The following is a 57671-nucleotide window of genomic DNA, read 5'->3' on the forward strand; positions in this document are numbered from 1 at the left end:
GCTGCCGAATGCGATTCAGCTACCCTGCGCCGCCACCTATTATTCACGCAAGGGCATCGGCTTCCCCTGAGCGATGCCCGCTACAAGAAGCTCGAGCGCGTGCTCGCGACTCCTCCCGCCTGCCCGCGACCCGTCCGCTCGTTCCCCGCGCACCTCGCCATCCAGCGATAGGATCGAAGCGTCATACCATCCCATTCGCCCCGGACGACCGCGACTTCACCGATTCCGCGACCTCGCGTCCCGCGCGAGCGACGCGTCCTTCGCCGCGCGCGGTCGACCGTGGTACGCTCGGCGGCATGCTTAGCCTACGCATTCTGATCTGCAGCGCCCTGGCCCTCCTCTCGCTCGCAGCCTGTTCATCCAAGCCCCAGGACACCGACACCGACCCGTCCACGAGCGCGCCGAGCACGGCCACCGACCCGACCGGGGACGTCACGACGACGACCACCACCGGCATGACCGCGTCCGAGTCCTCGCCGACCGATCCCTCGACCACGACCGGCACGACCACCGACTCGACGACGACGACCACCACCACCACCGCCACCGGTGGGATCGAGCCGGGCGGCGTCAACCCGTGCGGCTCGTGCGCAGAGGGCGAGTACTGCTATTGGCAACCCGCCGACCAGCCGGAGTGCGCAGACACCCAGTGCAAGGCGGTCCCGCAGGAATGCGCGGACTGCTTCGCGGCCCCGCTCGAGTGTGACTCCGCCACCATGATGTCGTGCGCGTCGAGCCGCTGCTACATGGAGCTGTTCGAAAAGGTCGAGCTGGCCGACGACGGCATCGTCGTCGTCCATTGCGGCCTGTGGGCCGACACCGGCTGCGGCAGCTGAGCGCCGCTCTCGCAGCCGCGGCCCAGCTCTGCACGCCGTGACGGCTCGCCCCGGATCCATGGTGTCGCCGTGGCCGAGCCCGTACATCCAGCTGTTGCCCCAACACTTCAGGCGGTCGCCCCCGCGCTCAGCCGCCGGCCCGGGCCCGGCGCAGCAGGTTCTTCGCCGTCCCGCTGCGCTCACGCCCCGGCCGCACCCAGGCGATGTCGAGCGACGACGCCGCCGTCAGCGCCGCATCGCGCGTCGCGTCCGAATCGAAGCCGCCGATCGCCGCGAATTCGCCGACGTTGTGGCGCGGCCGCTCGAACATGTGGAACACCGTGACCGCCAGCCCGAGCGCGTGCGCGTGACGCTGGAACAGCAGATCGGCCCCGCGCGCGTCCCCGACCACGAACCGACACCCACGCGCGCACGCAGCCTCGATCTGCGGCACGTAATATTTAATAAATTCCTCCTCGGTCAGATCGAGGTGCCCGGACACGAAGGCGACGGAGGGGGTGGTCATGACAGCCGCGGATCGTAGCTCCGCGTGCGCGGCGAAGAAAGTCGATCGCGCCGGTGCGCCCGCGCGCGCGGCCGCGGAGCTCCGCGGTCACCCGGCAGTCTCCGGGACATGGCCCTTCGGACATGCCCCAAAGTTACCCCTGCGATCCGGGCTCCGCGTCGCCCCGGCGCCCGCGAAGCGCCAGCGCGCCCGCGGCCGCCACCACCCATTCGAGCCCGGGAGCGCCCGCCTCGGCCTTGCAGCCGCAGCCGTCGTCGTCGTCCGCGCCGCCGGTCGCAGCGTCGGTGGTCGACGACGACGCGTCCGTCGTGCTCGGCGTCGCCGTGTCTGCGGCGCCGCCGGTGGTCGGCGCAGCGCCGCTGCCCGAGCTCTCGCCCGACTCGGTGCCCGCGCCGGTGTCGCTCTCGTCGCCCGTCGTCTCCGGCTCCGGCTCGAACTCGGGGAAAGGCCCGCGGATCGCCAGCGTCAGGTGGTCGAACATGATGTTGACGAACATCGTCTTGCCGTCGGGCGAGAAGCACACCCCTGAGAATTCGCTGTCGCTCTTGGCGTTGCGGGCGAAGTCGAACACCTCGCCGGCCTGGTTGAGGACGCGGACGTAGTTGTCGCCGTCGCCGTCCTCGGCCATGAACAGCTCGCCCCACGGCGCCATCGTGATGTTGTCGGGGTGATCGAGGATGTCCGGGTGTTCCGAGCGCGCCAGCAGCTCGAGCGTGCCGCCCTCGGGCCCGTCGACGAGCCGGAAAATTTGCCCGGCGCCGGCCGGCCCGCCGCTGGTCGAGCACACGTAGACCGCGCCCTTCCAGTACCAGATGCCCTCGCCGCGCTTGACGACCGCCGCGCCCTTCGCCTGGGCCTGCCCGCGCACGCTGTCGTCCACCGGCGTCGGGTCGTCGACGTCGACCCAGCTCACCGCCACCACCTGCCCGACCTCCATGTCCGTGGTCGCGAACTCGTCGACCTCGACCGCGCGCAGCGCCTGCAGCTTGCCGGTGAACGGGTCGGCCTTGTCGTTCGGCACGAACCGGTACAGGCAGCTGTCGCCCTGGTCCTCGGTGAGGTACGCGACCAGGGTGTCCGGGTCGACGCACGCCGCCTCGTGCTTGAACCGCCCGTAGCCGGCGATCTGCCGCGGCATCTGGACCCTGTCGGCGGCGACGTCGCACAGGAAGGTGTAGCCGTGCTTGCCGTCGGTCGTCTCCTCGCACGACAGCCAGCCCCACGGGCTCTTGCCGCCGGCGCAATTGCGCAGCGTCCCGAACAGCACCAGGTTGCTCGACTTGAGCTCGAGCGTGGCGTTGTCGATCACCAGCCGCGTGACCCCGCCCGACGTCCCCGGGTTGTACGACTCCGGCGGCGCCTGCTGCTCCGGGTGCAGCGGCGTGTGCAGGACGTCGAGCACGCCGAGCTCGTGGTTGCGCATGAGCACGATCGTGTCGTCCGGCCCGGGGAACGCCCCCATCGCGTCGGGCAGCCCGGGCGAGCGGTAGCCGTCGCTCATCGGGTCGAACAGCCGCGTGAGGACCTTGTAGGTGAACCCCGGCGGCAGATCGATGATCCCCTCCGGATCGGGGACCAGCTCGCCGTACCCCGCCGCCTTCGCCACGCGGTGATAGGTGAACGTGAACGGCAGCGCCGCCGAGCCCGCGACCGCGGCCCCGCAACGCAACAGCCCGCGCCGCCCGAACACGTGGGAATTATGCCTCACGCCACCCACTATCGCCACCCCGCGTCCGCGCTTCAAGGCCGCGCCAGTGATGATCATCACCGCCGGGAGTGGCCGGCTTCGCCCGCTCACATGTCCCTCGAGACAGTGTGGCTGCTCCCGCTGTCGGCCTGTCTCTTGCGCCATGTAACTGCATCTTCGAGGTCGCCGCCAGGTTCCTGGCCCACCCGGTCGGACCCGTCATCGCGCGAGAACTCGTCGCGTCCGCCTCCTCCCCGCTCGCTCCGCGCCTCCCCCTTGACGACCTGTCCCTCGCGCCAGGCAGCCACCTCGCGCCCGCCGTCACCGAGGAATCAATCCCCGGCGGCCAATCCCCGCCCGCTCGCCGCGGCCCCCGCGGTGCTATAGTCGCGCCTCGTGCCCGCCCTCGGCCGCGACAGCCTCCTCGGCATGCTGCTCGCCTACGCCGCCCTCACCCTCGGCGTCTGCCTCGTCTCGCGCGCCTCCACCTGCACGGAAGCCGCCGCGCCCGCCTCGGCCGGCACCGCCGCCGAGGAGACCGCCCTGTGGGCCTTCCTCGGACCTGTCGCTCCAGGCATGTCCCTGGGGCCATGGTCGATCGTGCAGGTACATCCGCCGCGCGCCGGCGCCCTCGTCGTCGCCCTGCGCCCCGCGAGCGGCCCCGACCTCGAGCTCGCCGTCACGCGCCTCGCCCCCGACGGCCCGCGCCCCCTCGCCCGCACCGCCCACCTCGCCGTGTTCCTCGCCGCGCCTGTCCCCGCGGACAGCCCCACCCCGCCCGAGGTCCTGGAGGCGGCCGCAGCCCTCGCCGCAGCCCTCGCTGCCCGCGAGGCAGTCGGCCCACCCCCGCTCGGCCCGCTCACGCCGTAGCCGCAGCCTCGACGCCTGCCTGCCCCTTCGACCAGCCGGTTCACCACCTCACTCGATGACCGCGACCTGTCCCTTCGGGCATCCGCATCACTCCCCGTGTCCGCCCGCCTCGCCACGCCCGCGCTCCTCGTCGCCCTCGCCGCGCTCCACCTCGCGCTCGCGTGGCCCGGCGCCGGCGAGCGCGGCGTGATCGCCGAGGAAATCACGCCCTACCTGCCGCGCCACCCCGTCGTGCTCGCCGGCGCCGAGGGCGGCCGCGTCCGCCTGCTCCCCCCGCACGACCTGTCCGACCGCCGCGGCTTCGTCTCGACCGCCCAGTGGCCCAACCTCGCCTACGTCGGCGAGCGTCGCACCTGGCCGGTCCTGATCAAGGGCCACCAGAGCGCCCTCGGCACCTACGTCGGCATCGCCGCCGCGCCCGTCCTCGGCGACGGCATCGCCGGCGTCCGCCGCAGCTCGGTCCTCCTCGGCCTCGCCCTCGTCGGCCTGCTGTTCGCGCTCGCTCGCCGCCTCGGCCTCGGCCTCGGCCTCGCAGCCGCCGCCGCCGTCGCCTGCATCCTCTCGCCCGGCCTTTTGTTCTTCGCCCGCACCGGCTACGGCTTCGAGCTCGCCAGCCGCGTCGCCATGCTCGCGGCGCTGCTGCTCGCCACGCGCCCGCTCACCGCCCGGCGCAGCGCGGCCCTCGGCCTCGTCCTCGCCGCCGCGATCCTCTGCCGCGCCACCATCGCCGCCACCCTCTTGCCGGCCTTGCTGCTGCTGCTCGTCCACCCGGCCCACCGGGCCGCGCCGCGCCGCCTCGCGCTCGCCCTCGGCCTCGGCGCCGCGCTCCCGCTGCTGTCGGCGCTCGCCGTGCAGGCCGCGATCCCGCTGCACGCCGGCACCGCCCCGGCGGCCAAGCTGCCGATCGCCGCCCTGGCCGCAAGGACAGCCACTGCGCCGGCCACCCTCGCCGCCCAGCTCGCCTACGTCGCCGACCCCGACACCGTCCTGCTGCCGCTCGTCGCCGACCTGTCGCGCTCGCCCCTGCCCGGCCTGGTCTTCGGGACGGCCGTCTTCCTGCTCGCCCTGGCCCGCTGGTCGCGCGGCCGCGCCGGCGACGGCGAGTGCATGTTCGTCGCCGCCGCGCTCGCCAACGCCCTGTTCGGCGCCTGGCTGTACGGCGACCCGCGGCAGTTCCAGCTCGGCATGGCCCTGGAGCCGCTGTTCGTCCTCGCCGTCGCCCACCAATTGCAATCGCTGGCCCCGCGCCCGCGCCTGCTCGCCGCGCTCGTCGCCGGCCTGCTGGCCGCGCGCGCCTGGCAATGCGGCGTCCTCCTCGCGGCCGAGCGCGCGACCACCAATCCGATGCTCAGCGGCAAGGCCCAGCGCGAGCTGACCGGCGCCCTCGCCGAGCGAGGGCCCGGCCCCGGCGACATCGTCACCACCACCTACAATCACGTCGGCATGCTCGAGGCGTGGGCCCCCCGATCATCGGATCCGCCGCTCCACGCCTATCGCGCGCTTCGCCGCGGCCGCGGCGAAGACGACGCCGAGGCGATCGCCGCCTGGCAGGCGATCCTCCGCCATCATTCGGCCCGCTTCATCGTGTTGTCGACCGGCCCCAATTTGTTCGACGGCCCCTTCACCGACAACGCCGCCAGCGAGCGCGCCCTCCTCTCCGCCTTGCCCGCGGTCGGGCGGCGAATCGTCGCCCGCAGCGATTTCACCTGCGATTCCGGCACCCCCTGCCTCGCCCTGCTCGAGCTGTCGCCACGGCCTGACCTGTGAACAATGCCCGGGGCGCACTCGGGGCATTGCCGATCGAATCACGAAACAGGCGCGAGCGAATGGCCCTGCGCGCCCTCTCATGCAGAAGGGCGATCTCGCACATTTTTTGATTGACGCCGGGCGCGGCATCCAGCTGTGATGCGCGCTGGAGTGTCTCATGCGTAGCACTGTGCTGTGTTCGTTCGTGGCCTGTCTGGCCGTCCTCGTCGCCCCCGCGGTCGCGCGCGCCAACGTCGGCGTCGCCTTCGTGCACGGCACCGGCAAGCAGACCAATGCCCTGGCCGACTACTGGACCCCCGCATTCGTCGACTCGGTGCGCCAGGGGCTGCCGAACCCCGCCAATTACGTCGTGATCAATTGCGACTTCGAGCAGTACATGTGGGACCCCGAGGCCGCCGGCTGTCTCGCGGGCCAGCTGACCAGCTTCATCAACACCAAGAAGATCACCTCGATGGTGGTGATCACCCACTCCAACGGCGGCAACGTGGTCCGGTGGATCCTCTCCAACCCGACCTACGACAGCCGCTACCCCAAGATCATCAACACCATCCGCTGGGTCGACGCGCTCGCGCCCTCGAGCCTCGGCACCCCGCTGGCCGACGCCACCGTCTCCGGTAACACCTTCGAGCAGTCGCTCGGGTGGCTGCTCGGCTACAAGAGCGAGGCGGTCACCATGCAGCAGACCAGCCACATGGCGTTCTACAACAAGAACTACCTCTACGGCACCGCCGGCCGCCCGGCCCTGCCGCGCGACTTCTGGGCCGTCGTCGGCACCGACGTCGACTCGTCCCCGTTCGACAGCGACTCGTACTGCGGCGGCTACTCGCTCAACGTCGGCCTCGAGACGACCCAGAACTGGCTCGACGACTGCTCCGACGGCTTCCTCGAGTGCACCTCGCAGGGCGGCGCCGGCTACGTGTGGCTGTACGACTCCGACTTCGCGGGCGACGAGCCGCTGAGCCACGCGCAGAGCCGGCGCAACTGCTTCGGCCTCGACGTCATCCTCCGCAACGACGTGTGAGCGCCGACGGACCTGCGCTCGTTCCATTCTCACCGAGGACCCATTCGTCATGCTGACCCGTCTTCCTCTCCTCCTTCTCGGCGTCGTGTTGTTCGCCGCTCCGACCGCCGTCGCCGCCCCCGCGGCTGCGGGCGCTCGGCTGTCGGCCCCCGCCGCCGGCGACCTCGTCGGCGAGCGCCTCACCGCCGACGTCCCGGCCGTGTCCGCGGCGATCGACCGCGCCCCCGTGGCGATGAGCTGGCCGATCGACCAGGCCGCCGACGACCTGCAGGCGCGACCCGAGGCGCACCGCGCCGACAGCCGCAGCTGGTGGCGTCGCGTCGACGTCGCCGCCCTCGCCGCCGGCGTGCCCTTGCCGATCAGCCAGCCCGGCGCGCTGCTCAAGCTCAGCCCGCAGGGCGGCGCCGCGCTCGGCGTCGACGCGCTCGAGCTGGTCGACCCGCAGGGTCGCGTCTACCGCGGCGCCGACGTCCTGCGCCCGCTCGCCGAGCCCACGCACCTGCGCGACGCCGGCGCCCCGTTCGCGCCCGGCACCGCGATGTTCACCCTGCGCCCCGACCTCGGCGCCGGCGCCTTCGTCCTCCGCGCCCGCGTGCGCGCCCCCGTGCTCGTCCACGTGCTCGAGCGCGACGCCGGCGCCTGGCTGTCCCTCGAGCCAGACTCCGACGTCGTCCTCGCCGGCGGCCGGCTGCACGTCCGCGCGCGCCTGCGCGACGGCCAAGCTGACCTGAAGGCCAGATCGATCTCCGGCGAGCTGATCGCCCCCGACGGCGAGACCACCCGCTTCACCCTCACGCCCGCCGGCGACGGCAGCTACGGCGCCGACGTGCCCGCCCCGCGCCGCCCGGCCAAGCCCGGGGTCCTGCACACGATCCAGATCCACGCCGAGGGCGTCACCGCGCGCGGCGTCCCGGTCCGGCGCACCGTCACCAACGCGGTCTCGGTCGTCGCGCCCACCGCCCGCTACACCGGCGCCGTCGCGGTCGAGGACGCCGGCGACGGCCGCCTGCGCGTCCGCCTGCCGGTCGAGGTCGCGGCCGCCAGCCGCTTCGCCGCCAGCGCGGTCCTCCACGGCACCAACCGCGCCGGCAAGCTCCAGCCGCTCGGCGTCGGCCAGGCCGCCCGCTGGCTCGAGCGCGGCCCCGGCGAGCTGACGCTCGAGTTCGACGCCGCCACCCTCACGGCCGCCGGCCTGCACGGGCCCTACGAGCTCCGCGACCTCCGCCTCGTCGATCAGGGCCGCCTGGCGACCATCCACCGCCAGGCCCGCGCCGGCACGCTGCCCGCCGCCGGCCGCTGACCTGTCCTCGCGGACATCCCATCCTTCGCGCCGCGCGGCGGACGTGTCCTCCCGGACATCTCCGCCGCGAAGTCGTATCCGCGCTCGCGGCCGCGCGGTGCTGACCTGTCCCTTTGAACATCCCCGCCGCCTCTGCGCGCGCTGATCCGCTCGCCGCGCGATCCCGGCCTGTCCGCAAGGACATCTGCGCCGCTCACCCGCGCGCCGGCGCCTCCACGCGCGCACCAACGACCTGTCCTCGCGGACATCCCAACCGAGCCTCGGCCCCATGAACTCGCCCGCCCGGACAGTTGCACGCGTCAGGGCGATCGGTATCCTGGACAGCTATGAGTTCAAAACACCTCGCCCTAACTCACGCCGGTTTCGCCGTCGCTCTCGCTGCCTGTGGCTCGCCCGCGACCCAGGGGGAGACAGGCGGCATCAGCGAAGGCTCGTCGACCACGGACACGAGCACCTCGAACACGGCGCCGACGACCGGACCGACCGGCGGGCTCTCCGAGACCGGCACGAGTGACAGCGAGGGCAGCGTCGGCAACAGCGACACGCAAGCCTCCACCAGCACCACCGACGCGCTCACCGGCACCGGCGCGACCGACACGACGACGACGACCACGCCGGGCACCACGACCGACGAGCCCGGCACCACGACCACCACCGACACCACCGGCCCGGACACCTCGAGCTCGAGCAGCGACAGCACCTCGAGCTCGACCGGCGACGATACGACCACCACCGGCACCACCGGCGAGCCGGTCGGTTGCGGCGACACGCTGACCGCCACCATCCGCGACTTCAAGCTCTCGCACCCCGACATGGAGGACTACTGCTGCGGCCAGGTCGACGGCCTCGTGCAGGCGGCGCTCGGCCCCGACAAGAAGCCGGTGTTCCAGTCGGCCGGCAACCCCAAGATGCTGACCGACGCGCCGACCTTCTCCCAGTGGTACAACGACGTCGCCGACGTCAATCAAAAGATGCAGCTGCAGATCGCCCTGACGGAGATCCAGCCGGGCCTCTACTCCTACACGAACAACAGCTTCTTCCCGGTCGACAACATGCTGTGGGGCAACGAGGGCCAGAACCACAACTTCCACTTCACGACCGAGATCCACACGAAGTTCCAGTACACGGGCGGCGAGACCTTCACGTTCCAGGGCGACGACGACGTGTGGGTCTTCATCGACGGCGAGCTCGTCATCGACCTCGGCGGCGTCCACGGCGTCGCCGCGGGCAGCGTCGACCTCGACGACCTCGGCCTCGACCTCGGCAACCTCTACGACCTCGACGTGTTCCACGCCGAACGCCACACGGTGGAGTCGAACTTCCGCATCGACACGACGATCTGCGCCATGCCGATGTGAACCGGTGCGCTCGCCACGACACCACCGCGATTGAAGCCCGCGCTGCTGGTCGGCGACGACGGTGACGGCCAGCGCGACGGCGACGAGCTGCTCGCCCACAGCGACCCCACCGACCCGAACGACACGCCCTGAAGCGCCTGCGCCCGGCGGACCTGGGCGCGAATCGATCATCTCGACCGGGGCCGCGGGGCTGGGCACACTCTCGGGACATGCGGCCTCGAATCGTCGTCCTCGTCTCACTCCTCGCATGCGGCGCGTTCGCGTGCGCCGAGCGACCGCCTGCTTCGCAGGAGACGCCCGGAGCCCCGCCCGCGAAGGAGCCCGCCGCGCCCGCCAAGGCGTCCGCCACGGCCCCCGCCAAGGCGCCCGCCACGGCCTCCGCCCCGCCCGCGAGCGAGGGGTTCCCGTGCACGGCCGACGCCGACTGCCCGGTGCTGCCCTGCGGCCCGTGTGAGCCCGGCACCCCGGTCACGCCGGAGCGGCTGAGCGGACCGTCGTGTGCCCGCAACCCGTGCAAGAACGCCGCGTCGGTCTGCAAGGAGCGCGTCTGCGTCGTGCATCCGGACACCGAGAAGGACCCCGCGGTGTGGGGCCCCGCGCCGGCGAAATGACCGGCGTCACGCCGGCAGCGGCGCGGGCCCGGGCCCCGGCTCGCCGGGCAGCGGGAAGCGGGCGATGTAGCCGGTGCGCCGCTTGACCGGCACCTGCGTCCCCGCGAGCGTCGAGATGATCAGCTCGGGCTCGGACACGATGTATCCGGCCTCGTCCGGGCTCTCGAACGGCGGCGGCACGGGGTCCTTGTCCATCGTCGAGCGCAGCCGATAACTCAGGACGAGGATCACCTTCGAGACCTCCTCGAGGACGGTCTCGGCATGGATGTCACGACCGAGGGCCGAATACTCGTCGATCGGCGCCTTGAGCAAGACCTCGTTGCGCCGGGTCTCGCCGGGGCCCACGCGGGAGAACAGCGGCTGGAACACGACCCGCGGCATCACGTTCGGCGGCACGGGCGGGCGCGCGAACACCAGGCGGAGGCTCTCGCCGGCGACGAATCGATAGACGCCGAATGGGTCGGGCACGCGCTTGCCGGCGCGGTCGAGGACCCACAATCGGTCGCCGACGTAGAGCTCCTCGAACGCGTCGAGCTCGTACTCGAGCTTGAACGTCGGCTCCCCGGCGGCGGCGCCGTCGACGGCGGAGAACGACCAGGAGAGCGCGTAGGCGGGGGTTCGTTCGCGGACCAGCTCGATCATCGTATTCACCTCGGTCCCGTCACGGCGTGATGGGCGAACCGTCGGGGTTGGAGTAACCACTACCATGATCGGTGCGGCGATAGGGGTAGTTTCTGTCGCCGAGGTAATCGTTCTCGCTCGGGCTCGCCGGCACGCCGGGGACCTGGCTGCCGCTGCCCGGGCGATTGGTGCCGTCGTTGATCGTCTGCCACTCCTCGTTGTTCTCGTAGCCGTCGGTGCGGCCCTCCCACTGGCGGTTGGTGCCGTACACGTTGTGCTCCGCGTGGCCCATCTCGTGGAACAGGGTCGCGTCGCCCGGTTCCGGGCTCCCGGCGGGTCCCAGGACGATGTCCGGGTTGTACGAGATCTGCGTGTCCGAGCCCGGACCGGGCACCGGGTTGCCGTCGGCGTCGTAGCGGAGCGCGTTGTCCGAGTTCTGCCCCGCGCCCGGGTAGCACAGCGAATTGTTGGGGCCGTACGTCGCCTCCTCGGCCGCGCTGTACTCGCGGATCGTCAGGTTGTGCCCGTTCGGGTTGTTCTCGATGTTGTTCAGCCGCTGCAGGCCCGACGGCGTCGACGCCATGATGCCGAGGTCGCGCATCACCTTGTTCTGGAAGTCCGCGTAGCGGCCGGTGCCGGGCTGCACGGTGATGTGGTCGCCGACCTGCAACGAGCCGTCCGGCAGCTTCACGACCGGCAGCGGGAACGACGCCCCGCCGATGACCACGAGCGCCGCGCCGGTCGTGATCGCGGCGGGCGCCAGCTCGGTCACGCGGCCGGCGAACAGGCCCGGCCCGTTGAGCTGGACCGGCGTCCCGCTGATCGTCGTCGGCCCGCTCGAGGTGACGTCGACCGAGGCCTTGCCGGCCACCTTCATCGTCGTGCTCGCGTTGATCTCGACGCTCTTGCCGGAGATCGACAGCGCCGCGTCCGAGTTGATCGACATCGCCCCGACCGAGTGGATGTTCACCGTGCCGGTCGCGTCGATCGTGACGTCGGCGCCGTTGACGGTGACCGTGGCCAACCCGGTGGTCAGGCTGAAGAACTTGTCCGACATCGCCGTGCCGGTCGGCGGGATCGGCGGCGGCGGCGGGTCGGGCGGCGGCGGTTGCTTGATCGTGATCGTCTGGACCCTCCCGACCACCACCGAATCGACCGCGCCGATGTTCGCCGAGCGGTTGACGCCGACGTTCTCGCTATGGTTGTGGAGGATGACCGTGTTCCAGTCCTTCTGCGCGTGCAGGAAGATCTCCTCCGACCCCTTGCGATCCTCGAACCGCAGCTCGTTGAAGCCGCCGCCGCCGAGCGAGCTGTCGGACTTGATCGTGCTCTTGGTCTTCTCGTCCGGCAGCGGGTACGGCGGCTCGTTGAGCCCGTGGTAGATCCGCCCGGTGATCACCGGACGGTCGGGGTCGCCCTCGATGAAGTCGACCAGCACCTCGTGGCCGATGCGCGGCAGGAACATCGCCCCGTAGCGGTTGCCCGCCCACATCTGGCTGACGCGGACCCACGTCGCGCTGCGCTCGTCGAACTTGCCGTCGCGGTCCCAGTGGAACTGCACGCGCACGCGGCCGTGCCGGTCGACGTGGATCTCCTCGCCCTCGGGTCCGACCACGGTGGCTGTCTGGACCCCGCGCACCGTCGGGCGCGAGGTCGTGCGCGGCGGGCGGTACGGGACCTTGAGCTCGGTCGCCGTGAAGGTGTTGTGATACGAGCTCTCGCCCGCGGCCTCCTGATCGAGCACCTGCGGCTGCGCGCCGACGTGGTGGACCTGCAGCACCCGGTACTCGCCGTCGAATTCGGGCCGCGGGTGGCTGGCCAGGATCATGAAGTACCCCGGCGTCAGCCGCGGCGAGTCGCTGACGCCGCTCCCGAGCCGGCGGGTCGCCTGAAGCGCCTCGAGGCGGATCTTCGCCATCTGCTGGCCCTGGTGCGGTCCGCCGCGGCCGGGGTCCTGGTATTCGCCGGGGTAGTCGTAGACCTCGAGCTCCCGGTGGGTCTTGCCGGTCGCCTGGACCTCCATCGCCTGATCCGGCCTGTGAAGATTGAAGTCGCGCAGCGAGACCTTCCCGGGGCGCACCCGCCCGCCGAACCGGAAGCTGCGGACCCGCTCCTCGCTCTGCACGGAGACGTCGATCTGCGGGTTGAACAGCACCGTCGGGTTGCCCGCGATCGGCGGGTGCACGTTCACGTTGTCCCCCATCACCCACACGTGCTTGTCGGCCTCGTGCTCGAAGAAATAGAAGATCCCGTCCTCCTCGAGCAGGCGGCTGACGAAGGCGAAGTCCGACTCGCGGTACTGCACGCAGTAGTCGCGCCGCTCGTAGGCGCCGACCAGCGAGAAGCGGAACATGTCCGCGTCGAGGCCCGCCGTCCTCAGCACCTCCGAGACGATCTGCTGCGTCGTCATGTCCTGGAAGATGCGGCTGCTCTGGCGGTGGAGCAGCCGGTGGGCCCACGGCACGATCGTGAGCTCGTACAGCTCGAAGCTGGTGGTGTGACCGACGTACTCCGCCTCCGTCACGAAGCCGTGGACCAGCCGCGCCTCGTCCATGCCGCGGATCGTCAGCAAGGCCGGCGCGTCGAGCAGGTCCTCGAGGTCGAGCTCGTTCGCGGCCACCTCGACGCGGAATTCATACAGGCCGCTGATCGCCTCTTGCCCCGAGAATCGGACCGCGCGGAGCTCCCTGTCCCCGACGTTCAACGAGAATATGGGGGTACCAGGCGGTAACCCGAACAGCGCGGATGCGACAGTATCCATCAGAGGCATACGAGAGCGCCGGGCCGGCAAGGTTGCACGCGACCTCGACACCGTCAAGCAGCTGCTCACGCGCGAAGGCAAGCGCCACCGACGTGCTCCCTCATGATCTCGAGCGGATAGCTGCGCTGTTCTAACGATTGTCGGCCCGGCGCGCCGGAGGTCTCGGGCCCCTATCGATGTGCTCGCTCGCCTCGGCGTCGTCGCCGAACTTCGCCCTGTCCCGCGCTCCCGGCCCGGTTCGCGAGCGATTGGCAACACAGCCCTCCGGCGGGGGCTCCGAGCAACACACGGGACTCGAGCCCTCCACGCGCGGGGCCGTGAACACAGGGCACAGCTCACGGAACGCTCACGGCTGAATGGCCAGTGTGCGCGGGAATGACGACTCACTCGAGATGAAATCGCCCATGCGCGCTCTCATACCACCGCGATGATTGCTATCGCCCGTGAGACATCGGGCTCGCAAAGCCGGCTCGCTCCATGTCGCGACCGGAGCGCGGCGCCCGGCTACGCGAGGTCGGCGTCGGCGCGGGCCGTCTTCGCCGCGGCCGCCTCGAGGAGCGCGCGCACCTCGTTCAGCAGCGCCGCCTGCGAGTAGCTGCCCTTGCGCAGCACCCGGTGCACGCCCGCGTGCAGGAACTCGGCCTCGCCGGCGGTCAGCTCGCAGGCGGTGATGACGATGACGGGGATGTCGCGCCAGCCAGGCTCGGCGCGCATCGTCTGGATGACCTCGAAGCCGTCGACCTCCGGCATCATGAGGTCGAGCAGCACCACGTCGGGGATCGCGCTGCGCAGGGCGTCGATCGCCTCGCGGCCGTTGGCGGCCTCGCGCACCGACCACTGGGCCCGCTCGGCCAACCTGCGCAGCAACTCGCGGACGTCGGGCTCGTCGTCGACCACCAGCACCGACGCGGGCAGGCTCGGCTTGCGGTAGCGCGCGAGCGTGGCCAGCAGGCGGTCGCGATCGATCGGCTTGAGCAGGTAGTCCGAGGCGCCGAGCGAGAAGCCGACGTCGCGGTCGCTGACGATCGTCATCACGACCACCGGCACCTCGGCGAGCTCCGGGTCGCGCTTGAGGGCGGTGAGCACCGCCCAGCCGTCCATGCCGGGCATGATGACGTCGAGCGTGATGACGTCAGGCGAGATCTCGCGAGCCAGGCGCAGCGCCTCGGCGCCGCTGCGGGCCGGGACCACGCGGTAGCCCTCGCGCGCCAAGAACCGGGCCATGAGCTCCTGGACCACCGCCTCGTCGTCGACGACCAGGACCGTCGACGCGCCCTCCGGCGGCGGCTCGACCTCGGTCGGCTCGTCGGCGCCCGCGGCGTCGGTCGCGTAGATCGCCGGGACGAACCTGCGGGCCGGCAGCGTCACCGTGAAGCTCGAGCCCTGCCCGAGCACGCTCTCGACGGTGATGTCGCCGCCGAGCATGCGACAGAAGCGGCGGGTGATCGCCAGCCCGAGGCCGGTGCCGCCGAACCGCCGCGTGGTCGAATCGTCGGCCTGGGTGAAGGGCTCGAACAGGGCGCCGATCTTGTCGGGGGGGATGCCGATGCCGGTGTCGCTGACGACGAAGCGGAGCTCGTCGACCCCCGCGTCGCCGTCGACGCTCCGCGCGGCCTGCAGGCGGATCACGCCGCAGCTGGTGAACTTGGCCGCGTTGCTGAGCAGGTTGTAGAGGATCTGCCGCAGCCAGGTGCGGTCGGTGTGGAGCATCCCGACGCCGTGGTCGACGTCGGTGACGAACACGCTGCCGTTCTTGAGGGCCAGCGGCGCCAGCGCGGCCGTCACCTCGGCCGCCAGCTCGGCGAACGCCACCGGCTCGATGTGCGTGTCCATCTTGCCGGCCTCGATCTTCGACAGGTCGAGGATGTCGCTGATGACGCTCAGGAGGTGCTCCGCGGCCCCGTGGATCTTCGCCAGGTCGCGCACCACCTCGCGCTCGCCCGCCGCGGCCGCGTCGTCCTGCAGCAGCTCGGTGTAGCCGATGATCGCGTTGAGCGGGGTCCGCAGCTCGTGGCTCATGTTGGCCAGGAACGTACTCTTGGCCCGGCTGGCCTCGAGCGCGCGGTCGCGGGCGCTCGACAGCTCCTCGTTGAGGCGCTGCAGTTCCTGCTCGCGCTGCTGCCGGGTGGCGACCTCGACGTGCAGCTCGGTGGTGCGGGTGTGGAGCCCGTCGATGAGCTCACCGAGCTGCGACACCATCGCGTTGAAGGCCCGCGTGAGCTCGCCGATCTCGTCGTGGGAGCCCTCGTCGGCGCGCGCCGACAGGTCGCCGCCGCGCATCCGCGTGACCGCGGCGGTGAGCCCGAGGATCGGCCGCGACAGCACGCTGCCGACGCCGAACGCCACGCCGGTCACGAGCGCCGCGATCAGCATGGCGACGAGCGTCGCGTCGCGGTCGCGCGTGGCGATCGGCGCGAGCAACGTCGCCGACTCGATCGCCGCGGCGATCTGCAGGCCGTGGGGCCCGGGCGGGTGCAGCTCGATCATCAGCCCGTCCGGCCGCTCGCGCGCGCTGACGACGGTGCGCGTGGCCGCGTCGGCGCCGGCCCGCAGCAGCGCCTCGCCGTCGCCGCCGAACACCACCACGCCGACCCCCTCGCCCATCACCGCCGCGAGCTTGTCGAGGGCGTCGTGCAGCCCCGCGGTCGCGTAGCGGACGCGCAGCACCGCGGTCGCGCCGTCGCGCGCGACGACCGGCGCCTCGACGTCGAACGCGTCGGCGTGCAGCACCACGCGCACGCCGGGTCGCGCCCGATCGCCGAGGGCCGACTGCGTCGCGTCGACGCGTCCCGCCGACGCCCACACCTCGCCGCCCTCGCCGACGAGCGCGACGCCCACGGCCGGTCTGAACTCGCGCTCCGCCAGCGCAGCGACGGCCGCCGCGGCGCGCCGGCGGCCCTCGGCGTCGGCTGCGGACGCGACGACATCGCCCTGGCGGGCGTCGCTGGCCGCGAGGGCACGCGCCTCCGCGATCGCGCCGTCGAGCACCTCGGTCGCGGCGACCGCGACGCGCTCGAGCTGCGATGCGGCGCGGGCCTCGACCTCCTCGCGCAGCCCCGTGCCGTCGATCCCGACGTGCAGGCCGACCCCGCCGAGGGCCACGAACAGGAACGAGACCTGCAGCTTGGTGGTCAGCGGGAACTGCTTGAAGTCGCGGACGACGAGCAGGACGAGCCCGACCATCCCCGCCGAGGTCATGATGTACAGCCACGTCTGGAACAGCGGGAAGACGGCCTGAAACGGCGGCTCCAACGCGTCCGCAGCGATCAGCGCGATGCCGATCAGCGTGACGACCAGCATCGTGCGGTTCACCTCGCGGAAGGACAGCACGCCGGGCGCCAGCGCCAGCGCCGTGATGAAGCCGGTCAACGCCAGGCTCATCGCCGTCGCCGCCATCAGCAACGAGCACACGATGACCGCGACGGTCATGACGCGAATGGCGATGCGGACCGCGCTGTCGAGCGCGCCGGCCCGCGCGCGCGGGATGACCACGCGCGCGTACACCGTGACCAGGCTCAGCAGTACGACGATGATTCCGTCGAGCTGCCACACGTGATCGAGGAAGATCGTGATCCCCGTGTTGCCGACCGCCGCGATGATGCATGCGACGATGAGGACCTGCGCGCTCTGGACGATCCGGCGCTGCAGCTCCCGGGCGCGCGGAGCCGCCATCGCGAGGGGAGTATGATCATTCATTGCCATTCATCCGACATGACGGCCGCGAGGAGCCCCCTTGCCCCCTGCGACTACATTCACCGCAGCGCGCGTGAATGTCGCGGCAAACGACCGACGAATTGTCTTGTCCACGGCCCGGCCTGCTTGGTACGTTGATCCGCGCGGTATCGCCGCCGGGGCCCGCGAGTCGCCAGGAACAGGCGCTCGCGGACATCGTCGCCGGCCGGCGTGCTCGCGACATGGACCGAACGGCTCGGTTGGAGCGGATTGATCGGAGGGTCGGAGTGATGACAGACCACAAGCGGACGTGGACACGAGGGACTCGGACGGCAGGGGCACTGATGGTCGCGGCGGCGTGCTTCCTGGCGAGCTCGCCTGCCGAGGCCGGATTGCTGCTACCCAGCATCACGATCAACAAGCGTGTCGACTTCGTGGTCACGCTGTCCGACGATCAGGACTACACCGTCGCCGGGCATTTGTCCATGAAGCTGGGCGGCACGTGCGGGCTCTTGCACGATCGGACCCTGCAGGTGCTCCTTCACGGGGGGACATACGACCACGAGTACTGGGACGCCCCACAGATCAACGGCGAGCGCTACTCGTACGCCGACTACATGACCGAGCGGTGCTACGCGGTCCTCGCCCTCGACATGCCCGGCACCGGCGCGTCGAGCGCTCCGCCCGGCGATCTCGTCGACCTCGCGGAGAGCGCCAGCGCCCTGGATCAGGTGCTGGGGCAGGTGAGCGGCGCCTGTTCGCTGTGGGACCTCGTCTTCGACAAGGTCGTGCTCGTCGGCCACTCGATGGGCACGATCACCTCGGTCTACGCGCTCGGCAATTACGGCCCCGTCGCCGACGCGCTGGTGGCGACCGGATGGGCCCACGCCCCCCGGATCATCCCGATCGACCCCGAGGCCTTCGCCGAGCCGCTGCAACAGCCTTACGTGGCGATCCCGCCGCCCGTCCGCGAGCTGCTGTTCTACTACCCGCCGACCTCGGACCCGGACGTGGTCGCGTACGACAACGCCAACATGGTGTCGGGGCTGCCGCGCGGGCTGCTGCTCGACGTCCTCGACATGATGGGCGCGCTCGCCGTCGGCGACCCGGAGATCATCGACGCCCTGTCCCTGGTCGACCAGGTCGAGGTCCCCGTGCTCACGCAGCTCGGCGAGTACGACATCATCGCCTCCGCCGCGGTCGCCGCCGAGGAGGCCTCCTTCTACAGCAGCTCGCCCTCCGTCACGGTGCAGGTGCTGTCGGACATCGGCCACGACCTCAACCTCCACCTCAACCGCGAGGAGGGCTGGGCGCAGATCGACGCCTGGCTCGCGGCGACGGTCGGCAAATAGACGCAGCGGCTCGCGCGGCGACCGCCGACGCCGATGAATCACGGTGCAGTGATTCACCCCCCGGCGCGCCCCGGCCCGCGACGCGCGAGCCGCTGCGTCCTATGTACATAGGCGGCGCGACCGAAGTCCGCCGCGGCGGGGTCGCGCCGCGCGCCCGTCAGCGCGACGGCGGCACGACGTAGCGCAGCTCGATCATCCCGCGCGGGAATCGGGTCACCGCGGTGAGCTCGAGCGGCCCCGGCAGCGCCGCCGGCAGGAGCGGCGCCCCGGCGCCGAGCACCACCGGGATCACCGCGAGCCAGATCTCCTCGAGCAGGCCGCGGCGGGCGAACTGCGCCACCAGGTTGCCGCCGCCGACCAGCCAGATGTGCTTGCCCGCGGCGGCGCGCACCATCTCCTCGTGCACCGCGCCGACGTCGTCCGCGGTGAAGCGGATGTCGGCGCCCGGGAAGCCCGGCAGCGTGCGGTGCGTGAACACCCACGTCGGGATGCCGACGTACGGCCACTCCTTGAGCCCCTCGCCGAGGATGAACTCGTAGGTCGCCGCGCCCATCGCCAGCGCGCCGACGCCGGCGAGGAATGTCTTGTAGTGAGCCTCGACGCCCTCGACGTCGTTGAACTGAAACAACCATTGCAGGCCGCCCTCGGCGTCGGCGATGAAGCCGTCGATGCTGGCCGCCACGAAGTACTGGGTTCGCGTCATGAGAAGAGCGTGGCGCGAGACCCTGACAGGACCTGTCAGCAATTTTCCGGCATCATGCGCGCATGCGGTCGAGCCGGCTCCTCGCGTTGCTCCTCGTGCTCCAGCGGCGCCGGCGGGCCACCGCCGCCGAGCTCGCCGAGGAGCTCGAGGTCTCGGTGCGCACGCTCTACCGCGACGTCGCCGCGCTGGTGGCCGCCGGTTTCCCGCTGTGGACCGAGCCGGGCCCGCACGGCGGGATCCGCCTGGTCGAGGGCTGGCGCACGCGGCTCGACGGTCTCACCGCGGAGGAGGCGAGCGCGCTGTCCCTCTCGGGCGCGCCGCAGGCGGTCGCCGACCTCGGCCTCGGCGCGGTGGCCCTGTCGGCCCGCGCCAAGCTCGACGCCACGCTGCCCGCGGAGCTGCGCGACCGGGCCGGGCGGATCCGGCAGCGCTTCCTGCTCGACGCGCCGGCCTGGTTCGCGCGACCCGAGCCGCTCGCGGCGCTGCCCGCCGTGGCGACCGCGGTGTGGGAGAGCCGCAAGCTCGAGCTGCGCCACGGCGGACGCCCGACGAGCCGCCGTGTCGACCCGCTCGGGCTCGTCCTCAAGGCCGGCACCTGGTACCTGATCGCGCGCTCGCGCGGCGACATCCGCACCTACCGGGTCGGCCGCATCGATCGCGCCGAATTGCTCGCCGAGGCCTTCGTGCGGCCCGACGAGTTCGACCTCGCCGCGTGGTGGACCGCGTCGTCGGCGGCGTTCGATCAATCCCTGCTCGTCTATCCCTGCCGCGTCCGCCTGTCGCCCGCGGCCCAGAAGGCGCTGCCGCGCGTGGTCCCCCACGACGCCGTCCGCCGCATGCTCGCCGACGCAGGCCCTCCCGACGCCGAGGGCTGGCGCGAGCTCGACCTCCTGCTCGAGGGCGAGGAGGTCGCGGCCGACCAGCTCTCCGGCCTCGGCGGCGGCGTCGAGGTGCTCGCGCCCGCCGAGCTGCGCCGCCGCCTGCACCTCGTCGGGATCGAGATGGCGCGCCGCAATCACCCGTGCTGACCGGCGCCACGGACGAGGTGCGGCGCCGCGGCGGCCTTGCTACCCTCGCGCCCCTTCGGAGGGCAGCACGCATGGAAAGATTCGACATCGATCAGGCGACCGCGGGGGAGACCGCCCGCGCCGTCGCCGACGGCACGATCTCGGCGCTCGAGGCCTGCGAGGCGGCGATCGCCCGCATCGAGGCGCGCGACGACTCGGTCCACGCGGTGGTCGTCCGCGACTTCGCGCGCGCGCGCGCGCGGCGGCGCGGGCGTTCGACGCGGCGGGGGGCGACCGGCGCCGCTTCCCGCTCGCCGGCGTGCCGATGACGGTCAAGGAGTCCAACGACCTCGCCGGCCTGCCGACCACCTGGGGCTTCGCCGAATTCAAGGCCCTGCCGGTCGTCGCCGATTCGGTCGCGGTGGCGCGGCTCAAGGCGGCCGGCGCGATCGTCCTCGGCAAGACCAATGTGCCGGTCGGGCTGGGCGACTGGCAGGCCGCCAACCCGGTCTACGGGCGCACGCTCCACCCCTACGACGCCACGCGCACGCCCGGCGGCTCGTCCGGCGGGGCCGCGGCGGCGCTGGCGGCCGGCATGGTGCCGCTCGAGCTCGGGTCCGACATCGGCGGATCGATCCGCGTGCCGGCGCACCTGTGCGGCGTGTTCGGCCACAAGCCGACCTACGGGATCGTGCCGATGACCGGGCACTCGTTCCCGGGCACGAACGGGGCCGAGCCCGAGCTCGCGGTGGTCGGGCCGATGGCTCGCAGCGCCGCCGACCTCGCGCTCGCGCTCGCGGCGATCGCCGGCCCGGGCGACGATTCGGCGTATCGCCTGGAGCTGCCGCCGCCGCGTCACCGCGTGCTCTCGGAGCACCGCGTGCTCGTGCTCGACGCCCACCCGAACGCGGCCACCGACGCCAGCGTGCGCGAGCCGATCGCCGCGCTCGCCGAGGGGCTCGCCCGCGCAGGCGTGACGGTGCTGCGCCGCCACGACGCCCTGCCCGACCTGGCGCAGGCCCACGCCGATTACCGCGAGATGCTGCTGCCGATCATGACGCGCGGCACGCCGAACGCCGCGCCCGTGAACGCGCACGTGTGGATGGCGCTCAAGGACGCGCAGGCGCGGCTGGTCCGGCAGTGGCGGGCGCTGTTCGCCGAGGTCGACGTGGTCCTCACCCCGCCGTTCGGCGTCACCGCGTTCCCGCACGACGACCGCCCGGACTGGGCGGCGCGCCGCCTCGTCATCGACGGCGCCGAGACGCCCTTCGGCGTGCAGCTGGCGTGGCCCGGCGTCGCCACGTACCCCGGCCTGCCCGCCACCGCGGTGCCGCTGGGCTTGACGCGCGAGGGCCTGCCGACCGGCGTGCAGGTCATCGGCGCGCCGTTCGCCGACCTCACGACGCTCGGCTTCGCGGGCCTGCTCGAGCAAGCCGGCCTGGCCGCCGCCCCGCGCCCGCCGCGGTGATTCATCATATGTCCCTCGGGACATTCATCATTCATGACACGAGCGCCCCGGGCCGGGGGCGCTCCTGTCGTTCACCCCCGCCGCATTCGCGGTGGTGCGACGGCGCCGCCGAATGGAGCAACCGGCGCACCCCGCTTCCTCGGTGATTTCGGCGCGCCTGTTTCGCCGCCTGCAGCATCCGTCTGGACCGCGGCGGACTCCGTCGGCGCCCTCGCGGTCGGGAGCGCGACGCTGCGATCACTCGCAGGCGCCCTGACAGCAGTCCTCGTCGGTGAAATCGGCGCAGACGTACGGCTGGTCGCACTCGCCGTCGCCGTTCCACGGGCACGGGTCGAGCGGCGGGCCGCTGTCCTTGTTGCCGGCGACCTTGCGGTCGCCGGCGACCTCGATCGTGTCGGCCCAGGCGACCGCGTCGGCCTGCGGCAGCGCGGGATTGACGACGACCACCAGCCGCCCGCCGATGCTCTTCAACCCCGCGAGGTCGTCCAGGCCCGGCAACGACGCGTTGTCACCGATGTACACGTCACCCGTCACCTCGGCGAGCCCCGACAGCTCCGGCATGTCGACCAGCGCGTCGTTGTGGTACAGCCGCAGCGACTCGAGCGAGGTCACGCCGGCCAGCAGCGTCAGGTCGACCAGCTCACTGTTGAGGAAGAGATCGACGTGACCGAGCTGCTGCAGCGCCGGCAGCGGCGCGAGGTCGGTGAATTTGCTGTAGCTGACGGTCAACGAGCCCAGATGAGTGAGCGACACCAGCGGCGACAGATCGTCGAAGGGCGCGCTCGAGATGTCGAGACCCCCGAGAGTCTGCAAATTCGCGAGCGCGCCGATGTCGACGAGGTTGTAATTTCCGACGAACCTGAGCGAACCACGCACGTGCGTCAGCGACTCGAGCCCCGCGAGGCTGGTGAGCGGGTTGCTCTCGAGGGCGACGCCGTGGAGCTCGGACACGCCGGCGAACACGCCGAGGTCGGCGACCGCGGTGTTCGTCAGCGCGAAGTCGATCGCGTCGTGCCAGTGGACCATGAGCCCGTCGAGCGAGTTCAGATGTTGCAGATAGGCGAACCACACCAGCGCCGGCTCGCCGCCGGGCTCGCCGATGGTGGTGAGGGACTCGAGCCCGTGGAGGTCGGTGATGAAGAGGTTGTCGAGCTGAAGCCCGGCACCGACGCGCTCCAGGCCGCGCAGGCCGGCCAGGTCGGACAGGCCATCGCAACCCGAGACCCGCAGGCGCCCGCCGATCTGCGTGATGTTGTGGAGGCCCTCGAGCGTGTCGATGCGGTTGAAGCCGACGATGGCAACGGACCCCGGGACCTCGGTGAGGTTGGAGAACGTCAGCAGATGGGCGACCTCGACGTTCGTCAGCTCGAGCCCGCCGACGTGCTCGAGCGCGGCGAAGGCGTCGAGCGAGGTGAGCATCGACTCGAGAGCGTGCGTGTACCCGCCGACGGTCAGCCTGCCGGCGATCCGGCGCACGCCCGCGAGCGGTGCGAGGTCGGTGACATCGCGCCCCACGGTGACGTCGCCGGGAAATTCGGCGCAGCCGGCCACCGCGACGACGTCGTCCTGCGTCTTCAGGAAAACGTCGCTCTCGGGGCACTCGCCCACCGGAGGCGACGAGGTCGTGCCGCCCGCCTCGCCCGTCAGCGTGGTGGCGTCGTCCGTCGTCGTCGTCGGCGCCGCGCCCGTGGTGGTCGTCGTCCCGGTCTCGCTCGTGGTGCCGGCGTCGCCTCCGAGCGGCGGCGGCGTACAGGCGACCAACAGAGCGACGGCATTCGACCAGCGCATGCGTCTTCAGGCTACCGCCGCACGCATGCGGCGTCCAGGCCCCTCAGCTTGCGCGCGGTGTCCCGCACGAACGTGGCGACGTGCCCGGCGGCCGCCTCGTGCATCAGCCCGTCGCCGATGATTCGCCTGCCGGTGTCGCCTTGACGATCAAGTATCGCAGCGGCGCGTCGGTCCGCTCGTTGCGCAGCTCGAGCGACGAGCGGAACGGCAAGAACACCACCGAGCCCGGACCGAACGGCAGCACACGTCCATCGACGATCGCCTCGCCGCAGCCGGTCAGGCCGATCACGATCTCCGAGTCGCGCTGCTGCACGTGCCGGCCGACGTGGCCGCCCGCCGCGAGCACGCACGACAGCACCGACGTGAACGGCGGCGCGCTCTGCCCGGCGAGCAGGTCCCAGACGAGGACCTCGCCGTGACCGCCGAACAGATCTTGCCGCTGCGAGGGTGGGCCGTGACCGATCTTCATGAAGGCGAGCGTAACACCGACTCGCAACTCGAGCGTGCCCCGGCGAGCGCGAAGAAACGGGCCCGCTCGCCGAGGCCGACCGCCGGCGTCAACGACGACGACGGCGGACCCATAGCAGCGCCGCCGCCACGAGCGGCCAGCTCGCGCGCTCCGCTCCCAGCGAGCAACCCCGTGTGTCGAGCGCCGGCGGCTCCTCCGGCTCGCGCCTCTTCTGACACTCCGAGAGATCGCGCATCACCGGCCGCTGCGGCACCTTGGCGAGGAGGCGGTCGCGCAGGCCCTGGAAGTGTGCGACGTACTCCTGCTCGTCGCTGCGTTGCCGCGCCTGGAGCTTCACCTGTGCGAACGCGAGGAGCTCGTCGGCGGCCGCGAGCACGCGGCGATTGTCGTAGCTGGGCATGCAGTCGAACGACTGCTCGTAGGCGTCCACGGCCTCCTCGACCATCGTCGGCGCCTTGCCGACGTGCTCCGGCATGGATTCGAGGAGGCTGTACACCCCGTGGTCGAGGACGGCGGCGATGCGCGCGTACTCCCGCGACACCCTGCCCCGCGCGTCCATGTCGCTCTCGAGCACGCCGCCGCACCAGCCCTCGCCCTTCAGCGCCTCTCTGCGGGAGGATGCGCGCTGAAACACCTTCTTCCAGTCGATCTCCTTGGCGGCCGCCGCCGCGGCTTCGGTCGAGGCGAATACCGCGAGAGCGACGACGATGAACAGCCCGTGGACGTATCGAATCATAGCGGGAGCCTCACAATGGCGGTATGCGGCCCTGCTGCCTTGATGCCGGCGATCGATCGACCCACCAGGCCCTGCAGGGCTTTTTGGATGCACTTGCCCGGGATACTGTTCGCGTCGGTGACGACGCCGGTCCCGGTGATGCGACCCTGCGCGTCGGCCCAAATTTGCACGGAGAAATCTTTCTCGAACGCGACCCTCTCTCCACATTTCGCAAATTGCTCCTTGTGCTTGCGGAGGAACTTCTGCACGAGCTGTTGCGCCGAGGCTTTCGGGTCGGGCGGCGGTTTCTTGGGCGGCCGCGGTTTGGCGGTCGACTCGCCGACCTTGGGCCTGAGAGACTCGTCACGTGGGCGTACGACGGACTTCGGCGACGAATTGCTCGTCATCTCCTCTGCGGCGTCGACGCTCGGTTCAGGCTCGGGCTTCGGCGCCGTCGGCAGTTGCTCGGGCTCCGGCGCCGTCGGCAGCGGAGCCTCGATGTTCGGCGCGTTCGCCAGCAGAGGCTCGGACGGCGACACGGGCCCGGCCTCGGGGGTCTTGACCGGCGGGCGTTCGACCGGCGGCGCGTCGGGCTCGTCCGCCACCTCCAGGACCACCGCCGGCCCAGGCGACCGCGGCTTCGCCTCCGCCACCGGTCGCAAGAGCTCGCCCAGCACCCGCACCCCTGGCAGTTCGATCATCGCCATCGTCATGCACGACAGCGAGAACAACATAAAGCCGTGCGCCAGCATCAGTGCCCGGTGGAGCGCGCGCGGCAGCGCGTGCGGCGGCTCGGGCGGGTAATACGGGGCCGTCTTGGTGCCCGCGTCATGCTCCCGTGCCTCGCGCTCGGCGGCCTCGACCGCGCGCAGGGCGTCGGCGAGCCGTGCGGCGCTGGCCCAGCGAGCCGCGGCCTTCTTCTCCAGACAACGCAGGACGACGTGCTCGAGCTTGTCGGGTATGTCGACATCGGGGGCGATGAATCCCATCGGCGGCGGCGGCTGCTTGCAGTGCTTCTCGAGCAGGTGCCATGGATCGTCGCCCTCGCCCAGCACGAACGGACGCCTCCCGGTGAGCAGCTGGTACATCACCACCCCGAGGGAGTAGAGATCGCTGCGCGCGTCGACCTTCTCGCCGCGCGCCTGTTCGGGCGACGCGTACTCCGGGGTGAACGGGGCGCTCTCCGCGGTGCCCGTCCGCGGATGCGCCTGCGGATCGCGCGAAGCATCGACCGCCTTGGCGATCCCGAGGTCGAGCATCTTGACGAAATCCCCGGTCTGACCGCCGCGTCGCAGCAAGAAGACATTGCCGGGCTTGACGTCGCGATGGACCAGCCCCTGCCCGTGCATCGCCGCGAGAGCGCGGCAGATCTGCAGCGACAGCTCGACCACCCGCAGCCAGGGCATCGGACCCGGCCGGTCGCTGAATTCTTGCGCCAGGCTCCTCCCCTCGAGGAACTCCATGACGAAGAACGGGATGCCGTCGTCCGTGATCCCGCGATCGCTGACGTCGGCCAGGTGCTCGTTCCGCACCTGCGCCGTCACCCGCGGCTCGAAGTGAAACCGCGCGACCATGCTGGTGTTGCTGCGCCACACCTCCTTGAGCACCTTGACGGCGACACGCTTGTGCAGCTCCTTATCGGTCGCCTCGTAGACGGTCGCCATCCCGCCCGAACCGATCTGCCGATGCAAGAGATAGCGATCTTTGACGAGGCGGCCGGAGAGATCTGGCTCGATCATGATCGTCGTCCTTTACGGGGCAGGGGGATTCTGGAAGCTCGTCTGAATGCAAAGGAGCCGGTGAAATGTGTGGCAATCTGCCGGCTGAAATGCGGACCATTTGCTGTCTTTCAGCGCTCCCTTCCCTATCCCCCCCGCCATCTTTTTGTTGCTTTCTGGTTCGGGGCATGAAGGCTTGTGCCACGAACCATCCGGCTTCGTCCAAGACCAAAACGTACTGTCGTCCTCGGATACATCCGCTCCCGTCTCATCCTTGAGGATAGCGGAGAGGAGTTTCTTCTCCGGCTCTGAGAACCAGCCGCTCGTCAATCCATCCCAATCAGCCGCCACGACGCCTCCTCCGACGAGCTCGAATTGGAGCGAGTTTAGCTCGGCGTTCGCGCCGACACGCGACGCAGCGTGGGAAACCTCTGTGCTCAACCAAGCCTGGAAGGTGCCTTCGAGGCAGGCGTCCATTGCGAGGCTCTGGCACCGCCAATTCGCTCGATTTATCGCAAGTCCCTCATTGCCGAGGTTTTCGTTCTGCCCTTCCATCTTCCCGTTGAACTTGCCACTGGTCAAGAACATGAGTCGCCCAGCTTTATTGTCCCCCGTCGTCTCGGAGGTACCTCCCGACGACGAGTCTGACGTGCTCGTGCTCGTCTCGCTCGTGCTCGTCTCACCCGTGCTGGAGATCGACGCCACCATCCACATCGTCGAGTCCCCCGTGGTCACCTCGGTGATTCCCGTCGTTGTCGCGTCCGCACCGGTCGAGAGATCGATGCCCGCACCCGTGCTCGTGCCCGCACCACCGTCGTCCTGCAGGTACAAGCTGTTGCAACCGCACCCGAGGGAAAGAACAACCGTCAAACTTCTGCTCGTCATGGCGAATCCCTCACCTTCTCTTTAAAATTCGAGTTGAAGCGGAGCGAGGCTGCGGATGCGGGCCTTCCTCGCATACCGCTCGGATGTCTTGCCGCGACGGCGCTCGAGCCCGATCCCGGCGAGCGAGCCGACCAGCAGCGCCGCGCCTGTCCCGAGCAGGAGCATGGCGGGGTAGACCTCGGTCTCGTAGCCGTGCAGGTCGAGGCGATCGAAGGCCTCTGCATCGAGCCGGGATTTCTGGCGCGTGAACCACGACCACGTCGCCACTCCGGCCCCGGCCGCGGCCAGGGCTCCGCCGAGCGCGACCTCACCGAGCCAGGCCCGTCGCCGCAGCTCGCCGCGCCGCGCGTTCGCGGTCAGCGACGTGACGATGAACCCCGCAGACGCCCCGAGAGCCAGGCTGCCGAGCATCATGCCGTCGAGGGGCGCGCGCACGGCGAACGGCTTGCACTCCGTCGAGTACGCGCAGGCGTGCGCCGCAGCGCGGCCGAAGCCGAGCGCCAGCCCGCCGCCGACCGCCAGCGCCCCGCCGGCGATCCCGGCGCCGAGCGCCAACGGACGCAACGGGGGCTTCCGGCGCGGCGGCAGCGAGGCCACGGGCTCGCGCTCCGGCGGCGCCGGCTGCCACTGATCCATCACGACGACTGGCTCGCGCGCGGGCAAGACCAGGTCGACCGACTTCTCGGCGTCTTCGATCCGCAGCTCCACCGTCTCCACCGCATCATCGTGGTCCGCCGACGCGCTCTCGAGCTGCACCTCCCACGTTCCGCTCTCGAGCTGGACCCCGTCCGCGAGGCGCTCGATCGGCACCACCAGCGGTGCACGCTCGCCGCTGCCACGAAACACCAGCCGCGCGCTCGTCCCGGTCGCCGCCGACATCGGCGAGACCGTCACGCGCAGCGTCGTCGTGCGTCGCTTCGCTCGCTCGATCCGCGAACGCGCCCGGTCTCGCAGTCGGTCCTCGACCTGCTCCGCTCCCGCCACCGCCTCCCAGTGCAGGATGGCCCGCGCGTCGTGTCCCAGCGCCTCGTAGGCCAGCCCGGCGAAGTACAGGTATTTCACCTGGCTCTCGGCGAGCGCCTCGAACGCGGCCGCGGCCTCGGTGAACTTGCGCGCCTCGTACAACTTCTCGGCCTGTCGCGCCGGCGAGGTGCGATCCGGCCTGGCCGTCGCCGGCGCGCTCGACAGCGCCAGCGCCAGCGACACGATGCAGGCAGGGGCGGCTCTCATGGTCCCACCCTCGCTTCCGCCATCGAGCAGCGCGGCGCCTGCTCTTGCACGTGCACGCAGATCTCCCCGCGCTCGCACCCGCAATCGCGCCCGCAATCGCGGCAGTTCTCGCCGCGGTCGCAGCAACCGTCGCCGCAGCGCAGCGGGTGCCCCGCGCCGCAGTCGCGCACCCTGGCGCGGGCCGACGCCGGCTCGTCCACGCTCGCGTTGATGTCGTCGATATCGCGCAGGAACGGCGGTTCCTTGCTCGCGCCGGCCTGCGTCCCCTCCTCCTCGGCGCGCAGGAACGGCGAGTCCTTGCTCGCGCCGGCCTGCGTCTCCTCCTCCGCGGCGCGCGACCTCGGCTCGGCACAGGCGGAAGTGCCCCGCTCCGCGCGCAGCAGATCGATCTGCCCCGACAGCACCGCGAAGTCGTCGGCCTTGAGCTCGCCGACGTGGTGCCAGCGGACCCGCCGCTGACAGTCGAACAGCAGCGAGATCGGCAAGCTCGCGTCCTTTACCAGCAGCCGGCTGCGCTCGAGCGTCGGGCGTACGCCGCCGTTGAGGCCGTAGTCGACCATGAACACGGTGTCGGCCGGCAGCGACGTGCGCACCGTGCGATGCGCCGTCTCGGCCGTCGACGCGTCGTCGACCATGACCGCGACGAAGCGTGTCTCGGCGCCCCAGCCCTGCTCACGGCGCCCGCGTTCGAACATGTCTCGAAGGCCAGGAAGCTCGCGGTTGCACGGCTCGCACCAGGTCGCCCACAGGTTGACCAGCGTCACGTGCCTGGCCAGGATCGCCGAGGCCCTCAGCCGCTCGCGGCTGGTCTGCCCCTGCTCGAACCGCTCGACCTCGGCGTCGAGGAAGGCTCGCACCGGCACGCCCTTCAGCAGCGCCTCCAGCACCCGCTCCGCCTCTTCTGGTCGGTGCGGCTCGCTCTCGGGCTCGGCCACCGGCGTCGACGCGATCACGCGAGGCCCCACCTCTCGCCGCGCCGGCGACGGATGGGCCGAGCGCGCCTCGAACTGCTGCAGCGCTCGCCAGCTCCACACGATCACGCCGACGAGCGCGAGCGTGAGGACCAGTCGCCGCGAGCTGGCCAGCCGGTTGTGACGCGCGCGGGCGTCCTCCGCCTCCAGACCGGCGGTCCTGTCGCCGTCCGCGAGCTCCGGCGTAGCCGCGTCCTCGAGGTCGACCTCGCGGGCATCGACGGGCGGATCTTGCATCCTCACTTCGCCCCCAGCCGACACGGGATCGGCACCACGAACACTGTCTGATTGATGGTCTGCTTGAGCCAGGACTTCCACCTGGCCGAGATGCCGTCGCCCTGCTCGATGAGGCTGCGGATCATGTCCTGGTTCGACCTGTCCCACGCGATCGAGCGCGTGAGCACCTGATCGCCGTAGAACGTCGGTGAGAGCTGCTTGCGGTCGCCGAGCGCGAGCAGCTTGATCTTGGGATCGAGGCTGTCGCGCTCGGCCGGGGACAGCCCCGCGCGGTCGGTGGCCGCGACGATGAGCCGCTCGACCACCACCTTCGCCCGCTCGAGGCTGTACGCGTCGGCCTTCTTGCCGCCGCGGCTGGCCAGGGCCACCACCAGGACCGCCGACGCCTTCTGCAGCTGCGGCACCAGCGGGAGCAGCGATTCGACGTAGTACTCGGCCTCCGCCGCGTTCGGCCACGCCGGGGCGTTCACCGCGATCGCAGGCTTCCCGGCCGGGAAGTGGATCGCGACCGTGTCCGGAAACATGACCATCAGCTGGAGGAACTCGTTGTCGTCGATGGCCAGGCTCTTGAGGTCCTCGGCCTTGCAGCCGCTGAGGCTCCCGCACTTGCGCCCGATCTCCGTGAGGAACCGGCTCACCTGCGCCTCGTCGCAGATCGCCGGCTCCGGCCGTTTCACGGGCACGTAGACCGCCGTCTCCGGGTCGCAGCGCAGGCTCGGGCTCGGCGTGCAATCGCTGGCGCACGGATCGCCCAGCTGGCAGCGGGTCGGCCGTTGCCCGGCGACGCAGCGGCCGGCGATGCAGACCGAGCCCTCGTCGCACGCGTCTGCCTCGCCCTCCTCGCACTCGTCGCCGCCGCCGCCGCGTGGCTCGGCGCCCAGGACGTGACGCATGAGCTGAAAGCCGAATACCATCACCATGGCCAGGACCACCGCCGTCACCGCCGTCACGGCCGTCAAGAAGCGGGTCGAGCGCAGCTCGCTGCGGGAGATCCGGAAATCGTCGCTGACCGGCGGCCCCTGGAGCGTATCTTCGCGGCTCTCGCCGTCGGGGCCGTCGGAGCGGCCGACAAATCGTCGCATCGAATCCATGACGTGAAACTCCTATTCTTGGACCCGGGCCCGCGCCTTCACCAGGTACGCGGCGCGGTCGGGCATGTCCTTCGCGCCCTTGAGCATCACCAGCTTTTGCAGCGGCTCGCCGGATTCGTCGTAGAACACCAGGAATGCGCCGGGCGTCTCGGTCAGCTTCTGCTCCTCCGCGAACCGCACGTGCTCACGGATCTGCGCCACGATCTGCTCGTCGTATTCGAAGCAGTGCTGGAACGCGGCTTCGTCGGCGGCCGGCAATCCGACCGCGCGCGCGAAGCCGACGAGGTTCTCGCGGGTGAACAGCCGGCCTTCTACCTCCTGCTGCGCCGCGAACAGCCGCCTCGCCAGCTCGAGGCCGGCCCCGGGCCGCTGCTTCTCGATGCATTCGACGGCCCGCGCCGCGCGGCAGCTCTCGTGCTCCATCGCCCTCGGGCTGACTTGAGTGCTACCGGGCGGCAGGCACTCGCCCTCGAGCGGGAAGTGGTAGATCGCCACGCGGTAGTCGACGCTGCGCTCGCTCACCTCGCGCAGCCAGTCGTCGAACTCCCGCGCGCAGGCGGGGCACGCGAGGTCGACGAACAGCGCGATCTCCCCGGTCGGGGCGGTCGGCCCGGTTTGCAGCGTCGTCCCCGGCAATTCGCCGGAGGCCACGCAGCTCGGCTTCGGCCCGCTGCTGGCCGCCTGCTGGCGGTAAGCCAGGGTCTGCGTGAGCACCAGGGCGACGAACGTCAGCGCGACGAAACCCGCGGTCGAGGCGCGCTGGCTGACGCCGGTGAACAGCGCCCGCAGGCCGGCGCGATGGCCCTCGGGGTGCATCCACCACGTGATCAGGAACACCGCCGCAGTGATCCCGTAGACGATGACGCAATAGCTGCAGAGGCCACCGACCTTGAGCGCGGCGTAGAGGAACAGCAGCACGACGACGACCAGCCCCGCCCACGCCAGCCACAGGAGCAGCGGCCGCGCGACCGCCTGGAACCGCCGCGCCCGCCACATCAGGCCGCTCGCGAGCCCGAGCACGACCGCGTAATATGCGGTCGCCACGATCGAGATCGGCACGTCGGTGAACACGGTCGACCATTCGCTGCTGAGCACCTGCCCGCACGCGAATGCCCCGCCCAGCTGACACGCCGAAAGAATCGCCGCGTCGCATTCATGGGTCGATTGGAACTTCAGCAGGGTCAGCAGCACGCTCACGGCGATGCCGCAACCGCTGAGCAGGCACAAGATCGCCGCGCCGCCGACGGTTGGGTGCACCGAGAGCATTCCGGTGCGCGCGTAACCTGACCGAGATGGCATGACATCGACCATAGGAGAACCTCCCGAAGATTGCACCTGCATGGAAATTCAGCCGACAAAACCGGGCTAATCGACGACGTTCGAGTGTTCGAGCAGTAATTAGAATTACGTTAAGAACATTCAGAATCGACCAATCACGCGGAATCCGGACAGCGCGGGGAGGAAGTGGAACTGCGGCCGTTCGGGCTGGCCTTGTCGCGCCTTTCGCAGCTCGCGGCCACCGACGACGGTGAGTGTGACACCTACCGAGGCGCCGAGTACGGCCGTGACCACGCCGGCGGTCAACATCGTCTCGCCGCGACGCTCGAGCGGCGCCAGACTGGCGCGATAGTCATCGTATTCGGCGCCTGCGTATTGCGACCTGGCGTCCTCGAGCCGCCGCAGGGTGACCGCGCCGCCGATCGCCGCGCCGACTCCGCTCGCGGCGACGAGCACGAACACGCCGCCGGTGATGAGCTGCGTGCGACCGCGGCGGCGCTGCGCCAGCGACTCGCGCTGTGCTCGCACGAATGTCCCGAGCTCCTGGGCGGCGCGGTCGACGAGCGGCTCGGTCTGGGCGTGGATCGGCGCGCGCTCAGGATCAGCGCGCAGCGCCTCGGCTCGTCGGAGGTCGGCGTCGGCGCCGGCGAGACCGGCGGGCTCGAGCGGGGCCGCGGCCAGGTGCGCCTCGGCGGCCGCGAGGTGCAGCACCGGGTCGCGCTGCAGCGCCGCGGTCTGGCTGAGCCGCGCGGCCACGGCGGCGAAGCGCCTGGCGTCGAGCAGCGGCTCCACCTCGGCCAGCGCCTCGCGCCGCGCCGTCTCGGCGGCGACCAGCGCCGGATCGACACGCGGCGCCCGGGGAGCGGAGCCGCACTTCTTGCCCTTGCAGCGGCGCTTCGCCGACGCTGCCGTCCTGGCCCGCGGCGGTTGCTCGTGCAGGCCGCCGTCGCTGGCGACGATCGAGGAGATGAGGATGAACGCGGTGAGCATGACACACTCCTGTAGGTCGGCGGGTTGGCTACTGTGGGATGACCGGCGGCGGCACACACTTTCCGCGGTCGATGTTCGGGCTCGGGGTGCACACACCATTCGCGTCGAGCCGGAGCGGCCTGAGGTTGAGCGCGGCCGCGTTGGCACAGAAGTTGTCCTGAAACACCTTGCGGTCGACCGGCGCGTTCGGCAGCTTGTCGAGGCCTGTCAGCGCGCCGAAGTCGGAGATGACCTCGTCGAGCGTGAACCCGAATTCGGCGGCCGCGCGGCGCGCCGCGATGTCACGGTCGAACGCCTCGTGGATCGCGATCACCGGCTCCTTGCCGCCGACCAGCCGCGGCGCCCCGGTCTCCGCCGTCGCGTTGACGAAGGTGACGATGTCGCGCTGCTGGGCGGCGTCGAACTCCTCGCGGGTGCCGTACAGGCGGAGGATCTGCTCGCGCTCCGCCGCCGGAAAGGCCGTCGGCTTGCTCTCGACGTACGGCCGCACGTCGTCGACCGCCAGCCGCATGCCCTCGCTGTGACAACCCATGCAGCTCACGCCGTTGGTGACGATCGGCGACACGGGGCTCTCGTGATCGCTGACGATCTCGGCCGGCGCGCTGTCGAGGCACCTGTCGTCGGCGCCGACGATCATGTAGCCCTGCAGGCCGTTGGGCAGGGTGAAGATGATCTCGCCGCCGTCCTGGACGAAGTCGAGCGGGTTGGCCAGGATGTCCTTCGGCGCCTGCGGATCGCTGTTGCTCGCGAAGTCGTAGCTGAGCCAGTAGCCGCGGTAATTGCTGCCGGGGATCTCGTGGCGCTCGATCACCCGGTTGTTGCGCGACACGCCCGAGGTCTGCATCCCGGCGCGCACCACGTCGGCCGCGTCGAGCTCCTTCTCGCGGTCGAGGTTGGCCTCGATGTCGACGCCGAGCTGCGCCTCGAGCTCGCCGCGTGTCTCGGGGATGCCGAGGATCGCGTGGTAGAGCGGGGGCCGCGAGGCGGCGTCGATGAACCAGTCGCCGACGATCGAGAACACCGGCGCGCCGGTCAGCGCCTGCACCACCTCGGCCGACTGGTCCTCGTAGATCAGCGAGTACGGGTTGACGTCGACGATGTGGCCCCACAATTCCGCGGTCCACTCGTAGTCGATCAGGTCGATGCGGTAGATCGTCCGCTGCGGGTCGATCGCCACCGGGGTGATGATGTCGGGCCCGAACGACAGGTGATTGATCAGCTTGGCCAGCGCGTGGCGGTAGCCGTCGAGCTGCTCCTCGCAGTAGCCGGCGTTGTGCAGGTGCGTGAACGTCAGGTAGCGGGTCGTCGCCGCGCGGTCGAGATCGAGGCCGGCGACGTCGATCCGGATGGCGTCGAGCACCGCCTCGGTCGAGATCGGCTCGTTGTCCGTGCACCCCGGCGGCGTCACGACGCTGGGCGCGCCCTCGGGCGTATCGATCGGAGTGCAGTCGTCGATCCAATCCTGCACCGTCGCGAGCTCGTCCGCGGCCAGGCGATCGCCGCCCTGCGGCATGTAGCCGGTCTCGGCCGAGAGCCGGCGGTACAGCACCGAGTCCGCGGCGTTGCCGGTGAACACGAGCCCGTCCTCGATCAGGCTGTCGAGGTCGGTGACCGTCCCCAGGCCGCCCTGGGTCGCGCCGTTGGCGTGGCAGCCGGCGCACTTCTCGGTGAAGAGCCCCTTGACGTTAGCCCGCAGTTGCCCGCAGCGCGCGGCGTCGTCGACGGGTACGGCCCCGGTGTCGGCGTCGGAGTCGCCCTGGGCGCTGTCGCTGTCGCTGTCGCTGCCGCTGCCGCTGCCGTCGATCGTGGGCTCGGGGATCTGGCAAGCGGCGAGTCCGGCGAAGAGAAGCGCGCCCAGGGATTGGTGGTAGCAGGTTTGCATCGGAGTTCTCCTGTCGTCGGTCGAGAAGGATGGTGGGACTAGGCGGTGTGTTGATCGAGCCAGGCGAGCAATCGTTGGACCACGCGCGGATCGGGCCGTTCGGCGAGCTGGTGGTCGCGGAGTGCGGCCGCCACGATCAGGCGCGCGTAGTCGCGGTCGCGCACATACACGGTGCGCGCGAGGCACAGGCGGACGCGGGCCAATTGCGGCGAGTCGGGCCGCAGGTGGCGCCAAATCGCCGCGGCGCGGCGGAACGACGCCTCGGCCGCCTCGACCTGGCCGGTCCGCAGGCACACGAGCCCGAGCCCGAGGAGCACGTGGGCGAGCCCCGGCGACCCCTCCTCGGCGGTGCGCTCGAGCAGTTGCCGCGTCTGCTGGAACAGCCCGAACGCCTCCGCGTGCGCGCCGCGGCCGAGCACGGCCCATCCGAGGCCGGCGAGCGTGGTGGCGGTGAGCGGGTGGTCGGCGCCGAGAGTGTGGTGCTTGATCTCCAGGGCCCCGCGGTACAGGCTCTCGGCCTCCTCGAGGCGGCCCTCGGCGCGGGCGATGCACGCGAGGTTGTGCAGCAGCATCGCGTCCTCCACCGTCCATTGCGACCGCACGGCGCGCGCGAGGTCGAGGCCCAGCTCGAACAGCGTGCGGGCCTCCTCCTTGTCGCCGCGGGCCACCGCGACCACGCCGAGGCGGCCGAACGCCTGCGGCAGGCCGGCCTGCCCGCGAGACCCCGCCTCCTGGCGCCGCTTCAAGGCGACCCGGAAGTGCGTCTCGGCCTCGTCGAGCCGACCGCCGCACAGCGCGGCGTGGCCGAGGCGCTCGAGCGCCGTCACCTCGGCGCTGTCGCCGACCGGCTCGCACGATTCGCCGCGAGCCGTGCGGCAATTACGGTGCGCCGGCGAGTAGTAGAGGGTGGGCGACTCGTCACTCGGGTAAATCTGGGTGGACATCGTGGCTCCGTCGTTGCGACGAGGACCACCCTTGCACCCGGCGAACCCGACCTCTCACCGAGCAAGATCAACGGTTTAGGCGGTCTCGTCGCGCTTCCGCGGCCGCGTCTCCGCGGACTCGCAGCCGCTTTGCGGACGCGAGGCCGCATTCCACTCGCCGTATTGACCGGCGCGGACGCGGTGTGTCACTCCTGCGATGCGGTGACAGACGAACACATCGAGCACGAACACCCGCCGACCCGGGCTGCGCCGACGGGCCCCCGCCTGCCGGGCAGCTATCAACGCCTCGGACGGGTCCGGTTTCGCATCCTCACCGGGCCGAACGCCGGCAGCGAATCGCAGGTCGAAGTCGGACGCGAGCGGACGCTCCGCGGCGGCCGCAACGCCCTCAACGACATCGTCCTCCACGACGACCAGGTCAGCGGCTTCCACTTCTCGCTCGAGTTCACACGCGCCGGCATCGTCCTCCGCGACCTCGAGAGCACCAACGGCGTGTTCGTCCACGGCGTGCGCGTCCGCGAGGCGCTCGTCGATCTCGAGGCCGTCTTCAGCGTCGGCGAGACCGCCCTGCAGGTCACCGGCACCGACCACGTCAGCGTGTCGCTGGCCGAGACCAACCGCTTCGGCGAGCTGTACGGCTGGAGCCCGGTGATGCGCGAGCTGTTCGTCGAGCTCGAGCGCCTCGCCGCGCTGCCGACGTCACGCCTGCCGGTGCTCGTGACCGGCGAGACCGGGACGGGCAAGGAGTTGGTGGCGCGCGGGCTGCACGAGCGCTCGGCGCGGGCCAAGGGGCCGTTCATCGTCCTCGACTGCACGGCGCTGCCGCACGACGTCGCCGACGCGATCGTGTTCGGCTACAACCGCGGCGCCTTCACCGGCGCGGACGCCGACCAGCCCGGCGTGTTCGAGTACGCGAGCGGCGGCACGCTCTTCATCGACGAGCTCGGCGAGCTGCCGCTCGACCTGCAGGCCAAGTTGCTCCGCGTGCTCGACCACGGCGAGGTCTCGCGGCTGAACGAGCGCAACAAGGTGCGCAAGGTCGACGTCCGGGTCATCAGCGCCACCAACCGCGACCTCCGCCGCATGGTCGCCGAGGGGCGCTTCCGCCAGGACCTGTACTTCCGCGTGCTCGGCAAGCAGGTCGAGCTGCCCAGCCTGCGCGAGCGTGGCGACGACGTCGTGCGCCTCGCCGACCGCTTCCTCCGCCTCGTGTGCGTCCAGCTCGGCCTCCGCCACAAGGAATTCACGCCCTCGGCCCACGCCGCGCTGCTGGCTGCCAACTGGACCGGCAACGTCCGCCAGCTGCGCAAGGTGGTCGAGGCCGCCGCGCAGCTCACCGAGGCCGACTACGTCGACGCCACGGATCTCAACCTCGACATGTCCTCGCGCGCGACCCGGCCCGCGTTCCACGCCAGCCCGCTGTTCTCGATGCCGTGGGAGGAGGCGCTGGTCGACTTCCAGCGCGAGTACATGAAGAGCCTGATGCAGCGCGTCGGCACCCAGCGCGGGTGGATCAAGCAGGCCTCCGCGCTCGCCGGCATGGACCGCACCGGCTTCGTCCGCGCATTGCGTCGCCTCGGCCTCGCGCCGGCCGCCACCGGCGAACCGCTGGACTGAGCGACAAGTCGTCCATTGCAGACGGCGCCTTCCACACGCGCGAGGCTAATCGAGCGGCGCAATCGTTCGCGCCGCGAACGACACTCCTGACGTCGAGCCCTCGACCCGCCGCCCACCGCGGGCGGCGAACGCCGGACGCACGACCATGCATGCACTTCATGCCGAGACCCTCACCACCCGCGGCGTCGAGCTCGTCGCCGCCGCGCGCCTCCACGACCGCGCCCTGGACGTCCCGGCCGCCTTCGCGCTGAGGTTCCCGCAGGCCTGGCGACCACGCCGCCTGCTCAACGCTCACGCCGACACCATCGAGCGGCGCACGCTCGCCTGGCTCGCCTCCTACGGCATCGGCCGCGACGTCGCCGAGCGCGAGAAGCTGCGCAAGTTCGATTGCGCGATGTACGGCGGCTATTCACTGCCCGTCGCCGAGTTCGAGGCCGCGCTACTGGTCACGCAATTCATCTGCCTGTGGCTGTTCTGGGACGACATGCTGGTCGAGGAGGAGCTCGGCTGGGACGTCGACGAGATCGTGCGGGCCCTGACGAGCGGCGCCGCGGGGACCGATGATTCGCGCTACGTCGCCGCCTGGGCCGACATCGGCCGGCGCTTGCGACGGTCGCGGAGCGCGAGCTGGCTCGCGCGGCTGGGCGTGACGATGCGGCAATGGATGGAGAACGCAAAGGTCGAGACCGGCCTCGCGCGGGCGTTCAAGCGCGGCAGCTGCCCCGAGTTCTGCACCGCCTTCGACTGCCGCACCGTCAGCATCGGCATGTATCCGACCTTCCACTTGATCGAGCACGCCGAGGACAGCGAGCTGCCGGCGTCGTTCCACGACGACCCGGTCGTGGTCGAGCTCAAGCGGCTGGCCTCGCGCCTCGTCGGCCTCGGCAACGACCTCGGCGGCCTCGCCAAGGACATCGACCAGCGCTGGCTCAACCTCGTGCTGATCCTCGGCGAGCAGGCGTCCCTCCCGCTCGAGGCCGCCTTCGCGCGCGTGGTCGAGATCCACAACGAGGACGTGCAGCGCTTCGACCGCCTGTGCGCCGCCCTGCCGAGCTGGGGCCTCGAGACCGACCGCCGCGTCGATCGCTGGCTCCGCGCCGTGCACTACAACGTGCACGGCTTCACGCTGTGGGAGTCGACCGCCGAGCGCTACCAGGAGCTCAAGGCGATCGCCGGCGACAAGCTGCTCGTCGCCCCGGTGACCGCGCTGCAGGAGGCCGGCTGAGCCGAACCATTCGCCAAATCATCCACGGAACATGTCTCCTATGACATGTCCCATGGCACATCTCCCTCAGAACACGTGCCCGACGTCGACGTAGAAGCCGTTCGACTTGTCGGTCGGCGAGTACGCGGCGTCGAAGCGGACCAGGAAGGTCTCGCCCCAGCGCACGCGCAGGCCGCCGCCGGTGCCGAGCTTGAAGGTGCCGCCGTCGATCGACCGCCCGCCGAGCTCGGTCCGCCCGAAGTCCGCCCAGATCCGCGCGGCGTCGAGGAACGCGACCGCGCCGACGGCGAACTGGCTGTTCTTGATCCTGAACTTCCAGAACATGCTGCGCAGCTCGAGGTTCTGCATCAGCTTGATCTTGCCGGCGTAGCGCTGGCGCGGCACCCCGCGCAGCGACCAGCCGCCGCCCGGGCCGTCGCGGGGCATCAGCGCGCCGAAGCGGGTCAATTCGTAGAACGGCGCGTCGCCGGCGATGACGTCGGCGACCCCGCGGACCGCGAACGACAGGTACTCGCCGATGAACGACTTGAACCAGGCGCTGTTGAGCGTGAACGCGGCGTAGCGCAGGCCCTGCTGCACCCCGGGCGAGGCGCGGACGGTCAGCTCGGTGAAGGTCCCGCGGGTCGGCGTGTACTCGTGGTCGCGGGTGTCGAACAGCGCCCCGGCGCTCACCACCATGAGCATGTGCGGATCTGTCCCCTGGAGCAGGTGCGCCGTCGCCTGACCGTCCGGCGTGTCCATGGCCTTGAGGGCGATGTCCTGCTCGAGCAAGCTGCCGGGGTACGGGCGGACGATGTTGTAGGTGGTGTTGAGCCCGACCAGCGCCTCGATGCGGCGGCGCTGCTGCGGGGTCGAGCGGTCCCACACCTTGATGCGGGCGTTGAACAGCAGCAGCGGGTAGATGTGGTCGAAGCGGTGGTAGCGGCGCGCGGCCTGGTAGGCCATCAGGTCCTGGTCGGGGTCGAGGCCCTCCCACGGCTCGGTGGCCACCGAGTCGTTGCCGAACCCATAATAGCCGGTGTTGGCGAACTTGCGGAAGCCGACGCGCGCGGTGATCCGCAGCCGGTCGCCGGCGAGGCCGGGGAAGTCCATGTTGAGGTAATCGTCGTGGAACGGCACCTCGATGCCCTTGCCCGGGGCGCGCTTGGCGTTGGCCGACAGCAGCAATTCGAGGCGCCAGCGGTACGGCCGGTAGCCGGGCGAGAAGCGGGCCACGCTGGCGATCAGGCCGAAGCCGAGCCCGAGGTCGCTGTCGTAGCTGAGGGCCGGCAGCGCCCCGACCTCGATGCGCTCCGGCTTCGGCGGGCCCTTCGGCTTCTTCGGCTTCTTGATCCGCTCCCCGCGCGCCTCGACCACCGGCGAATACACCAGGCTCGCGCAGGCCAGCAGCGCGGCCAGCAGCGCCGGGGCCCGCCGGCGACACAATGCATATAGGTCCCGAAAGACAGGTGACGCGCGAGATCGATGTGGTAAGGTCGCCGGGTGTCGAGCTCGCCCCTGAAGCGCTCCCTGCTCCTGGCGTACGCCGCGGGCTCGATCGGCTCGGGGCTGTTCAGCACCGTGCCCGGCCTGTTGCTGCTGTTCTACCTCACCGACACGCTCGGCGTGGCCGCCGGGCTCGCCGGTCTGGCGATCCTCGTGCCGCGGCTGTGGGACATCGCCACCGACCCGCTGGTGGGCGCGTGGTCCGACCGCACGCGCTCGCGCTGGGGCCGGCGCCGCCCGTTCCTGCTGGCGGGCGCGCTGCTGCTGCCGCCGGGCTTCATCGCCCTGTTCTCGGCGCCGGTCGGCGAGCCGAGGCTCAGCTTCGCCTGGGTGCTCGTCGCCTACTGCTGGGCCACGGGCGCCTTCACCCTGTTCCAGATCCCCTACGCCTCGATGCCGGCGGAGATGACCGCCGACTACCACGAGCGCACGCGGGTCGTCGCCCATCGCATGGCCTTCCTGCCGATCGGCATCCTCGCCGGCGGCGCGCTGGCGCCGATGATCATCAAGGCCAACAGCGGCGGCGAGGCCGGGTATCAGGTCATGGCCGTCACGCTGGCGGTCATCACCGCCACGGCCATGCTCGTCGCGTTCTTCGGCACGCGGAGCGCCCCGCAGCACCCCGCGCCGGTCGAGTCCGCCGGCCTGCGCGAGCAGGTGCGCGTGGCCCTCGGGCACCGCTCCTACCGCAACCTGCTGGTCGGCTTCGCCGTGCAGAACATCGGCGTCGGCGCCATCCTGGCCGCGGTGCCGTACTTCTGCCGCTACACGCTGCACGGCGGCGAGGAGGCGGTGACCGTCCTGTTCGTCTCGCTGGTCGGCCCGGCGATCGTCGCCATGCCGCTGTGGCTGGCGGTGTCGCGCCGCTTCGGCAAGCGCGTCGGCTACATCGCCGCCGTGGTGGTGTTCGCCGCGTTCGCGCTCAGCCTGCTGGTGGCCGCGCCGGGCCGGCTCGGCCTGGTCGCGGCGCAGGTCGGGCTGCTCGGGGTCGGCTTCGCCGGCCTGCAGGTGTTCCCGTTCGCCATGCTGCCCGACCTCATCGACGACGACGCGGCCGCCACCGGCCAGCGCCGCGAGGGCGTCTTCACCGGGCTGTGGTTCGTCGGCGAGAAAGGCGGCCTGACCCTCGGAGCATGGCTCGTGAGCCAGGTCCTTTCGGCCACGGGGTTCGTCGAGCGGCGCGCCGGCGAGCTCGTGACCCAGCCCGAGGCGGCGCTCGTCGGCGTGATCGTGGCCACCGCGGTGGTCCCGGCGGCCTGCGCCCTTCTCAGTCTCCCCTTGCTGTTTCACCACGTCGAATCTGCCAGGAACCGAGCGACCTGACCATGAAGCTGCCCGAGACCGGATGGACCCGCGACCAGATCTTCACCGCCCTCGCCGAATTGCGTGCGGGTGATTTGCCCACCGAAGGCGGGAACGCCTTCGCCTACGTCTACGACTCGGGCGAGCGCGCGGCGAGCGAGCTCGCGGCCGAGGCGTACCGCATGTTCCTCGCCAGCAACGGCCTCGACCCCACCGCCTTCCCCAGCCTGCTGCGGCTCGAGAACGAGGTCGTCGGCTTCGCCATCGACCACCTCGGCGGCGGCTCCGAGGCGGCCGGCTCGTTCACCAGCGGCGGCACCGAGAGCCTGATGCTGGCGGTCAAGACCGCGCGAGAGTGGGCCCGCGAGCACCGGCCGGAGATCGCCGCGCCGGAGATGATCGTGCCGGCCACCGCCCACGCGGCGCTCCACAAGGCTTCGCATTACCTCGGGGTCAAGCTGGTCCCCACGGCGATCGACCCGGTCAGCTTCCGCGCCGACGTCTCCGCCGTCCGCGACGCGATCACCCCCAACACGATCCTCCTCACCGCCTCGGCCGCCAGCTACGCCCACGGCGTGGTCGACCCGATCACCGAGCTCGGCCAGCTCGCGCAGCAGCACGACGTGCTGTTCCACGTCGACGGCTGCATCGGCGGGTTCCTGCTGCCGTACTTCCGCCGCCTCGGCGCGCGCGTGCCGGCGTTCGACCTGTCGGTCCCCGGCGTCACCTCGGTGTCGATGGATCTGCACAAGTACGCCTACGCCCCCAAGGGCGCCTCGGTGATCGTCTACCGCGACAGGGCGCTGCGCCGGCACCAGATGTACGCCTGCGCCGGCTGGACCGGCTACACGGTGATCAACCCGACCGTCCAGAGCACCAAGTCGGGCGGGCCGCTGGCGGCCGCGTGGGCGCTGCTGCGGGCGGTCGGCGACCAGGGCTACCTCGACCTGGCCCGAAGGACACTCGAGGCCACGCGCGCGATCGTCGGGGCCCTGCGCGAGATCGACGGCCTGCGCGTGCTCGGCGAGCCGGAGATGAGCCTCGTCGCCTTCACGGGCGCCGAGCCGGGCTTCCCGCTGTTCGCCCTGTCCGACGCGATGAAGGCCCGCGGCTGGCTGGTCCAGCCGCAGTTCCACGGCTTCGGCTCGCCGGCCAACCTCCACCTCACGATCAGCGCGGCCCACCTCGCGGTGAAGGACCGCTTCCTCGCCGACCTGCGCGCCAGCGTCGCCGAGGTCCGCAGCGCCCCGCCCGACGAGGGCCTCGCCATGTTGCTGCAGGCCGCCGCCTCGCTGGACTTTTCGAACATGTCCCAGGAGGCATTCATGCAAGCGCTCGCGCTCGCCGGCGTCCAGGGCGGCCGCCTGCCCGAGCGCATGGCCACCATCAACGGCCTGCTCGACGCCCTGCCGCCGGCCGCCCGCGAGGCGGCGATCGTCGCGTTCGTCAACGACCTGTACACTCATGTTTCCGCGGGATCGAAGTAGATCCCACGCAGCCAGCGCGGGCCGGTGAAGCCGGTCCGCGCGTGCAGCGTGCGGTGGTTGTCGTAGACCAGCCAGTCGCCCGGCTGCAGCCCGACCAGCACGTGGTGCCGCGGGTCGCGGACCAGGCGGATGAAGCGGTCGTGCGCGCGGTAGAACTCGCTCAGCTGCGCGAACGGCAGGCGGTGCGGCGCGAGCGTGAAGTACGAGCAGCGGATCAGAAAGTCGGCGTCGCCGCGGCGGGCCACGATCGGCGACTCGACCACGCGGGCGAAGTTCTGCTGCTGGCGATCGAAGCGCACCGGCGTGGTCGCCAGCAGGTCGGCGGCGCGGGCGTCGTGGGCCTCGAGGTGGCGGAACGCCGCGCGCGCGTCGGCCAGCAGGTTGTCGCCGCCCTGGTCGGCCGCGCGGATGCACTGCAGCACCTGGTAGCGCGGCGGCCGGTCGAGGAACGGCTGGTCGGTGTGCAGGTGGATCGGCGCGTCGGTGTAGCCGAGCTGGTCGGTGTTCTGATTGGTCGTGTTGTCGGTGCGCAGGTCCTCGATGCGCCCGAAGTGGGTCGCCACCGCGCGCAGCCCGGCCGCCTCGAACGCGGTGACGATCGCCTCGGTCGCCGCCTCCGGCGGCGTCCTGTCCGAAGGGTCATGTCGCACGACCGCCGCGCCGCGCTCGCGCACCCGGGCCAGCGCCTGCGCGATCTGCCGGCCGAGCGGCACGTCGACGGCGGAGATCTCGAGCGCCGCGAGGTCCGACGTCGGCGGCGGCACGTCGACGCGGTCGCGCGCGTACGCGTGCGCGTCGAGCCACGCCAGCGGGTACAGGCTCTCGTGGCCGTCGGGCTCCCACACCACGAACAGCGCGTCGCCGGCGAGCGCCGCCGCCCGCGGGCGCACGTCGTCGGCCAGCTCCGACGAGCAGCGCGTCCGCTCGCGCGTGTGCGGGTGACGCTCGCGCTCGCAGTTGTGGCGCAGCCACCGGTAGTGAAAGTCCGCCGTGCGCCCGCCCGCCAGCGGCACGCGCAGCCAGTCGGCGTGGAGCTCGAGCCCGTCTCCGCGTGCTTCTGCCATGCTGAAGCCATCTTCAGCAAAATGAATAACGGCGTCAAGCCTCGAATTCGCGGCGCTGCGGGGCTTCAGCCCCACGGCGGGGCGAGGGGCAGCGTGCCCCTTCGGACCAGCGACGGCGCCGAGGTCGAGCGGTCGAGGCGGATCATGTAGACCCCGCGGTCGCTGCCGAGCCGGCCGGTGTCCGGCCGGTCGCACGCGTCGATCTCGATCGCCTCCGGATCGCCGGGCCCACCGAAGCCGTCCGTGCTCGGCACCTCGCAACCCATCACGCTGCCCTCGCCGTGACACACCGACCACGCGCCGAGCGGGTTGCCGTTGGGCGCCGCCTCGACGACGTCGGCGACCGGTCCCGCTTCGAATCCGCCGGCGCCGGTGGCGATGATCTCCGACACGCGCTCGCCGGTCGCCAGGTCGCAGCTCTCCATCGCCGCGTCGCCCCACGACAGCTCCGAGGCGTCGCGCATCACGTGCGTCCCGCTGGTCGCCAGCCGCTCACCCCAGCACATCGTCTCGACTCGATTCGCGCCGTCGACATCGACGAGCGTGACGAGGTTGGTGCCGATCACCAGCCGGTCGCCGACGGCGTCGACGAAGCTTGCCGTCGCGCTGGCGAAGGTCGCCAGCGGTTCCCCCGTCCACGCCAGCGTGGTCGCGGTCCCGCCCTCCACGCCCGCGACGAACGTGACGCCGACCGAGGTGATCGCCATCAGCTCCGTGGCGACGCCCTTCGCGATCGCCAGCGGCTCGCCGATCGGCCCGTCGGCGCCCGCGCGCACGACCTTCTGCGTCATGTCCGGCAGCAGCCCGAGCACGCCGGCCTCGCCCGTGACGCCGTTGACGTGGAACGCACCGATCTCCGCGAAGCCCGCGAGCGCGGTGAGGTCGAAGCTCGCCGTCGAGCCGTCGACCTCGATCCGCTGCAGCACGATCGCCTCGTCGCTCGTCGTCCCCACCACCCATGCGCGCTGCTGCTGCGTCAGGTCGAAGCCCCGGACCGCGACGATCGGCGCGAGCGACACGCTCCACTCGAGCTCCGGATCGACGGCCAGCGTGCACGCCTCGGTGCACGCGTCACACCCGGGGCTGGCGTCGTCGCAGGCCTCGCCGGGATCGACGACGCCGTCGCCGCAGTGACTCTCCGGCAGGTCGGGCGTGCCGCCGGACGTCGGCGCCGTGCTGCTCGCGTCACTGCTCGCGTCACTGCTCGTCTGCCCGCTGTCCGTGCCTTTCGCGGGCTCGGGGCTGCAGCCTCCGAGCAGCATCGCCATCACAAGCCAGGGATTACGCACCATCTCCGCAGACTATCACTCCGCGGAGTGATTCGCACGATGCGAGCCGGGGCTCAATCGTCCGCGTCCTCGTCCTCGACCGCGATCACCGAGCCGTCGTCGCCGTCGATCTCCACCTCCTTGCGCGGCTGCTGGCGGTCGGTGGGCTGGATCTCGACGCTGTAGATCCATCGGCCGTGCTCGCGCTCGAGCTCGGCGCTGATCACCGTCCCCGGCACCTGCTTCAGCGCCGCCGTGCGCGCCTCCTCGAGGCTGAGCTTCGGCTTCGCCGCCCGGTCGCGCGACGGGGCGGCGGCGGGCGCCGAGGTCGCGGCGTCGACGGAGTTGGGGGCAGACGCAGCCCGGCACGCGGTCGGCGCGAGCGACAGGAAGAGAGACATCAGAACGACGTGCATGCCCGCAGCATGCCGCTCGCCGCTCCTACGCGCCTGTTAAGCCTTCATGAAGGCCGGGGCGCGCTTGACCGCGCCGCCCCGCCCCGCAAAAGTGCCCCGCGTGGACCTCGACGAGCTCGTCCGGCCGATCCTCGACCTCCTGCGCGGCGCCGACGAGCGCCACGCGCGGATCGCCGACCTGGCCGGGCCCGACGTCCACGAAGCCGCCTTCGCCGGGCTCGGCGTGCCCCTGTCTCTCGGGCCAGGCGAGTCGCTCGACCTCGCCGCCTTGACGCGGGCCGTCGAGGCGACGATCGCCCGCTCGGTGCGCACGCTGCACCCGCGCTTCTTCAACCAGAACTTCGCCGGCGCCGACCCGATCGCCGTGATCGGCGACTTCCTCGGCGCCGCGCTCAACACCACCATGGCCACCTACGAGGCCGCGCCGGTGTTCACCCTGATGGAGCGGGCCGTGCTCGCGCGCCTGGCCGCGCTGGCCGGCTGGACCGCGCACGAGGGCCTGTTCGTGCCGGGCGGCTCGTTCTCCAACCTCTACGCCCTGCAGCTCGCGCGCCTGCGCGTCGACCCCGAGGCGCGCGAGCGCGGCCACGACGGCGCGCCGCTGGTCGCCTTCACCTCGACGCACGCCCACTATTCGCTGAAGAAAGCCGTCGTGCTGCTCGGCCTCGGGCGGCGCGCGCTGGTCGAGGTCGCCTGCGACGAGCGCGGCCGGATGCGCCCCGAGGCCCTCGCCGCGGCGGTCGACGCCAGCCTGGCGCGCGGCGAGCGGCCGTTCTTCGTCAACGCCACCGCCGGCACCACCGTGCTCGGCGGCTTCGACCCGTTGCCCGCGCTCGCCGACCTCGCCGAGCGCCACGGCCTGTGGCTGCACGTCGACGGCAGCTTCGGCGCCTCGGCGCTGTTCTCCGCCGCCCAGGCCCGCCGCATGGACGGCGTCGCCCGGGCCGACTCGCTGGCGTGGAACCTCCACAAGATGCTCGGCGTCACCCAGCAGTGCGCCGCCTTCCTGGTCCGAAAGACAGGTGCCCTGCGCGCCGCCTTCGCCGCCGGCGCGGACTATCTGTTCCAGCCCGACAAGCCGCACGCCGAGTACGACAGCGGCGACCTCACCTTCCAGTGCGCGCGCCGGGTCGACGCGCTCAAGGCCTGGCTGACCTGGAAGGCCCGCGGCGAGGCCGGCTTCGCCGCCCGCATCGACCACGCCGTCGCCCTCGCCGAGCACGCCGCCGCGCGGATCGCCGGCGACCCGCGGTTCGTGCTCGCCGCGCCGCCCTCGTGGGTCAACGTGTGCTTCTGGTGGATCCCCCCGGACCTGCGCCCGCTCGCCGCCCGCACCCCCGAGGTCGACGCCGCGCTCCACGCCCTCGCCCCGCGGATCAAGGCCGCCATGCTGCGCGGCGGCGCCGCCATGCTCGGCTTCCAGCCGATCGACGGCGGGCCCAATTGCTTCCGCCTGCTGTTCATCAACCCCGCCACGCGGCGCGAGGACATCGACGCGACCCTCGACATCCTCGACGCCTGCGGCCGCGAGGCGCTCGCCTGAGTGCACCATGAACCGTCCCTCCCGCTCGTGCTGCTTCGGCCTCGCGTTCGCCGTGGTCGCGGCGTGCCCCGAGTCATCGAAGCCCGGGCCGAGCCCCACACCCGCGGCGGCGGTTGAACCGGCCACACCGTCCTCCTCGCTCGCCCCCGTCGAACCCGTCCGCGCCGCTCCGCCTGCGCCCGTCGAACCCGACCCGTCGGCTCCCGTCCCGCCCGTGCCCGTCGAACCCGCGCCCGCGCCGGTTCGCCCCGAGCTCGCGCCCGAGTTGAATCCCGAGACGCTGGCTGCGCTCGTGAGCGCCGTCGACGGCGACATCCAGGCGCTGCTCCACCCCGAGCTCGGCGTCTGGCTGATCCACAACATGGCGGGTGCGGTGCCGTATCTCGTCCTGCGCGACGCCTGGCCGAAGCGAGAGCGCGGCTGGCAGCTCGAGTCGCAGTTCGACTCGGCCGCGATCCTCGCGGCGCTCGCCGATGCGCCGAACTGGACCAAGAATTATCGGCCTCCCGACCCCGCCAACTGCGATGACGGCTCGGCGCGGCTGAACATCGGCCCGAGCGACGCGCTCGACGAGGTGCTCGACATCCACATGGGCGGCCGCGAGACCCCGCTGGACGAACCAATGCCGCCACCGTGGCTGCTGCAGACGCCCGCGCAGCTGCGAGCGTCGGGCACGCGCCCGCTGTTCGTCCCGGCCCGCTGGGCCCGGCTGCAGCGCCTGCGGGCCGCCGCCAGCCACCACGTCGTCCTCGACGAGATGGACGCGGTCGTCGAGTTCGGGCGCGTCGACGGCCGCTGGTACCTGCTCGGCATCGACGGCCGGCACGACGCCTGCGGGTAACACGCTCCTCAGAACATGTCCTGTTCGACATGTCCTTGGCGACATTGCGCCAAGAACATGTCTTAAAGACGGAACAGGCGGACACCCATCACTCGACGACGACGTGGCGGTAGCTCAGCGTCGCGTCGACGATGTGGATGTCGAGCTGGCGCGCGGCCGCGTCGCCGGTGATCCACGCGGCCGCGCCGGCGAGCGGGAAGGCGTCGTCGCCGCGGGGCAGGTGGGCGTCGGAGAGCCACGCCGCGGGCACCAGCGCCTCGCCGCCGGCGTCGATCACCATCCCCCACGTCCCGGCGAACGCCGGCGCGGCGCCGTCCCAGCGCTCCCACAGCACCACGTACGTGTCGTCGCCGAGCGGCACGAGCTTGGGGCGCTCGGCGTGCGACTGGCCGCCGCTCTCCGTTTGATAGTGGGTGAGCCAGCGCAGCCGATTTTGCCGCGGCTGCCCGCCCGACGTCACGTCGAGCGTGTCCGGCAGCCCCGGGTCGAGGTGCATCCCGCTGTCTGCCGGCTCGCTCGCGAATTCTCGGCGCACGCGCACGACCGCCAGCTCGCGTGCGCCCGAGACCAGCGCGCCGGTGCCCGGCGTCGCCTCGGTGGCGAACAGCGCCAGGTAGCCGTAGGTCGGGTCGCCCGTGATCGGGGCGGCGTCGCCGAGGCGCGAGAAGGTGTTGTTGTTGCCGGTGTCGCCCTTGATCGCCAGCAAAGAGTACGCGCCGCTGTCGGGTTCGACGCGCGCGAAGCTGACGTCGCGGGGATAGGCGTCGCCGAGGTGGAGCTCGATGAAGCCGTCGCCGTCGTGGAAGAGCCGCTGATCGAAGGAGTGACTGACCCAGATCGACGAGGTGCGGGTGACGGCCCCGGACGTCGCGTCGAGGTGGGTGGTCACCGCCTTCTGGTGGCGCGCCATGATGTTCCAGTCGGTGTCGGTGTTGTTGCCGTGGACCAGGGCCAGCGCGCCGGCGCCCCAGGCCAGCCGCGCGGTCGCGGCGACCATGGGATTGACGATCGGCTCGGAGCCGGGATCGAGGGCCCCGCGCCCGAGGCCGACGTCGCTGTCGAATTGCACGGTGCCGTCCCAGGTCTGCTTGACCACGCGGACGACGTCGCCGCGATGCTCGCCGGGCTGCGGATCTTCGAGGGTGATGTCGTCGTCCTCGGCGCCGCTGGCGACGTAGAGCGCGCCCTCGGGGTCGCGCGCGAGCCCCATGATGCGATCGAGCAGCGGCGGCTCGAGCGCGGCGGTGATCACGTAGTCGTCCGCGTCGGGCTCGAGGTGCAGCAGAAAGGCGCGGCCGTTCGGCCCCTGGCTGTAGTCCTGGACCAGGAGGTCGATGGCGGCGCCCTGCGGCACGGCGACGATCTCGGGCGTCTTGCCGTACTGCGTCTCCCAGCTGTCGGGGCCGACGACGTCCTGCTGGTTGGTGTCGAACGGCACGAGCAGCTCGGCGATCGTCCCCACCGGCATCGGCGCCGGCTCGCCGGTCTCGCTCGTCTCGGCGGTCGTCGTCGGGGCCCCGGTCGCGGTGGTCTCGCTCGCGGTGGACTCGGTCCCGGCGGTGCTCCCCGGCTCGGTCACGCCGCCGGTGGTCGGGTTCGCGTCGGTCTCGCCCGTGGCCCCGCTCGTCGTCGCCTCGCTCGTGCCGGCCGACGGCGACACCGTCCCCGCGTCGTCGCTGCCGCCGACGCCACCGCACGCCGCCAGCCATGAGAATCCGAGAGCTGCCCACGTCCTTCGCCCCGCGCCGATCGACATGGGCTCGACGGTAGAGAATTCGCGCGGACGAAGTCGAGTACGAATGATTGCGGGCCCTCGACCCCATGCGCGGACACGAGAGCCACGAGCGAGCTCTCGACGTCGACCAGCGCTCGCGCGTGGTGAGCCCGCGTCGCATCGGCGACGACGAGGACCTCACGATCGCGACGGACTCCAGCGCCGAGGGCGCCGCGACTCGCCGCTCGAGATCGATCCGCGCCGGTGGACCGGCGCGCGCCACGGCGGGCGCGCTCTCACCACGACACCGGAGGCCGCCCGAGGCCGCCGTGGCGGACCGTCATCGCGGGACATGTTTTAAAAGACATATCACTCCAGTGCCGCGCTCGCCGCCGCGATCGCGACGTGCCGCGGAGCACGTCCGGCGCTCGCCACATTGACGCCTGCGGCGCCGATGCGAACGATGATTCTCGCCGCGCACTCGCAAAGCGTCACGCGTGGATCCCCCGGGAGCCGCGTGTGCCCGCGGGGAGCACAGCGTGACGCCGCTGCAAGGCTACGCCGCGGGCCCGTGAAGCCTGATAGAACTATGTCCTGATGGACGATGTCGGCGGCCGCCGAGCGTGTGGGCCAACGAACAATCCGACGCTGCGAACCGGCGCTATCGCAACGGACATGGAAGAACGGCAAAACCTCGAATCTGCCCCGCCGCGGACGCCGCTGTGGGCGCGGCTGTTCGCGCCGGTCGACATCGCCTCGCTGGTCTGCTTCCGCATCGCGTTCGGCGTGCTGATGATGGTCGAGGTCGGGCGCTACATCCCGCGGATCGGCCGCTACTACATCGACCCGGCGTTCAACTTCACCTACTACGGGTTCGAGTGGGTCAAGGCGCTGCCGGGCGACTGGATGTACGTGCACTTCGGCGTGCTCGGGCTGGCGGCGCTGTGCGTCACGATCGGCCTGTGTTACCGGCTCGCCGCCGCGGTGTTCTTCGCCGGCTTCAGCTACATGTTCCTGCTCGAGCAGGCGCGCTACCTCAACCACATCTACCTGCTGTGCCTGATCGCCTTCCTCATGATCTTCGTGCCGGCGCACCGGGCCTTCTCGGTCGACGCGTGGCTGCGGCCGAAGCTGCGCAGCCGCACCGTGCCGGCGTGGGCGCTGTGGCTGATCCGGCTGCAGATCGGGATCCCCTACTTTTACGGCGGGCTCGCCAAGATCAACCACGACTGGCTGCACGGCGAGCCGATGCGGATGTGGCTGGCCAAGCGCGCCGACGGCACCCTGCTCGGCCCGCTGATGACGGAGGAGTGGGTCGTCTACTTCTTCAGCTACGGCGGCCTGCTGTTCGACCTGCTGATCGTGCCGGCGATGCTGTGGCGGCGCACCCGCCCGTTCGCGTTCGTCGCCGCGCTCGGCTTCCACTTCATCAACGGCAACATCTTCAGCATCGGCATCTTCCCGTGGGTGATGGCCGCCGCGACGCTGATGTTCTTCCCGCCCGATTGGCCGCGGCGGCTCCGCGACCACACCGCTCGCGCGCTCGGCCTGGTCGTGGCCGAGCCGGCCGCCGCGGCCCCGCGCCCGCCGCCGCCGAGCCGGCCGACGCGCAAGCAGAAGTACCTGCTCGCCTTCCTCGCCGCCTACACCTCGTGGCAGCTGCTGTTCCCGCTGCGCCACTGGCTGTACCCCGGCGACGTCGCGTGGACCGAGGAGGGCCACAAGTTCTCGTGGCGCATGAAGCTGCGCGACAAGTCCGGCACCGCCGTCTTCTACGCCACCGACCCCGCCAGCGGCGAGACGTGGAAGGTCGACCTGAGATCTCGGGTCAAGCGCTGGCAGCTGTCCGAGATGACAGGTCGACCCGAGATGATCCTCGAACTCGCGCATCACATCGGCGCCCAGCTCGAGGCCGAGGGCACCCCCGACGTCGAGATCCGCGTCCACGCCTGGACCTCGGTCAACGGGCGCCCCAAGCAGCTCCTCATCGACCCCGAGGTCGACCTCATGAAGGTCGAACGCAGTCTCTTTCCGGCATCGTGGATACGGCCCGAAGCCCCGCTCGACCCCGCGGTCGCGGCGCGCCTTTCAGAGATGTAATGCACGGTTCATTGACCCGAAAACGACGTTACCGGTAATCGCTGGGGTACGCGGACGATCATCCCCGTCCGCGGTGCCCCACGATGCTCGGTTGGCTCATCCATCAATCGATCCAGCTCCGCCTGTTGATGCTGGGTCTCCTGCTCACACTCCTGGTGGGCGGCGGCCTGGCGGCCCGCAGCCTGCCGATCGACGCGCTCCCCGACATCTCGACGATCCAGGTCAGCGTGCTCACCGAGGCGCCGGGCCTGTCGGCGCCGGAGGTCGAGCGCAACGTGACGTTCCCGATGGAGAACGCGCTCAACGGCGTGCCCGGGCTCGAGGAGCTGCGCTCGGTCTCTCGCGCCGACCTCAGCGCGATCACGGTGGTGTTCCGCGACGGCACCGACCCGTGGTTCGCGCGCCAGCTGGTGTTCGAGCGCATGCTGCAGGCCCGCGGCGACCTGCCCGAGGGGCTGCCGACGCCGCAGCTGGCGCCGCTCAGCACCGGACTCGGGGAGATCTATCAGTTCGTGGTCCGCTCGCCGGTGCACTCGCGCAAGCAGCTGCGGACGCTGCTCGACTGGGAGATCGTGCCGCGCCTGCGCGGCGTGCCCGGCGTCATCGAGGTCAACACCCAGGGCGGCGAGCTCAAGCAGTACCAGGTGATCGTCCAGCCCGACCGGCTCGCCGCCTACGGCCTCACCCTGCGCGAGCTCAGCGAGACGCTCTCGTCCGCCAGCGCGATCGTGTCCGGCGGCTACATCGACCGCACCGCCGAGTCCTTCACCCTGCGCGCCGTCGGCACCTACACCGGCGTCGAGGACCTCGAGAGCGTCGTCCTCAAGGTCGCGCCCGACGGCACGCCGATCCTCGTCAAGCACGTCGCCAGCGTGCGCGACGGCGCAGCCCTGCGCCACGGCGTCGTCACTTACATGGGCGAGGACGAGGCGGTCGCCGGCATCATCATGATGCTGCTCGGCTCGAACAGCCGCGACGTCATCTACGCCGTCAAGGACCGGGTCGCCGAGGTCCAGTCCGAGCTGCCGGCCGGCGTCGTCATCGAGGCGGTGTACGACCGCGCCGAGTTCGTCGAGCGCACCCTGTCGACGGTGGTGAAGAACATCCTCGAGGGCGCCGCCGTGGTGTTCCTCGTGCTCATCGTCCTGCTCGGCAGCGTCCGCGGCGCGCTGGTGTGCGTGCTCGGCATCCCGGCCTCGATGTCGGTCGCGCTGTTCGGCATGCACTGGGCCGGCGTCGCCGGCGACCTCATGTCGCTCGGCGCGATCGACTTCGGCTTCCTCGTCGACGGCCCGATCGTCCTGCTCGAGGCGCTGATCGCCACCTTCGCCGGCCAGCAGCTGAGCACCCGCGAGCGCGCCCACGCCTACGCCGAATCGCTGGGGCGCGTGGTCCGCCCGGTCGCCTTCGCGGTGGCGATCATCATGCTGGTGTACATCCCGCTGCTCAGCCTCGAGGGCGTCGAGGGCCGGCTGTTCAAGCCGATGGCCACCACCATGGCGTTCGCCCTGTTCGGCGCGCTGGTCTACTCGGTGGTGTTCCTGCCGGCGCTGCTGGCCCTGTTCGTGCCGCCGGCCAAGCACGGCACCAGCGGCTGGCTGCGCGTCCTCACCCGCGCCTACGAGCGCGCGCTGCCGTGGGCGCTGATGATGCGCTGGCCGCTGCTCGCCGGGGCCGCCGCCGCGCTCGTGATCGCCGGCGGGATCTTCGCCGGCAAGGGCGCCGACTTCGTCCCGCGCATCGACGAGGGCGACATGGTCGTCAGCTTGCGGCGGCCGCCGTCGATCAACCTCGCCGAGGCCAAGCGCCTCGACCTCGAGGTCCAGAAGATCCTGCTGGCGTTCCCCGAGGTCGACGGCACGCTCGCGTTCACCGGCCGCGCCGAGGTCGCCATCGACCCCGCCGGCAAGGACAAGACCGACATCGTCGTCCCGCTGAAGCCGAAGGAGGAGTGGGTCACCGCCCACGACCTCGACGGCCTCAGCGTCGTGTTCAAGAACGCCATCGAGTCGCAGGTCCCGAGCACCTTCGTCTCGATCTCCCAGCCGATCGAGGACCGCAACAACGAGATCATCTCCGGCTCGCGCGCCGACATCCAGATCATGGTGCTGGGCCCCGACCTGCTCGAGCTCAAGAGGATCGCTGATTCGATCGCCGCCGCCGTCCGCCCGGTCGAGGGCACCGGCGACCTGCGCGTCGAGCAGGTGCTCGGCATGCCCGAGCTGACCGTCAAGCCCGACCGCACCCGCCTGGCCCGCTACGGCGTCGCCCTCGAGGACGCCCTGCTCGCGGTCGAGGCCGCCCGCGTCGGCCTGCCGATCGGCCTCGTCTACGAGGGCCAGCGCCGCTTCGACGCCCGCCTGCTGGTCCCGCCGCGCGAGCCCCGGCCCGAGGCGCTCGGCGACCTGTTCGTCGAGACCGTCGACGGCTCCCGCGTGCCGCTGTCGGAGGTCGCGCTGATCGAGGAGACCGAGGGCCCGGCGCAGATCCGCCGGCAGAACCGGGTCCGCGTCGTCCGCGTCGAGGTCAACCTGCGCGGCCGCGACCTCGTCTCGTGGGTGACCGACGCGATGGCCGCCGTCGAGCAGAACGTGCCGCTGACCCCGCCGTACAAGGTCACCTGGAGCGGCCAGTTCGAGAACTTCCAGCGCGCCGCCCAGCGCCTCGCGGTGGTCGTGCCGATCTGCCTGACCCTGATCTTCGGCATGCTGCTCTGGAACTTCCGCGACGTGCGCTACGCCGCCGCCGTGTTCGCGCTGGTCCCGTTCGCCCTGATCGGCGGCCTCGCCGGCCTCATCCTTCGGGACATGTCCTTCAGCATCCCCGCCGCCGTCGGCTTCATCGCCCTCGCCGGCGTCGCCGTGCTCAACGGCGTCGTCCTCGCCTCGGAGGTGCGGACGGCGCTCGACGAGGGCCACCCCTTCGACGAGGCCCTGCTCAAGGGCTCCTCGCACACGATGCGGGCCGTCCTCACCACCGGCGCGGTCGCGGCGCTGGGCTTCTTGCCGATGGCTCTCGCCACCGGCGCCGGCTCCGAAGTGCAGAGGCCGCTCGCGACCACGGTCGTGTTCGGCATCGGCGCCTCGACGATCCTCACCCTGTTCCTCTTGCCCGCGCTGCTGCGGCTGGTGCTCCGCCGCGAGCGCCGCGACAGCGAAAAGATGACGAACTCGTAATGTCGGAGTCCAAAAACGGCGTGTATGCTCCCAGGCCAATGAAGGCGCTGATCGTCGAGGACGACGTCAAGGTCGCGCTGTTCATCGCTCGCGTCCTCTCGGAGGAGGGCTGGGTCACCGACCAGTGCACGCACGGTCTCGACGCCGTGCGCCAGGCTCGCTCGGTCGAGTACGACGTCATCCTGCTCGACTGGATGCTGCCGGACATCGACGGCCTCGCGGTCTGCCGCGAGCTGCGGCGGGCCGGCTCGGTCGCGCCGATCATCATGTTGACCGCGCGCGGCGAGGTGTCGGAGCGCGTGCTCGGCCTCGAGGCCGGCGCCGACGACTACATGGTCAAGCCGTTCGAGATCGACGAGCTGCTGGCGCGCATCAGCGCGCTGCTGCGCCGGACCCAGGGCTTCGGCCGGCTGGTGGTCGGCGTCCTCGAGATCGACCGTCTGCGCCGCGTCGTCACCCTCGAGGGCAAGCCGGTCGACCTGACCGGCCGCGAGTACGCGCTGCTGCTCTGTCTGGCGAGCCAGGAGGGCCGCGTGGTCGCCCGCTCCGAGCTGCTGGCCCAGGTGTGGGCCACGCACTTCGACCCCGGCTCGAACCTCATCGACGTCCAGATCAGCCGCCTGCGCGACAAGCTCGGCGACCACGCGTGGATGATCGACACCGTGCGCGGCAAGGGCTACCGTCTCCGCCGCGACTCGCCATGAGCCTCCGCGTCCGCTACGTCGTCGCGACCTCGGCCATCACCCTCGTCACTCTCGGCGCCGCCTCGATCGCGGTCACCCTCGCCGTCAACGCCAGCCAGGAGCACCAGCTCGACCTCGCCCTCGTCCGCGAGGCCCGCGAGGAGGCCGCCGAGGCCGACAAGCTCGGCGGCGACGAGCTCGCCATCTCCAACCGCCCCGGCCCGTTCGCCGCCGACATCGGCCCGCTCACCAAGTACGCCGTCATCTACGGCCCCGGCGAGCGCCTCATCGCCCAGACTCCCTCGTGGCAGCGCGACCCGCCGCCGCTGACCGAGCTGCCGCCGGCCGACGGCAATTGCTTCAACCTGTGGTCGGCCCACGAGCACCTGCGCGCCGTCCACGTCGCCCTGCCGTCGCACGCGGGCACCTCGTTGCTGCTCGCCGCCCCGCGCACCGACCTCGACGGCGACGCCCGCTTCCTCACGCGCACCATGGCCACCGGCTTCGCCGTCGCCCTCGTGTGGACCGTGCTCGTCGCCCTCGCCGTCGTCCACCGCCTCACCCGCGACCACCGCACGATCGCCGAGGTCGCCCGCCGCGTCGCCGCCGGCGACCTCGACGCGCGCATCGACCTCCGCCACGGCGACCGCGAGATCGTCCAGCTCGCCCGCGACATCGACGCGATGATCGAGCGCCTCGGCCTCCTGCTCGGCCTGCAGAAGCGCTTCGTCGCCAACGCCGCCCACGAGCTGCGCTCGCCGCTGACGACCCTCTACGGCGAGCTCTCGCACGCGCTCCGCCGCTCGCGCGACGCCAGCGAGTACGAGCGGGCCATCCGCGAGGCGCTCGAGAGCACCTCGCGCCTGCGCCGCCTCACGGAGGACCTGCTCGCCGTGGCCCGCATGGGCGCCATCGGCGACGAGCCCGGCGAGCCCGGCGACATCGTCGAGCTCGGGCGCGAGGCGATCGCGCTCGTCCGCCACGAGAGCGACGCCAAGGGCATCACCATCGAGTGGGACGGCCCCGGCGCGCGCGTCGCCGGCCGCGCCGGCGACCTCGTGCGGCTGATCCGCAACCTGCTCGAGAACGCCGTCCGCCACACGCCCCCCGGCGGCGTCGTCCGCGTCCACAGCCGCCCCGGCCCCACCCACGTCGAGCTGAGCGTGCGCGACGAGGGCCCCGGCGTCCCGCCCGGTGAGCGCGAGCAGATCTTCGAGGCCTTCTTCCGCGGCACCCGCGAGCGCGGCGCCAACGACGGCGGCACCGGCCTCGGCCTCACCATCGCCCGCGAGATCGCCCACGCCTACGGCGGCCAGGTCGTCGTCGCCGCCGAAGAGGGCCCCGGCGCGGTGTTCTCGGTCACCCTCCAGCGCGCGCCCCAGGACATGTCCTGATGAGCATGCCCTGAAGGGCATGTCCGCAAGAGCATGCCCGTTCGGACATGCCCTCGCGGTCACGCGCGCCGAGCCGCCGCGACCGCCTGTCGGCCCGCGCGAGCGGAGCGACGAGTCCGTCGCTCGTGAGCGCCTCATGCGCCGCGGACCCGCAGCAGCCGCGCGAACCCGTGGGCCAGCACGATCGCCGCGAACTTCAGGTTGCGCAGGAACAGCCGCGGCCACGAGATCGCCAGCGGCCCCTCGTCGCTGCGGGCAGGGCTCTGGCCGAAGCAGCGCGCCAGGCGTTCGCCCAGCTCCGTGATCCACGCGACCGAGCGCGGCGCCTCCTGCATCCCGCTCAACCATGTCGGAGGGATCGCCGGCGTCCCCCCGGCCGCCCCCGCCAGCCCGCCGACGATCGCCGCCACCGTGTCCGTATCGCCGCCGAGGCGCACCGCCAGCTCGACCGCCGCGCCGACGTCCCGCGGCGCGCTCGCCCAGCAATAGAGCGCCACCGGCACGGTGTGGTGCACGTAGCCCGACACCCCTTTCACCTGTCCCAAAGCGCAGGCGAACGCCTCCGCCGGGTCCCCGCGCTGCAGGTGCGCCTGAGCCAGCGCCAGCGCCTTCGCCAGCT

The 57671-nt window shown here is 71.4% G+C and carries 44 protein-coding genes (1 of these 44 running past the window's edge); 20 read left to right on the plus strand and 24 right to left on the minus strand.

What is annotated here, in order from left to right:
- Positions 1-296: 296 nt before the first annotated feature.
- Positions 297-836, plus strand: a complete 540-nt coding sequence (locus K7C98_RS25900; protein ID WP_224194449.1) for a hypothetical protein — start codon at positions 297-299, stop codon at positions 834-836.
- 127 nt (positions 837-963) lie between these two features.
- Here the strand turns inward: K7C98_RS25900 and K7C98_RS25905 are convergent, their stop codons facing one another.
- A complete protein-coding gene (locus K7C98_RS25905; RefSeq protein ID WP_224194450.1) occupies positions 964-1341 on the minus strand; it encodes a hypothetical protein in 378 nt (125 codons plus the stop codon).
- Positions 1342-1474: 133 nt separating this feature from the next.
- Positions 1475-3049: an alkaline phosphatase PhoX gene (locus K7C98_RS25910; protein ID WP_224194451.1), complete on the minus strand. Its 1575-nt coding sequence runs from the start codon at positions 3047-3049 to the stop codon at positions 1475-1477.
- A 375-nt stretch (positions 3050-3424) separates the two neighbouring features.
- Between K7C98_RS25910 and K7C98_RS25915 the strand changes: the two genes are divergently transcribed.
- From K7C98_RS25915 to K7C98_RS25940, 6 genes are all read left to right on the plus strand, one after another.
- Positions 3425-3898, plus strand: coding sequence for a hypothetical protein (locus K7C98_RS25915; RefSeq protein ID WP_224194452.1), 474 nt, complete (start codon positions 3425-3427; stop codon positions 3896-3898).
- Between the two features lie 96 nt (positions 3899-3994).
- Positions 3995-5665, plus strand: a complete 1671-nt coding sequence (locus K7C98_RS25920) for a hypothetical protein (RefSeq protein ID WP_224194453.1) — start codon at positions 3995-3997, stop codon at positions 5663-5665.
- A 157-nt stretch (positions 5666-5822) separates the two neighbouring features.
- Entirely contained in the window at positions 5823-6686 is an 864-nt protein-coding gene (locus K7C98_RS25925; RefSeq protein ID WP_224194454.1) for a hypothetical protein, read from the plus strand.
- 49 nt (positions 6687-6735) lie between these two features.
- Positions 6736-7986, plus strand: a complete 1251-nt coding sequence (locus K7C98_RS25930; RefSeq protein ID WP_224194455.1) for a DUF4785 domain-containing protein — start codon at positions 6736-6738, stop codon at positions 7984-7986.
- Between the two features lie 326 nt (positions 7987-8312).
- Positions 8313-9344 carry a fibro-slime domain-containing protein gene (locus K7C98_RS25935; RefSeq protein ID WP_224194456.1) on the plus strand — a complete coding sequence of 344 codons (1032 nt, stop codon included), beginning with the start codon at positions 8313-8315 and terminating at the stop codon, positions 9342-9344.
- A gap of 209 nt (positions 9345-9553) precedes the next feature.
- Positions 9554-9955 carry a hypothetical protein gene (locus tag K7C98_RS25940; protein WP_224194457.1) on the plus strand — a complete coding sequence of 134 codons (402 nt, stop codon included), beginning with the start codon at positions 9554-9556 and terminating at the stop codon, positions 9953-9955.
- Positions 9956-9961: 6 nt separating this feature from the next.
- Here K7C98_RS25940 and K7C98_RS25945 read toward each other — a convergent pair whose 3' ends face one another.
- From K7C98_RS25945 to K7C98_RS25955, 3 genes are all read right to left on the minus strand, one after another.
- A complete protein-coding gene (locus tag K7C98_RS25945) occupies positions 9962-10606 on the minus strand; it encodes a hypothetical protein (protein WP_224194458.1) in 645 nt (214 codons plus the stop codon).
- Positions 10607-10616: 10 nt separating this feature from the next.
- A complete protein-coding gene (gene tssI, locus K7C98_RS25950; protein WP_224194459.1) occupies positions 10617-13280 on the minus strand; it encodes a type VI secretion system tip protein TssI/VgrG in 2664 nt (887 codons plus the stop codon).
- Between the two features lie 561 nt (positions 13281-13841).
- A complete protein-coding gene (locus tag K7C98_RS25955) occupies positions 13842-17009 on the minus strand; it encodes a response regulator (protein WP_224194460.1) in 3168 nt (1055 codons plus the stop codon).
- A gap of 290 nt (positions 17010-17299) precedes the next feature.
- Between K7C98_RS25955 and K7C98_RS25960 the strand changes: the two genes are divergently transcribed.
- Positions 17300-18361 (plus strand): alpha/beta hydrolase, encoded by a 1062-nt coding sequence (locus K7C98_RS25960; protein ID WP_224194461.1) that lies wholly within the window; start codon positions 17300-17302, stop codon positions 18359-18361.
- Positions 18362-18518: 157 nt separating this feature from the next.
- Here K7C98_RS25960 and K7C98_RS25965 read toward each other — a convergent pair whose 3' ends face one another.
- Positions 18519-19064: a dihydrofolate reductase family protein gene (locus tag K7C98_RS25965; RefSeq protein WP_224194462.1), complete on the minus strand. Its 546-nt coding sequence runs from the start codon at positions 19062-19064 to the stop codon at positions 18519-18521.
- Positions 19065-19126: 62 nt separating this feature from the next.
- On the opposite strand from K7C98_RS25965, the gene K7C98_RS25970 reads away from it, so the two are divergent.
- Positions 19127-20092, plus strand: coding sequence for a helix-turn-helix transcriptional regulator (locus K7C98_RS25970; RefSeq protein WP_224194463.1), 966 nt, complete (start codon positions 19127-19129; stop codon positions 20090-20092).
- Between the two features lie 154 nt (positions 20093-20246).
- A complete protein-coding gene (locus tag K7C98_RS25975; protein ID WP_224194609.1) occupies positions 20247-21539 on the plus strand; it encodes an amidase family protein in 1293 nt (430 codons plus the stop codon).
- A gap of 237 nt (positions 21540-21776) precedes the next feature.
- On the opposite strand, the gene K7C98_RS25980 is transcribed toward K7C98_RS25975, so the two are convergent.
- The 12 genes from K7C98_RS25980 to K7C98_RS26035 all read right to left on the minus strand — a co-directional run bounded on the left by K7C98_RS25980 (position 21777) and on the right by K7C98_RS26035 (position 35737).
- Positions 21777-23327 (minus strand): leucine-rich repeat domain-containing protein, encoded by a 1551-nt coding sequence (locus K7C98_RS25980; protein ID WP_224194464.1) that lies wholly within the window; start codon positions 23325-23327, stop codon positions 21777-21779.
- Positions 23328-23430: 103 nt separating this feature from the next.
- Entirely contained in the window at positions 23431-23796 is a 366-nt protein-coding gene (locus K7C98_RS25985; RefSeq protein WP_224194465.1) for a cupin domain-containing protein, read from the minus strand.
- A gap of 88 nt (positions 23797-23884) precedes the next feature.
- Positions 23885-24532 (minus strand): hypothetical protein, encoded by a 648-nt coding sequence (locus K7C98_RS25990; RefSeq protein ID WP_224194466.1) that lies wholly within the window; start codon positions 24530-24532, stop codon positions 23885-23887.
- On the minus strand, positions 24529-26250 hold the full coding sequence (locus K7C98_RS25995; protein ID WP_224194467.1) for a serine/threonine protein kinase: 1722 nt from the start codon (positions 26248-26250) through the stop codon (positions 24529-24531). The genes K7C98_RS25990 and K7C98_RS25995 overlap by 4 nt, the downstream gene beginning before the upstream one ends.
- A gap of 12 nt (positions 26251-26262) precedes the next feature.
- Positions 26263-27114 carry a hypothetical protein gene (locus tag K7C98_RS26000; protein ID WP_224194468.1) on the minus strand — a complete coding sequence of 284 codons (852 nt, stop codon included), beginning with the start codon at positions 27112-27114 and terminating at the stop codon, positions 26263-26265.
- A 21-nt stretch (positions 27115-27135) separates the two neighbouring features.
- Complete coding sequence (locus tag K7C98_RS26005) at positions 27136-28344, minus strand: hypothetical protein (protein WP_224194469.1); 1209 nt, start codon at positions 28342-28344, stop codon at positions 27136-27138.
- Complete coding sequence (locus K7C98_RS26010) at positions 28341-29552, minus strand: TlpA family protein disulfide reductase (RefSeq protein ID WP_224194470.1); 1212 nt, start codon at positions 29550-29552, stop codon at positions 28341-28343. Before K7C98_RS26010 ends, K7C98_RS26005 begins: the two co-directional genes overlap by 4 nt.
- A 2-nt stretch (positions 29553-29554) precedes the next feature.
- A complete protein-coding gene (locus tag K7C98_RS26015) occupies positions 29555-30643 on the minus strand; it encodes a hypothetical protein (protein ID WP_224194471.1) in 1089 nt (362 codons plus the stop codon).
- A 12-nt stretch (positions 30644-30655) separates the two neighbouring features.
- Entirely contained in the window at positions 30656-31900 is a 1245-nt protein-coding gene (locus K7C98_RS26020) for a vitamin K epoxide reductase family protein (protein ID WP_224194472.1), read from the minus strand.
- A 162-nt stretch (positions 31901-32062) separates the two neighbouring features.
- Complete coding sequence (locus K7C98_RS26025) at positions 32063-32911, minus strand: hypothetical protein (RefSeq protein WP_224194473.1); 849 nt, start codon at positions 32909-32911, stop codon at positions 32063-32065.
- A gap of 28 nt (positions 32912-32939) precedes the next feature.
- Positions 32940-34793, minus strand: coding sequence for a c-type cytochrome (locus tag K7C98_RS26030; RefSeq protein WP_224194474.1), 1854 nt, complete (start codon positions 34791-34793; stop codon positions 32940-32942).
- A gap of 38 nt (positions 34794-34831) precedes the next feature.
- Positions 34832-35737: a tetratricopeptide repeat protein gene (locus K7C98_RS26035; protein ID WP_224194475.1), complete on the minus strand. Its 906-nt coding sequence runs from the start codon at positions 35735-35737 to the stop codon at positions 34832-34834.
- Between the two features lie 201 nt (positions 35738-35938).
- Here K7C98_RS26035 and K7C98_RS26040 point away from each other — a divergent pair, with 201 nt between their 5' ends.
- Positions 35939-37354 carry a sigma 54-interacting transcriptional regulator gene (locus tag K7C98_RS26040; RefSeq protein ID WP_224194476.1) on the plus strand — a complete coding sequence of 472 codons (1416 nt, stop codon included), beginning with the start codon at positions 35939-35941 and terminating at the stop codon, positions 37352-37354.
- 145 nt (positions 37355-37499) lie between these two features.
- The gene (locus tag K7C98_RS26045; RefSeq protein ID WP_224194477.1) at positions 37500-38579 is read left to right on the plus strand and encodes a terpene synthase family protein; all 1080 of its coding nucleotides are present in this window, start codon (positions 37500-37502) and stop codon (positions 38577-38579) included.
- Positions 38580-38645: 66 nt separating this feature from the next.
- Here K7C98_RS26045 and omp85 read toward each other — a convergent pair whose 3' ends face one another.
- Entirely contained in the window at positions 38646-40004 is a 1359-nt protein-coding gene (gene omp85 / locus K7C98_RS26050) for an Omp85 family outer membrane protein (protein WP_224194478.1), read from the minus strand.
- Positions 40005-40061: 57 nt separating this feature from the next.
- On the opposite strand from omp85, the gene K7C98_RS26055 reads away from it, so the two are divergent.
- Both K7C98_RS26055 and K7C98_RS26060 read left to right on the plus strand, forming a co-directional pair.
- A complete protein-coding gene (locus K7C98_RS26055; RefSeq protein WP_224194479.1) occupies positions 40062-41387 on the plus strand; it encodes an MFS transporter in 1326 nt (441 codons plus the stop codon).
- A 2-nt stretch (positions 41388-41389) separates the two neighbouring features.
- Positions 41390-42853 (plus strand): pyridoxal phosphate-dependent decarboxylase family protein, encoded by a 1464-nt coding sequence (locus K7C98_RS26060; protein WP_224194480.1) that lies wholly within the window; start codon positions 41390-41392, stop codon positions 42851-42853.
- Here the strand turns inward: K7C98_RS26060 and K7C98_RS26065 are convergent.
- From K7C98_RS26065 to K7C98_RS26075, 3 genes are all read right to left on the minus strand, one after another.
- Positions 42829-43917, minus strand: coding sequence for a TauD/TfdA family dioxygenase (locus K7C98_RS26065; RefSeq protein ID WP_224194481.1), 1089 nt, complete (start codon positions 43915-43917; stop codon positions 42829-42831). The two genes, K7C98_RS26060 and K7C98_RS26065, sit on opposite strands and share 25 nt — an antisense overlap.
- A 65-nt stretch (positions 43918-43982) precedes the next feature.
- Entirely contained in the window at positions 43983-45209 is a 1227-nt protein-coding gene (locus tag K7C98_RS26070; RefSeq protein ID WP_224194482.1) for a hypothetical protein, read from the minus strand.
- Between the two features lie 50 nt (positions 45210-45259).
- Positions 45260-45601 carry a PepSY domain-containing protein gene (locus K7C98_RS26075; RefSeq protein WP_224194483.1) on the minus strand — a complete coding sequence of 114 codons (342 nt, stop codon included), beginning with the start codon at positions 45599-45601 and terminating at the stop codon, positions 45260-45262.
- A gap of 100 nt (positions 45602-45701) precedes the next feature.
- Between K7C98_RS26075 and K7C98_RS26080 the strand changes: the two genes are divergently transcribed.
- Positions 45702-47144, plus strand: coding sequence for a pyridoxal phosphate-dependent decarboxylase family protein (locus K7C98_RS26080; RefSeq protein WP_224194484.1), 1443 nt, complete (start codon positions 45702-45704; stop codon positions 47142-47144).
- A gap of 214 nt (positions 47145-47358) precedes the next feature.
- Positions 47359-47985, plus strand: a complete 627-nt coding sequence (locus tag K7C98_RS26085) for a hypothetical protein (protein ID WP_224194485.1) — start codon at positions 47359-47361, stop codon at positions 47983-47985.
- Positions 47986-48073: 88 nt separating this feature from the next.
- Here K7C98_RS26085 and K7C98_RS26090 read toward each other — a convergent pair whose 3' ends face one another.
- Positions 48074-49741 carry a hypothetical protein gene (locus K7C98_RS26090; RefSeq protein WP_224194486.1) on the minus strand — a complete coding sequence of 556 codons (1668 nt, stop codon included), beginning with the start codon at positions 49739-49741 and terminating at the stop codon, positions 48074-48076.
- A gap of 633 nt (positions 49742-50374) precedes the next feature.
- Here K7C98_RS26090 and K7C98_RS26095 point away from each other — a divergent pair.
- The 4 genes from K7C98_RS26095 to K7C98_RS26110 all read left to right on the plus strand — a co-directional run bounded on the left by K7C98_RS26095 (position 50375) and on the right by K7C98_RS26110 (position 57052).
- Positions 50375-51799 carry an HTTM domain-containing protein gene (locus K7C98_RS26095; RefSeq protein WP_224194487.1) on the plus strand — a complete coding sequence of 475 codons (1425 nt, stop codon included), beginning with the start codon at positions 50375-50377 and terminating at the stop codon, positions 51797-51799.
- Between the two features lie 83 nt (positions 51800-51882).
- Positions 51883-54975 carry an efflux RND transporter permease subunit gene (locus tag K7C98_RS26100; protein ID WP_224194488.1) on the plus strand — a complete coding sequence of 1031 codons (3093 nt, stop codon included), beginning with the start codon at positions 51883-51885 and terminating at the stop codon, positions 54973-54975.
- Between the two features lie 38 nt (positions 54976-55013).
- Complete coding sequence (locus K7C98_RS26105; protein WP_224194489.1) at positions 55014-55679, plus strand: response regulator transcription factor; 666 nt, start codon at positions 55014-55016, stop codon at positions 55677-55679.
- Positions 55676-57052: a sensor histidine kinase gene (locus K7C98_RS26110; RefSeq protein WP_224194490.1), complete on the plus strand. Its 1377-nt coding sequence runs from the start codon at positions 55676-55678 to the stop codon at positions 57050-57052. Before K7C98_RS26105 ends, K7C98_RS26110 begins: the two co-directional genes overlap by 4 nt.
- Positions 57053-57186: 134 nt before the next feature.
- Here the strand turns inward: K7C98_RS26110 and K7C98_RS26115 are convergent, their stop codons facing one another.
- A protein-coding gene (locus tag K7C98_RS26115) for an ADP-ribosylglycohydrolase family protein (protein WP_224194491.1) crosses the window boundary here: on the minus strand, positions 57187-57671 show its 3' end. 589 nt of this gene lie beyond the right edge of the window; only the last 485 of its 1074 coding nucleotides appear in the window; its start codon lies beyond the right edge, outside the window; its stop codon occupies positions 57187-57189.

The sequence above is a fragment of the Nannocystis pusilla genome (genome assembly GCF_020073745.1).
GTDB classification, from domain to species: Bacteria; Myxococcota_A; Polyangia; order Nannocystales; family Nannocystaceae; genus Nannocystis; species Nannocystis radixulma.

Coding starts and splice junctions, on each gene's coding strand:
- K7C98_RS25900 (WP_224194449.1), top strand. CDS start 297: ATGCTTAGCCTACGCATTCTGATCTGCAGCGCCCTGGCCCTCCTCTCG.
- K7C98_RS25905 (WP_224194450.1), bottom strand. CDS start 1,341: ATGACCACCCCCTCCGTCGCCTTCGTGTCCGGGCACCTCGATCTGACC.
- K7C98_RS25925 (WP_224194454.1), top strand. CDS start 5,823: ATGCGTAGCACTGTGCTGTGTTCGTTCGTGGCCTGTCTGGCCGTCCTC.
- K7C98_RS25930 (WP_224194455.1), top strand. CDS start 6,736: ATGCTGACCCGTCTTCCTCTCCTCCTTCTCGGCGTCGTGTTGTTCGCC.
- K7C98_RS25935 (WP_224194456.1), top strand. CDS start 8,313: ATGAGTTCAAAACACCTCGCCCTAACTCACGCCGGTTTCGCCGTCGCT.
- K7C98_RS25940 (WP_224194457.1), top strand. CDS start 9,554: ATGCGGCCTCGAATCGTCGTCCTCGTCTCACTCCTCGCATGCGGCGCG.
- K7C98_RS25955 (WP_224194460.1), bottom strand. CDS start 17,009: ATGGCGGCTCCGCGCGCCCGGGAGCTGCAGCGCCGGATCGTCCAGAGC.
- K7C98_RS25960 (WP_224194461.1), top strand. CDS start 17,300: ATGACAGACCACAAGCGGACGTGGACACGAGGGACTCGGACGGCAGGG.
- K7C98_RS25965 (WP_224194462.1), bottom strand. CDS start 19,064: ATGACGCGAACCCAGTACTTCGTGGCGGCCAGCATCGACGGCTTCATC.
- K7C98_RS25970 (WP_224194463.1), top strand. CDS start 19,127: ATGCGGTCGAGCCGGCTCCTCGCGTTGCTCCTCGTGCTCCAGCGGCGC.
- K7C98_RS25980 (WP_224194464.1), bottom strand. CDS start 23,327: ATGCGCTGGTCGAATGCCGTCGCTCTGTTGGTCGCCTGTACGCCGCCG.
- K7C98_RS25985 (WP_224194465.1), bottom strand. CDS start 23,796: ATGAAGATCGGTCACGGCCCACCCTCGCAGCGGCAAGATCTGTTCGGC.
- K7C98_RS25990 (WP_224194466.1), bottom strand. CDS start 24,532: ATGATTCGATACGTCCACGGGCTGTTCATCGTCGTCGCTCTCGCGGTA.
- K7C98_RS25995 (WP_224194467.1), bottom strand. CDS start 26,250: ATGATCGAGCCAGATCTCTCCGGCCGCCTCGTCAAAGATCGCTATCTC.
- K7C98_RS26000 (WP_224194468.1), bottom strand. CDS start 27,114: ATGACGAGCAGAAGTTTGACGGTTGTTCTTTCCCTCGGGTGCGGTTGC.
- K7C98_RS26005 (WP_224194469.1), bottom strand. CDS start 28,344: ATGAGAGCCGCCCCTGCCTGCATCGTGTCGCTGGCGCTGGCGCTGTCG.
- K7C98_RS26010 (WP_224194470.1), bottom strand. CDS start 29,552: ATGCAAGATCCGCCCGTCGATGCCCGCGAGGTCGACCTCGAGGACGCG.
- K7C98_RS26015 (WP_224194471.1), bottom strand. CDS start 30,643: ATGGATTCGATGCGACGATTTGTCGGCCGCTCCGACGGCCCCGACGGC.
- K7C98_RS26025 (WP_224194473.1), bottom strand. CDS start 32,911: ATGCTCACCGCGTTCATCCTCATCTCCTCGATCGTCGCCAGCGACGGC.
- K7C98_RS26030 (WP_224194474.1), bottom strand. CDS start 34,793: ATGCAAACCTGCTACCACCAATCCCTGGGCGCGCTTCTCTTCGCCGGA.
- K7C98_RS26035 (WP_224194475.1), bottom strand. CDS start 35,737: ATGTCCACCCAGATTTACCCGAGTGACGAGTCGCCCACCCTCTACTAC.
- K7C98_RS26045 (WP_224194477.1), top strand. CDS start 37,500: ATGCATGCACTTCATGCCGAGACCCTCACCACCCGCGGCGTCGAGCTC.
- K7C98_RS26060 (WP_224194480.1), top strand. CDS start 41,390: ATGAAGCTGCCCGAGACCGGATGGACCCGCGACCAGATCTTCACCGCC.
- K7C98_RS26065 (WP_224194481.1), bottom strand. CDS start 43,917: ATGGCAGAAGCACGCGGAGACGGGCTCGAGCTCCACGCCGACTGGCTG.
- K7C98_RS26070 (WP_224194482.1), bottom strand. CDS start 45,209: ATGGTGCGTAATCCCTGGCTTGTGATGGCGATGCTGCTCGGAGGCTGC.
- K7C98_RS26075 (WP_224194483.1), bottom strand. CDS start 45,601: ATGCACGTCGTTCTGATGTCTCTCTTCCTGTCGCTCGCGCCGACCGCG.
- K7C98_RS26090 (WP_224194486.1), bottom strand. CDS start 49,741: ATGTCGATCGGCGCGGGGCGAAGGACGTGGGCAGCTCTCGGATTCTCA.
- K7C98_RS26095 (WP_224194487.1), top strand. CDS start 50,375: ATGGAAGAACGGCAAAACCTCGAATCTGCCCCGCCGCGGACGCCGCTG.
- K7C98_RS26100 (WP_224194488.1), top strand. CDS start 51,883: ATGCTCGGTTGGCTCATCCATCAATCGATCCAGCTCCGCCTGTTGATG.
- K7C98_RS26105 (WP_224194489.1), top strand. CDS start 55,014: ATGAAGGCGCTGATCGTCGAGGACGACGTCAAGGTCGCGCTGTTCATC.
- K7C98_RS26110 (WP_224194490.1), top strand. CDS start 55,676: ATGAGCCTCCGCGTCCGCTACGTCGTCGCGACCTCGGCCATCACCCTC.